At 63.8% G+C, this 56972-nt stretch carries 48 protein-coding genes (2 of these 48 running past the window's edge); 13 read left to right on the forward strand and 35 right to left on the reverse strand.

Going from position 1 to position 56972, the window contains the following annotated elements; genetic code table 11:
• The 5 genes from JNA92_RS13445 to JNA92_RS13465 all read left to right on the forward strand — a co-directional run.
• Nucleotides 1-843: the 3' portion of an SPOR domain-containing protein gene (locus JNA92_RS13445; RefSeq protein WP_241805115.1), read on the forward strand. Its footprint begins 750 nt before the window's first position; only the last 843 of its 1593 coding nucleotides appear in the window; its start codon lies off the left edge, out of view; it ends in the stop codon at nt 841-843.
• Nucleotides 844-1215: 372 nt separating this feature from the next.
• Nucleotides 1216-5661, forward strand: a complete 4446-nt coding sequence (gltB, locus tag JNA92_RS13450; protein WP_241805117.1) for a glutamate synthase large subunit — start codon at nt 1216-1218, stop codon at nt 5659-5661.
• A gap of 123 nt (nt 5662-5784) precedes the next feature.
• Nucleotides 5785-7203, forward strand: a complete 1419-nt coding sequence (locus JNA92_RS13455) for an FAD-dependent oxidoreductase (protein ID WP_241805118.1) — start codon at nt 5785-5787, stop codon at nt 7201-7203.
• Between the two features lie 151 nt (nt 7204-7354).
• The gene (gene hemE / locus JNA92_RS13460; RefSeq protein ID WP_241805119.1) at nt 7355-8419 is read left to right on the forward strand and encodes a uroporphyrinogen decarboxylase; all 1065 of its coding nucleotides are present in this window, start codon (nt 7355-7357) and stop codon (nt 8417-8419) included.
• A 254-nt stretch (nt 8420-8673) separates the two neighbouring features.
• Nucleotides 8674-9021, forward strand: coding sequence for a YgiW/YdeI family stress tolerance OB fold protein (locus JNA92_RS13465; RefSeq protein WP_241805120.1), 348 nt, complete (start codon nt 8674-8676; stop codon nt 9019-9021).
• A gap of 53 nt (nt 9022-9074) precedes the next feature.
• Here JNA92_RS13465 and JNA92_RS13470 read toward each other — a convergent pair whose 3' ends face one another.
• Nucleotides 9075-10319 (reverse strand): MFS transporter, encoded by a 1245-nt coding sequence (locus tag JNA92_RS13470; RefSeq protein WP_431312460.1) that lies wholly within the window; start codon nt 10317-10319, stop codon nt 9075-9077.
• A 108-nt stretch (nt 10320-10427) separates the two neighbouring features.
• Here JNA92_RS13470 and JNA92_RS13475 point away from each other — a divergent pair, with 108 nt between their 5' ends.
• Nucleotides 10428-11321 carry a LysR family transcriptional regulator gene (locus JNA92_RS13475; protein ID WP_241805123.1) on the forward strand — a complete coding sequence of 298 codons (894 nt, stop codon included), beginning with the start codon at nt 10428-10430 and terminating at the stop codon, nt 11319-11321.
• 234 nt (nt 11322-11555) lie between these two features.
• Here JNA92_RS13475 and JNA92_RS13480 read toward each other — a convergent pair whose 3' ends face one another.
• The 21 genes from JNA92_RS13480 to JNA92_RS13580 form a co-directional block, all read right to left on the reverse strand.
• Nucleotides 11556-12002 (reverse strand): excinuclease, encoded by a 447-nt coding sequence (locus JNA92_RS13480; RefSeq protein WP_241805125.1) that lies wholly within the window; start codon nt 12000-12002, stop codon nt 11556-11558.
• Nucleotides 12003-12037: 35 nt separating this feature from the next.
• A complete protein-coding gene (locus JNA92_RS13485) occupies nt 12038-13264 on the reverse strand; it encodes a beta-ketoacyl-ACP synthase (RefSeq protein ID WP_241805126.1) in 1227 nt (408 codons plus the stop codon).
• Complete coding sequence (gene fabG / locus JNA92_RS13490) at nt 13264-13992, reverse strand: 3-oxoacyl-ACP reductase FabG (RefSeq protein ID WP_241805127.1); 729 nt, start codon at nt 13990-13992, stop codon at nt 13264-13266. Before fabG ends, JNA92_RS13485 begins: the two co-directional genes overlap by 1 nt.
• Complete coding sequence (locus JNA92_RS13495; RefSeq protein ID WP_241805128.1) at nt 13985-14455, reverse strand: hotdog family protein; 471 nt, start codon at nt 14453-14455, stop codon at nt 13985-13987. The genes fabG and JNA92_RS13495 overlap by 8 nt, the downstream gene beginning before the upstream one ends.
• Nucleotides 14452-15645, reverse strand: a complete 1194-nt coding sequence (locus JNA92_RS13500) for a beta-ketoacyl-[acyl-carrier-protein] synthase family protein (protein ID WP_241805129.1) — start codon at nt 15643-15645, stop codon at nt 14452-14454. The genes JNA92_RS13495 and JNA92_RS13500 overlap by 4 nt, the downstream gene beginning before the upstream one ends.
• Nucleotides 15642-16127 (reverse strand): hypothetical protein, encoded by a 486-nt coding sequence (locus tag JNA92_RS13505; RefSeq protein WP_241805131.1) that lies wholly within the window; start codon nt 16125-16127, stop codon nt 15642-15644. The genes JNA92_RS13500 and JNA92_RS13505 overlap by 4 nt, the downstream gene beginning before the upstream one ends.
• Nucleotides 16124-16855, reverse strand: coding sequence for a class I SAM-dependent methyltransferase (locus JNA92_RS13510; RefSeq protein WP_241805133.1), 732 nt, complete (start codon nt 16853-16855; stop codon nt 16124-16126). The genes JNA92_RS13505 and JNA92_RS13510 overlap by 4 nt, the downstream gene beginning before the upstream one ends.
• Nucleotides 16852-18099 carry an NAD(P)/FAD-dependent oxidoreductase gene (locus tag JNA92_RS13515; RefSeq protein ID WP_241805134.1) on the reverse strand — a complete coding sequence of 416 codons (1248 nt, stop codon included), beginning with the start codon at nt 18097-18099 and terminating at the stop codon, nt 16852-16854. Before JNA92_RS13515 ends, JNA92_RS13510 begins: the two co-directional genes overlap by 4 nt.
• Nucleotides 18086-18226: a hypothetical protein gene (locus tag JNA92_RS13520; RefSeq protein ID WP_241805135.1), complete on the reverse strand. Its 141-nt coding sequence runs from the start codon at nt 18224-18226 to the stop codon at nt 18086-18088. Before JNA92_RS13520 ends, JNA92_RS13515 begins: the two co-directional genes overlap by 14 nt.
• Nucleotides 18223-20550 carry an MMPL family transporter gene (locus JNA92_RS13525; RefSeq protein WP_241805136.1) on the reverse strand — a complete coding sequence of 776 codons (2328 nt, stop codon included), beginning with the start codon at nt 20548-20550 and terminating at the stop codon, nt 18223-18225. Before JNA92_RS13525 ends, JNA92_RS13520 begins: the two co-directional genes overlap by 4 nt.
• Nucleotides 20534-21100 carry an outer membrane lipoprotein carrier protein LolA gene (locus JNA92_RS13530; protein ID WP_241805190.1) on the reverse strand — a complete coding sequence of 189 codons (567 nt, stop codon included), beginning with the start codon at nt 21098-21100 and terminating at the stop codon, nt 20534-20536. Before JNA92_RS13530 ends, JNA92_RS13525 begins: the two co-directional genes overlap by 17 nt.
• A 104-nt stretch (nt 21101-21204) precedes the next feature.
• A complete protein-coding gene (locus tag JNA92_RS13535; RefSeq protein ID WP_241805138.1) occupies nt 21205-21630 on the reverse strand; it encodes an acyl-CoA thioesterase in 426 nt (141 codons plus the stop codon).
• The gene (locus tag JNA92_RS13540) at nt 21623-23167 is read right to left on the reverse strand and encodes an HAL/PAL/TAL family ammonia-lyase (RefSeq protein ID WP_241805139.1); all 1545 of its coding nucleotides are present in this window, start codon (nt 23165-23167) and stop codon (nt 21623-21625) included. The genes JNA92_RS13535 and JNA92_RS13540 overlap by 8 nt, the downstream gene beginning before the upstream one ends.
• Nucleotides 23148-24086, reverse strand: coding sequence for a glycosyl transferase (locus JNA92_RS13545; RefSeq protein ID WP_241805141.1), 939 nt, complete (start codon nt 24084-24086; stop codon nt 23148-23150). Before JNA92_RS13545 ends, JNA92_RS13540 begins: the two co-directional genes overlap by 20 nt.
• Nucleotides 24083-24817 (reverse strand): glycosyltransferase family 2 protein, encoded by a 735-nt coding sequence (locus JNA92_RS13550; RefSeq protein ID WP_241805143.1) that lies wholly within the window; start codon nt 24815-24817, stop codon nt 24083-24085. The genes JNA92_RS13545 and JNA92_RS13550 overlap by 4 nt, the downstream gene beginning before the upstream one ends.
• On the reverse strand, nt 24810-26489 hold the full coding sequence (locus tag JNA92_RS13555) for an AMP-binding protein (RefSeq protein WP_241805144.1): 1680 nt from the start codon (nt 26487-26489) through the stop codon (nt 24810-24812). Before JNA92_RS13555 ends, JNA92_RS13550 begins: the two co-directional genes overlap by 8 nt.
• Nucleotides 26486-27031, reverse strand: coding sequence for a hypothetical protein (locus tag JNA92_RS13560; protein ID WP_241805145.1), 546 nt, complete (start codon nt 27029-27031; stop codon nt 26486-26488). Before JNA92_RS13560 ends, JNA92_RS13555 begins: the two co-directional genes overlap by 4 nt.
• Nucleotides 27028-27282 carry an acyl carrier protein gene (locus tag JNA92_RS13565; RefSeq protein WP_241805146.1) on the reverse strand — a complete coding sequence of 85 codons (255 nt, stop codon included), beginning with the start codon at nt 27280-27282 and terminating at the stop codon, nt 27028-27030. Before JNA92_RS13565 ends, JNA92_RS13560 begins: the two co-directional genes overlap by 4 nt.
• A 9-nt stretch (nt 27283-27291) precedes the next feature.
• Nucleotides 27292-27564 (reverse strand): phosphopantetheine-binding protein, encoded by a 273-nt coding sequence (locus tag JNA92_RS13570; RefSeq protein ID WP_241805147.1) that lies wholly within the window; start codon nt 27562-27564, stop codon nt 27292-27294.
• Nucleotides 27533-28351 (reverse strand): lysophospholipid acyltransferase family protein, encoded by an 819-nt coding sequence (locus JNA92_RS13575; protein ID WP_241805149.1) that lies wholly within the window; start codon nt 28349-28351, stop codon nt 27533-27535. The genes JNA92_RS13570 and JNA92_RS13575 overlap by 32 nt, the downstream gene beginning before the upstream one ends.
• Nucleotides 28327-29043 (reverse strand): beta-ketoacyl synthase chain length factor, encoded by a 717-nt coding sequence (locus JNA92_RS13580; protein WP_241805150.1) that lies wholly within the window; start codon nt 29041-29043, stop codon nt 28327-28329. The genes JNA92_RS13575 and JNA92_RS13580 overlap by 25 nt, the downstream gene beginning before the upstream one ends.
• A gap of 312 nt (nt 29044-29355) precedes the next feature.
• On the opposite strand from JNA92_RS13580, the gene JNA92_RS13585 reads away from it, so the two are divergent.
• Nucleotides 29356-30129: a ParA family protein gene (locus JNA92_RS13585; RefSeq protein ID WP_241805151.1), complete on the forward strand. Its 774-nt coding sequence runs from the start codon at nt 29356-29358 to the stop codon at nt 30127-30129.
• Here JNA92_RS13585 and trxC read toward each other — a convergent pair.
• The 7 genes from trxC to betI form a co-directional block, all read right to left on the reverse strand.
• Nucleotides 30126-30560 (reverse strand): thioredoxin TrxC, encoded by a 435-nt coding sequence (gene trxC / locus JNA92_RS13590; RefSeq protein WP_241805152.1) that lies wholly within the window; start codon nt 30558-30560, stop codon nt 30126-30128. The genes JNA92_RS13585 and trxC overlap by 4 nt on opposite strands.
• 42 nt (nt 30561-30602) lie before the next feature.
• Nucleotides 30603-32063, reverse strand: coding sequence for a protein adenylyltransferase SelO (selO, locus tag JNA92_RS13595; protein ID WP_241805153.1), 1461 nt, complete (start codon nt 32061-32063; stop codon nt 30603-30605).
• A 45-nt stretch (nt 32064-32108) separates the two neighbouring features.
• Complete coding sequence (mscK, locus tag JNA92_RS13600) at nt 32109-35417, reverse strand: mechanosensitive channel MscK (RefSeq protein ID WP_241805154.1); 3309 nt, start codon at nt 35415-35417, stop codon at nt 32109-32111.
• A 35-nt stretch (nt 35418-35452) separates the two neighbouring features.
• The gene (locus JNA92_RS13605; protein WP_241805155.1) at nt 35453-37195 is read right to left on the reverse strand and encodes a potassium/proton antiporter; all 1743 of its coding nucleotides are present in this window, start codon (nt 37193-37195) and stop codon (nt 35453-35455) included.
• A gap of 238 nt (nt 37196-37433) precedes the next feature.
• On the reverse strand, nt 37434-39125 hold the full coding sequence (gene betA, locus JNA92_RS13610; protein ID WP_241805158.1) for a choline dehydrogenase: 1692 nt from the start codon (nt 39123-39125) through the stop codon (nt 37434-37436).
• A gap of 177 nt (nt 39126-39302) precedes the next feature.
• Nucleotides 39303-40775 carry a betaine-aldehyde dehydrogenase gene (betB, locus tag JNA92_RS13615; RefSeq protein WP_241805159.1) on the reverse strand — a complete coding sequence of 491 codons (1473 nt, stop codon included), beginning with the start codon at nt 40773-40775 and terminating at the stop codon, nt 39303-39305.
• A 38-nt stretch (nt 40776-40813) separates the two neighbouring features.
• Complete coding sequence (gene betI, locus JNA92_RS13620) at nt 40814-41470, reverse strand: transcriptional regulator BetI (RefSeq protein WP_241805160.1); 657 nt, start codon at nt 41468-41470, stop codon at nt 40814-40816.
• Nucleotides 41471-41946: 476 nt separating this feature from the next.
• On the opposite strand from betI, the gene JNA92_RS13625 reads away from it, so the two are divergent.
• Nucleotides 41947-43950, forward strand: a complete 2004-nt coding sequence (locus tag JNA92_RS13625) for a BCCT family transporter (RefSeq protein WP_277818155.1) — start codon at nt 41947-41949, stop codon at nt 43948-43950.
• 119 nt (nt 43951-44069) lie between these two features.
• The gene (locus JNA92_RS13630; protein ID WP_241805161.1) at nt 44070-48737 is read left to right on the forward strand and encodes a dermonecrotic toxin domain-containing protein; all 4668 of its coding nucleotides are present in this window, start codon (nt 44070-44072) and stop codon (nt 48735-48737) included.
• Between the two features lie 5 nt (nt 48738-48742).
• Here JNA92_RS13630 and JNA92_RS13635 read toward each other — a convergent pair whose 3' ends face one another.
• From JNA92_RS13635 to gpmI, 4 genes are all read right to left on the reverse strand, one after another.
• Complete coding sequence (locus JNA92_RS13635) at nt 48743-49510, reverse strand: divergent polysaccharide deacetylase family protein (RefSeq protein WP_241805192.1); 768 nt, start codon at nt 49508-49510, stop codon at nt 48743-48745.
• An 8-nt stretch (nt 49511-49518) separates the two neighbouring features.
• Nucleotides 49519-50841 carry a S41 family peptidase gene (locus tag JNA92_RS13640; protein ID WP_241805162.1) on the reverse strand — a complete coding sequence of 441 codons (1323 nt, stop codon included), beginning with the start codon at nt 50839-50841 and terminating at the stop codon, nt 49519-49521.
• 92 nt (nt 50842-50933) lie between these two features.
• Nucleotides 50934-52220: a murein hydrolase activator EnvC family protein gene (locus tag JNA92_RS13645; protein WP_241805163.1), complete on the reverse strand. Its 1287-nt coding sequence runs from the start codon at nt 52218-52220 to the stop codon at nt 50934-50936.
• Nucleotides 52221-52485: 265 nt separating this feature from the next.
• Nucleotides 52486-54021 carry a 2,3-bisphosphoglycerate-independent phosphoglycerate mutase gene (gene gpmI / locus JNA92_RS13650; protein ID WP_241805164.1) on the reverse strand — a complete coding sequence of 512 codons (1536 nt, stop codon included), beginning with the start codon at nt 54019-54021 and terminating at the stop codon, nt 52486-52488.
• Nucleotides 54022-54227: 206 nt separating this feature from the next.
• Between gpmI and JNA92_RS13655 the strand changes: the two genes are divergently transcribed.
• The 3 genes from JNA92_RS13655 to secB are packed head-to-tail and all read left to right on the forward strand — an operon-like array spanning nt 54228 to nt 55422.
• On the forward strand, nt 54228-54641 hold the full coding sequence (locus JNA92_RS13655) for a rhodanese-like domain-containing protein (RefSeq protein WP_241805166.1): 414 nt from the start codon (nt 54228-54230) through the stop codon (nt 54639-54641).
• 1 nt (nt 54642) lies between these two features.
• Complete coding sequence (gene grxC / locus JNA92_RS13660) at nt 54643-54897, forward strand: glutaredoxin 3 (RefSeq protein WP_241805168.1); 255 nt, start codon at nt 54643-54645, stop codon at nt 54895-54897.
• A gap of 39 nt (nt 54898-54936) precedes the next feature.
• On the forward strand, nt 54937-55422 hold the full coding sequence (secB, locus tag JNA92_RS13665; RefSeq protein WP_012312355.1) for a protein-export chaperone SecB: 486 nt from the start codon (nt 54937-54939) through the stop codon (nt 55420-55422).
• Between the two features lie 134 nt (nt 55423-55556).
• Here the strand turns inward: secB and trmL are convergent, their stop codons facing one another.
• Complete coding sequence (trmL, locus tag JNA92_RS13670) at nt 55557-56018, reverse strand: tRNA (uridine(34)/cytosine(34)/5-carboxymethylaminomethyluridine(34)-2'-O)-methyltransferase TrmL (RefSeq protein ID WP_241805170.1); 462 nt, start codon at nt 56016-56018, stop codon at nt 55557-55559.
• Here trmL and JNA92_RS13675 point away from each other — a divergent pair.
• The gene (locus JNA92_RS13675) at nt 56017-56454 is read left to right on the forward strand and encodes a hypothetical protein (RefSeq protein WP_241805172.1); all 438 of its coding nucleotides are present in this window, start codon (nt 56017-56019) and stop codon (nt 56452-56454) included. The two genes, trmL and JNA92_RS13675, sit on opposite strands and share 2 nt — an antisense overlap.
• Before the next feature lie 417 nt (nt 56455-56871).
• On the opposite strand, the gene ntrC is transcribed toward JNA92_RS13675, so the two are convergent.
• Nucleotides 56872-56972, reverse strand: partial view of a nitrogen regulation protein NR(I) gene (gene ntrC, locus JNA92_RS13680; RefSeq protein WP_241805173.1) — the end only. Its footprint extends 1336 nt past the window's final position; 101 of the gene's 1437 nt are visible here — the last part of the coding sequence; its start codon lies beyond the right edge, outside the window; its stop codon occupies nt 56872-56874.

The raw sequence follows: 56972 nt of genomic DNA on the forward strand, positions 1-56972 counted from the left end.
AAGCGACCAACCATGGGGTTCAAAATGCCTAAGAAACACGTGCTCGCGCTATCCGCTGTCGTTGTGGTCGCCGTTGCTGCCGCGGTTCTCATGCCCAAGAAAAGCGACAAGGCGGCCACGGATGCGCCGACGGCCCAAGCCCAATTGCCGCTGGGGGAAGGGAAGCCTGCTGACCCGGCGATCGAGTTCTCAGGGTCGTCGCAGCCGATGCCACTGCCGCTGGTTGGCCAGTCGCAGCCGGTGATGCGCGAGCCTCTGGCGCAGGCCGCCGGCATGGGGGATGGTGAGGAAGGTGGCCCGGCGGACAGCACTGCGCTGCAGCCGGGCAATCCGCCTACGGTCACGACCATCGCACCACCGCAGGGTGAGGCTGCCGGCCCTGCACCCACCATGGCCCAGGCCACTACCAGCACGCCGCCGGCTCAGCCGGTTGCTCCTGCGCAGAAACCGGTAGCAACCCAGCCGGCCAAGCCGGTTGCACCTGCCAAGCCTGCTCCGGCACCGGCCCAGGTTGCCACCGCCAAGCCTGCTGCCAAAGCGGCTGGCGGGAGCGGTAACAGTGGCTGGTACACCGGGCAGAAGCCTGGCAACTATGTCGTGCAGATCCTCGGTACCAGCTCTGAAGCGTCGGCGCAGGCCTTCATCAAGGCGCAGGGTGGCGACTATCGCTACTTCAAGAAAACCCTGCAGGGCAAGCCGCTTTACGTGGTCACTTATGGTAGCTTCGCCAACCGCGATGCAGCGGTTGCGGCAATCAAGAACTTGCCAGCGAAGGTTCAGGCTGGTAAACCTTGGCCACGTACTGTAGCCAGCGTCCAACAAGAGCTGGCTACGGCCCGCTGATACCTTCCGGGCGGCACCACCCCGCCGCCCAGTTGCTGAGCGATAACTGACTTTCGTCTAGCCTGCTGCGCCCGAGCGCGGCAGGCTTTTCTGTCCCAGGCTGCCGGCCACAAGCCAATCTTGCAGTCATGGCTGGAACGCTTCAGGCTCGAGCCAAGCCGCTATCACGGCGCATGGCGCAAAACATTCAATATTGCGACATAAATTTTCAATGGTGAGACATGAAAATTTGTGGGTATCGCTGTCGCTGTGCAACAATGGTTTTCCATGGCCACCGCAAAAAAGCTGGCATTTGATCGGCGTGGATGGTAAGTGGTTGTTAAAAAAGAGATTTGCCTCCGGTTGAGAGGTGAACCTGGTGAGAAAGTGTCTATGAAAACAGGTCTGTACCATCCCGAAGAATTCAAGGACAACTGTGGTTTTGGCCTGATCGCCCATATGACGGGCGAACCGAGCCACCACCTTCTGCAAACTGCCATGCAGGCCCTGACTTGCATGACCCACCGTGGCGGTATCAACGCCGACGGCAAGACCGGTGACGGTTGCGGTCTGCTCATGCAGAAACCCGATCAATTCCTGCGTGCCGTAGCCCAGGAACATTTTGCCGTCGACCTGCCAAAGCAGTACGCCGTTGGCATGGTGTTCTTCAACCAGGACCCGGTAAAAGCCGAAGCTGCTCGCGCCAACATGGACCGCGAAATCATCGCTGCCGGCCTGACCCTGGTTGGCTGGCGCAAAGTCCCGATCGACACCAGCGTGCTCGGCCGCCTGGCGCTGGAGCGCCTGCCGCAGATCGAACAGGTGTTCATCGGCGGTGAAGGCCTGAGCGATCAGGAATTCGCCATCAAGCTGTTCAGTGCCCGTCGCCGTTCGTCCGTGGCCAACGCCCACGACGCCGACCACTACATCTGCAGCTTCTCGCACAAGACCATCATCTACAAAGGCCTGATGATGCCGCGCGATCTCGCGGCCTTCTATCCGGACCTGGACGACGAGCGCCTGCAAACCGCGATCTGCGTGTTCCACCAGCGCTTCTCCACCAACACCCTGCCGAAATGGCCGCTGGCGCAGCCGTTCCGCTTCCTCGCCCACAATGGCGAGATCAATACCATCACCGGTAACCGCAACTGGGCCATGGCCCGTCGCACCAAGTTCGCCAACGACCAGATCCCCGACCTCGAAGCGCTCGGCCCGCTGGTCAACCGCGTTGGTTCCGACTCCTCGAGCATGGACAACATGCTGGAGCTGATGGTCACCGGCGGCATCGACCTGTTCCGCGGCGTGCGCATGCTGGTACCGCCAGCCTGGCAGAACGTCGAGACCATGGACGCCGACCTGCGCGCGTTCTATGAATACAACTCCATGCACATGGAGCCGTGGGATGGCCCGGCCGGCATCGTCATGACCGAAGGCCGCCATGCGGTGTGCCTGCTTGACCGCAACGGCCTGCGCCCGGCGCGCTGGGTGACCACCAAGAATGGCTATATCACCCTGGCGTCGGAAATCGGCGTCTGGGACTACAAGCCTGAAGATGTCATCGCCAAGGGGCGTGTCGGCCCAGGCCAGATCTTCGCCGTGGACACCGAGACCGGTCACATCCTCGACACCGATGCCATCGACAACCGGCTGAAGTCGCGCCACCCGTACAAGCGCTGGCTGCGTCAGCACGCCTTGCGCATCCAGGCGACCCTCACCGACGACCAGGGCGCGGCCAGCTACGACGCTGACCAGCTCAAGCAGTACATGAAGATGTTCCAGGTCACGTTCGAAGAGCGTGACCAGGTACTGCGCCCACTCGGCGAGCAAGGCCAGGAAGCGGTCGGTTCGATGGGTGACGACACGCCAATGGCTGTTCTGTCGCAGCGCGTGCGTTCGCCTTACGACTTCTTCCGCCAGCAGTTCGCCCAGGTTACCAACCCGCCGATCGACCCGCTGCGCGAAGCGATCGTCATGTCGCTGGAGATCTGCCTGGGTGCCGAGCGCAACATCTTCCAGGAATCTCCCGAGCATGCCTCGCGGGTAATCCTCAGCTCCCCGGTCATCTCGCCCGCCAAATGGCGTTCATTGATGAACCTGGAGCGCGAAGGCTTCGACCGTCAGCTGATCGACCTCAACTACGAGGAAGGCATCGGCCTGGAAGCGGCCATCCGCAACATCGCCGATCAGGCAGAAGAAGCGGTTCGCGCAGGCAAGACCCAGCTGGTGCTCAGCGACCGCTATATCGCCCCGGGCAAGCTGCCGGTGCATGCTTCGTTCGCCGTTGGCGCGGTCCATCACCGCCTGACGGAAAAAGGCCTGCGTTGCGACAGCAACATCCTGGTCGAAACCGCCACTGCCCGTGATCCGCACCACTTCGCGGTACTGCTTGGCTTCGGCGCCTCTGCGGTATACCCGTACCTGGCGTATGAAGTGCTGGCCGACCTGATCCGCACCGGCGAAGTGCTGGGCGATCTGGACGAAGTGTTCAAGTACTACCGCAAAGGCATCTCCAAGGGCCTGCTGAAGATCCTGTCGAAGATGGGCATCTCCACCATCGCCTCTTACCGTGGCGCCCAGCTGTTCGAAGCGGTGGGCCTGGCCGAAGAAGTGGTCGGCTTGAGCTTCAAAGGCGTGTCCAGCCGCATCAAGGGCGCGCGTTTCGTCGACCTTGAGGGCGACCAGAAGCTGCTCGCCGCCGAGGCCTGGAGCGCGCGCAAGCCGATCCAGCAGGGCGGTCTGCTCAAGTTCGTCCACGGCGGCGAGTACCACGCCTACAACCCGGATGTGGTCAATACGCTGCAGGCTGCCGTGCAGCAGGGCGACTACGCCAAGTTCAAGGAATACACCACGCTGGTCGACCAGCGCCCGGTATCGATGATCCGCGACCTGCTGAAGGTGAAGGTGGCCGATCAGGCCCTGCCGCTGGATCAGATCGAGCCGCTGGAGGCGATCCTCAAGCGCTTCGACTCTGCTGGTATCTCGCTGGGCGCGCTGTCGCCAGAGGCTCACGAAGCGCTGGCCGAGGCGATGAACCGCCTGGGCGCGCGCTCCAACTCCGGGGAAGGCGGTGAAGACCCGTCGCGCTATGGCACCCTCCGTAGCTCCAAGATCAAGCAGGTGGCCACCGGCCGCTTCGGTGTGACTCCGGAATACCTGGTCAATGCCGAAGTGCTGCAGATCAAGGTTGCCCAAGGCGCCAAACCGGGCGAGGGTGGGCAGTTGCCAGGCGGCAAGGTCAACGGCCTGATCGCCAAGCTGCGCTATGCGGTACCGGGCGTGACCCTGATTTCGCCGCCGCCACACCACGATATCTACTCGATCGAAGACCTGGCCCAGCTGATTTATGACCTCAAGCAGGTCAACCCTCAGGCCCTGGTGTCGGTCAAGCTGGTGGCAGAAGCAGGCGTGGGTACCATCGCCGCTGGCGTGGCCAAGGCCTATGCCGACCTGATCACCATCTCCGGTTACGACGGTGGTACCGGTGCTTCGCCGCTGACCTCGATCAAGTACGCCGGCGCCCCGTGGGAACTGGGCCTGGCCGAAACCCACCAGACCCTGCGCGGCAACGACCTGCGCGGCAAGGTACGGGTACAGACCGACGGTGGCCTGAAAACCGGCCTGGACGTGATCAAGGCTGCCATCCTGGGTGCCGAGAGCTTTGGCTTCGGTACCGCACCGATGATCGCCCTGGGCTGCAAGTACCTGCGCATCTGCCACCTGAACAACTGCGCCACCGGCGTGGCCACGCAGAACGACAAGCTGCGCAAGGACCATTACATCGGCACCGTCGACATGGTGATCAACTTCTTCACCTTCGTTGCCGAAGAAACCCGCGAATGGCTGGCCAAGCTGGGTGTGCGTAGCCTGGGCGAGCTGATCGGCCGGACCGACCTGCTCGACGTGCTGCCAGGCGATACCGAGCGCCAGCACCACCTTGACCTGTCGCCGCTGCTGGGCAGCTCGCACATTCCGGCCGACAAGCCGCAGTTCTGCGAAGTCGACAAGAACCCGCCGTTCGACAAGGGCGAGCTGGCCGAGAAGATGGTCGAAATGGCCCTGCCGGCCATCCGCGATCAGGCCGGTGGCGAGTTCGCGCTCGACATCTGCAACTGTGACCGCTCCATCGGTGCGCGCATCTCCGGCGAAATCGCCAAGCTGCACGGCAACCAGGGCATGGCCGCAGCGCCGATCACCTTCCGCTTCAAGGGCACTGCAGGCCAGAGCTTCGGCGTGTGGAACGCCGGCGGCCTGAACCTGTACCTGGAAGGTGACGCCAACGACTACGTCGGCAAAGGCATGACCGGTGGCAAGGTCACCATCGTGCCGCCAGCCGGCAGCCCGTTCGAAACCCAGCACAGCGCCATTGTCGGCAACACCTGCCTCTATGGCGCCACGGGCGGCAAGCTGTTCGCCGCCGGCACCGCGGGCGAGCGCTTCGCTGTGCGTAACTCCGGCGCCCACGCTGTTGTCGAGGGTACTGGCGATCACTGCTGTGAATACATGACCGGTGGCTTTGTCTGCGTCCTGGGCAAGACCGGTTACAACTTCGGCTCTGGCATGACTGGCGGCTTCGCCTACGTGCTCGACATGGACAACAGCTTCGTCGACAAGCTCAACCACGAACTGGTGGAAATCCAGCGTATCAGTGGTGAAGCGATGGAAGCCTACCGTAGCCACCTGGCGCGGGTCCTTGGCGAATACGTGGAAGAAACCGGCAGCGAGTGGGGGCGTGAGCTCTCGGAGAACCTGGACGATTACGTGCGGCGCTTCTGGTTGGTCAAGCCGAAGGCGGCCAATCTCAAGCAACTGCTGTCCAGTACCCGTGCCAACCCGCAGTAAAAACAGCTGCAAGTGGCAAGCCTCAAGCTGCAAGTAAGAGCAGCTCGAGGTTCGCCCGGCTTAAGTGATCGTCTTGCGGCTTGCAGCTTGTAGCTTGCAGCTGCTGTTAAGAGGTTTTGAAAAATGGCTGAACGTCTGAGTAACGACTTCCAGTTCATCGAAGTGGGCCGCAAGGACCCGAAGAAAAAGCTGCTGCGCCAGCGCAAGAAGGAGTTCGTGGAAATCTACGAGCCCTTCAAGCCTCAGCAGTCCGTAGAGCAGGCGCATCGCTGCCTGGGCTGCGGTAACCCGTATTGCGAGTGGAAGTGCCCGGTGCACAACTTCATCCCGAACTGGTTGAAGCTGGTCGCCGAAGGCAACATCCTGGCCGCGGCCGAACTGTCGCATCAGACCAACACCCTGCCGGAGGTCTGTGGCCGTGTGTGCCCGCAAGACCGTTTGTGCGAGGGGGCCTGCACGTTGAACGACGGCTTCGGCGCGGTGACCATCGGTTCGGTTGAGAAGTACATCACCGACACCGCCTTCGCCATGGGTTGGCGCCCGGACATGTCCAAGGTCAAACCGACTGGCAAGCGCGTTGCCATCATCGGTGCTGGCCCGGCGGGCCTGGGCTGTGCCGACGTGCTGGTGCGTGCCGGGGTTACCCCGGTGGTGTTCGACAAGAACCCTGAAATCGGCGGCTTGCTGACCTTCGGCATCCCCGAGTTCAAGCTGGAAAAGACCGTGCTGAGCCATCGTCGCGAAGTCTTTACTGGCATGGGTATCGAGTTCCGCCTGAACACCGAGGTGGGCACCGACATCACCATGGAACAGCTGCTCGCCGAGTACGACGCCGTGTTCATGGGCATGGGTACCTATACCTACATGAAAGGCGGCTTCCCGGGCGAGGACCTGCCGGGCGTGCATGACGCGCTGGACTTCCTGATCGCCAACGTCAACCGCAACCTGGGCTTCGAGAAGTCGCCGCAAGACTTCGTCGATATGCAGGGCAAGAGGGTCGTGGTGCTGGGCGGTGGCGACACCGCGATGGACTGCAACCGCACCTCGATCCGCCAGGGAGCCAAGTCGGTGACCTGTGCCTACCGCCGTGACGAAGCCAACATGCCAGGCTCGCGCAAAGAGGTGAAGAACGCCAAGGAAGAGGGCGTGAAATTCCTCTACAACCGTCAGCCGATCGCCATTGTCGGTGAAGACAAGGTGGAAGGCGTGAAGGTGGTCGAGACCCGTCTTGGCGAGCCGGATGCCCGTGGCCGTCGCAGCCCTGAGCCAATCCCGGGTTCCGAAGAAATCCTCCCGGCGGACGCCGTGGTGATCGCATTCGGCTTCCGCCCAAGCCCGGCCCCCTGGTTCGAGCAGCATGGCATCCAGATGGACAGCCAAGGCCGCGTGGTGGCCCCGGAGAAAGGCAAGTTCAAGCACCAGACCAGCAACCCGAAAATATTTGCCGGTGGCGATATGGTGCGCGGTTCGGACCTGGTGGTGACCGCCATCTTCGAAGGCCGCAACGCTGCTGAAGGTATCCTGGATTACCTCGAAGTCTGATCGGCCCGATGGGGCCGCACAGCGGCCTCATCGGTTTTTGTATACAAAATTGTTTGATCCACGGCACCCAATAGACAAAACGCATGGTCTCAACCGTGCCTTTTGCGCTGGCGTCTGAGAAAATGCCCGCACTTTTTTGCCGGATGCCGACATGACTGCCCTGAAGAACGATCGTTTCCTGCGTGCACTGCTCAAGCAACCCGTAGACGTCACCCCTGTATGGATGATGCGCCAGGCCGGCCGTTACCTGCCGGAATACCGCGCCAGCCGCGCCAAGGCCGGTGACTTCATGAGCCTGTGCATGAACCCCCAGTTCGCCTGTGAGGTCACCCTGCAGCCGCTGGAACGCTACCCGCTCGACGCAGCGATCCTGTTCTCGGACATCCTCACCATTCCCGATGCCATGGGCCTTGGCCTTTACTTCGAGACCGGCGAAGGCCCGCGTTTCAAGAAGGTCATCAGCACCCCGGCCGACATCGAAGCGTTGGCCATCCCTGATCCGCAGAAAGACCTCGGCTACGTGATGGATGCCGTCAGCACCATTCGGCGCGAGCTCAACGGCCGTGTGCCGCTGATCGGTTTCTCCGGCAGCCCATGGACCCTGGCCACCTACATGGTCGAAGGTGGCTCGTCCAAAGACTTCCGCAAGACCAAGGCGATGGCCTACGACAACCCGCAAGCCCTGCACATGCTGCTGGACAAGCTGGCACAGTCGGTCACCAGCTACCTCAACGGGCAGATTCTGGCCGGTGCCCAGGCCGTGCAGATCTTCGACACCTGGGGCGGCAACCTGTCGGCGGCGGCGTATCAGGAGTTCTCCCTGGCCTACATGCGCAAGATCGTCAGCGGCCTGATCCGTGAGCACGATGGGCGCAAGGTGCCGGTAATCCTGTTCACCAAGAATGGCGGCCTGTGGCTGGAGAGCATCGCTGAAGCCGGCGCTGATGCACTGGGCCTGGACTGGACCTGCGAGATCGGCGACGCCCGCCGCCGCGTGGGTGACAAGGTTGCCCTGCAAGGCAACATGGACCCGACCGTGCTGTACGCCAAGCCCGAGGCCATCCGCAACGAAGTGGCACGGATCCTGGCGAGCTATGGCAAGGGTACCGGCCATGTGTTCAACCTCGGTCACGGCATTACGCCGGAGGTCGACCCGGAGCATGCGGGCGTGTTCATCAACGCCGTGCATGGACTGTCCGCGCAGTACCACCAGTGATCTGAGTGCTGGCCAGTCACGCGAATCGGGGCCGCTTTGCGGCCCATCGCCGGCAAGCCGGCTCCCACAGGGGCCGCGCCAGCTTTTAGCAGTTGCGCAAGACAGGTACTCCCACGAGGTGCGGTCAGCTGTGGCTGGCTTGTCGGCGATCACCGGCAAAGCCGGTGCCATGCCCTGGTTTTGTTGCATTAAGTTTTAATTCAGCGATCGTCGCTAATCTGGTCCCATCGAAACCGAAACAGGACCCGAACCTCATGAAAGCTCGCTACTTCGCTCTGATTCTCGCCCCCTTGTTCAGTACCGCTGCCTTGGCCGCCGGTTACACCGGCCCAGGCGCTCAGGCGGTGACTACCGTCGCCGCGGCCAATGACGCAGCCGATGACACCCCCGTAGTGCTGCAGGGGTATGTCACCAAGAAGGTCAACAATGACGACAAGTACGAATTCAAGGACAACACCGGCACTATCTCCGTCGAGATCGATGATGAAGACCTGCCGCCGACGCCGTTCAACGACAAGACCAAGGTCAAGCTGACCGGTGAGGTGGAAAAGCACCTGATGAGCCGTGAAGTGGATGTGGACATCGTCGAGATCGTTAACTGACCTGAGGGCCCAATCGTCGGCAAGCCGGCGATTGGGCTGCAGCGCAACCCTGTTCAGGCAGCCTTGGGCGCCAGCTTGCTGAGGTGCAATGCCACCAGCAACGCCACCGTCAGCAGGCTGCCGATGAACAGCCCGATACCACTCCAGCCCCACTGGTGCCAGAACACCCCACCTGCCGTGCCCGCCACACTCGACCCCGCGTAATAGCAGAACAGGTACAACGAAGAAGCCTGGCCCTTGGCCTTCAGCGCTCGCCGGCCGATCCAGCTGCTGGCTACCGAATGCGCTCCGAAAAAGCCGAAGGTAAAGATCAGCATCCCCACGATAATCATCACCAGGGGGCTGGCCAATGTCAGCAACAGCCCGCCCGCCATGACCAGAATGCTCGCCCAGAACACCCGCCGGCGTCCCAGTTTATCTGCCAGCGCCCCCACTTGTGCCGAGCTGTAGATACCCGACAGGTAAACCACCGATAGCAGGCCGACCAGCGCTTGGTTCATGTGATAGGGCTCGGCCAGCAGCCGATAGCCGATGTAGTTGAACAGGGTGACGAACGCGCCCATCAGCAGGAACGCTTCGAGGAACAACCAGGGCAGGCCCGCGTCCTTGAAGTGCATGACGAAGCCGTCCAGCAGGCTGCGCGGTTTCAGCGTCTGCGCCCTGAAATTGCGCGATTCGGGGAGCACCTTCCAGAACACCAGCGCTGCGATCAGGGCCAGGCCACCGATGGTCAGCATTGCCGTGTGCCAGCTGACGAAGTCGATCAGCACGCCGGTGATCAGGCGACCGCTCATGCCGCCGATGGCATTGCCACCGATATACAAGCCCATGGCCAGGCCGATGTGCTGGGGGTGGATTTCTTCGCTCAGGTAGGTCATCGCCACAGCTGCCAGGCCGCTCAGCGACAGGCCGACCAGCGCCCGCGTGGCGAGTACGCCTTCCCAGGTCGGCATCACCGCGCTGACGATGGTCGATAACGCGGCGCAGAGCAGGGCAAACACCATCACCGGCTTGCGCCCGATGCGGTCGGAAATCGGCCCGGTGATCAGCAGGCCGAACGCCAGCATGCCGGTCGACACCGACAGTACCAGGCTGCTCTGCGCGGCATTGATCGAAAACTCCTGCGACAGCAGCGGCATCATCGGCTGCACGCAATACAGCAGGGCGAAGGTCGCGAAGCCACCGCTGAACAGGGCCAGTACGGTCTTCATGAAGGCAGGGGTGCCTTTCTCGATCCAGATGTCGTTCAGCGGGGCAGGCTCGGGCTCAGCAGGAAGGGGGGCTACAGCAGTCTTCACGGGTGGGTACCTCAGGTGCAATGAAAAAATCATATAGCTGCCTAATGATTAGATCCAATATATTGTTCGACCTATTTAAGATGTTTGACGACTTGTTCTGGAGGGCCCATGGAACTGCGCCACCTGCGTTACTTCATTGCAGTTGCCGAAGAGCTGCACTTTGGGCGGGCGGCCCAGCAATTAGGCATTTCTCAGCCACCCCTGAGCCAACAGATCCAGGCCTTGGAACAGGAGTTGGGCGCGCGCCTGTTCGAACGTACCAATCGTCGGGTCGAGCTGAGTGAGGCCGGCCGGCTGTTCCTCGAGGAAGCGCGTCAGGTACTCGCGCAGGTTGAGAAGGCGGCTGATGTCGCGCGCCGCGCGCAGTTGGGTGAGCTGGGCGAAATGAAGATCGGCTTTACGTCGTCTGCCCCCTTCACCTCGAAAATTCCCAAGGCTATTCATGCCTTCCGCCAGCGTTTCCCGGCAGTGCACCTGAACCTCAAGGAAATGAGCAGCCGCGATGTCGCCGAGGGGGTGTTCGATGAGTCCATCGAGGTCGGGCTGATGCGGCCCATGCCCTTGCCGGAAGGGCTGGTGGCCACGGAGTTGTTTCGCGAACCATTGGTGGCGGTGATCAATGCCTCGCATGCGCTGGCCGAAGGGACCGAGCACGGTGTGCACATGGCGGCGCTGGCCCACGAACCGTTCGTGTTCTTCCCGCGCAGTTACGGCAGTGGTTTGCACGCCCAGTTGCTCAGCCTGGCGCGGCAGGCGGGGTTCAATCCGCATTTTGCTCAAGAAGCGGGGGAGGCCATGACCATCATTGGGCTGGTGTCGGCGGGTTTGGGGGTTTCGGTCCTGCCGGCTTCATTCCAACGCATGCGCATCGAGGGCGTGGTGTACCGTACCTTACTGGATGAAGAGGCGACGTCAGCGGTGTGGCTGGTGCAGCGTGAACGAGGCGGGTCGGCGATGGCGAGAGCGTTTGCCGAGTTGGTGACCGGGCAGGTATACGGCTAGGCGGGCAAAAGCGGGCACGATTGGACTGGCCTGCGCGCACCGGCGAGAGCTGGCTTGCCAGTGTTGGGCTGCATAGCAGCCCTAATGGAGCTGACTCACTGGAATTGACCTGGAGATGGCACTGCTAAAAGTGCCAAACCTGAAGGCTGATGCCAGTCTTGTAGCGATTCAGGGCCGCTTTGCGGCCCATCGCCGGCAAGCTGGCTCACACATTTTCCAGGTTTGCAGAAGCGATCAGTTCACGCGCGCCAGGTCACCCTTGAGCGCCACACCCGCGATCACCGCGCCAGCATGGCACTCGTAGGTCGCAGCATCCTTGCGTTCGTTCTTCTTGTAGTAGCTGGCGATATTGGTCACCGCGTTGGCGTTCACCTTGCGCGCGGCGTCCTGCAGGGTCAGCAGGGCCGATTGCAACGCCCATTCGCAGGCCGCTTCGTCGCTTTTGTTGAAGGCATTGGTCTTCTTGTTAGTGACCGCGTTGGCGCTGATCACATTGACCTTGCCGCGTGGCTGTACGCCAGCCAGGTAGAACTTCACCGAGCCATCGAGCTTCTTCTCGTTGAGCATCTGCTGCACAACTTTCTCGAAGGGTAGGTACAGGGCGGTGTCACGGGCCTGGCTGACGCCCGGCAGGGCGCAGAGCAGCAGGGCGGTGGCAGCGGTCCAGGTTTTCAGGCGCATCGGGTCTTCCTTGGTTTCAGTGGGGTTGGGTTGCGTCAGTGCCAGCGACGGAAGATCAACGAGGTGTTGACCCCGCCGAAGGCGAAGTTGTTGTTCATCACATATTGATGGTTCATGGCGCGGAACTCGCCGCGCAGGTAGTCCAGTTCACCGCAGCGCGGGTCGACATTATCGAGGTTGAGCGTGTGTACGTAGCGGTCGCTGTTGAGCATCTCGATGCTGAACCACGACTCCAATGCACCGCAGGCACCGAGGGTGTGGCCGAGGAAACACTTTTGCGAGCTGATCGGCATACGCGGGCCGAACAGGCTGCTGGTGGCCAGCGTCTCGGCGATATCGCCCTGCTCGGTAGCGGTGCCGTGGCCGTTGACGTAGCCGATGGCCTCGGGCGACAAGTTTGCGTCCTCCAAGGCCAACTGCATGGCGCGGCGCATGGTGAGCTGCTCAGGGCGGGTGGTGTGCTGGCCGTCGGCATTGCTGCCGAAACCGACGATTTCGGCGTGGATCTTCGCCCCACGGGCCAGGGCATGTTCCAGTTCCTCCAGCACCAGCATGCCGCCGCCCTCGCCGATCACCAGGCCGTCGCGGCCGCTGTCATAGGGGCGCGGGCTCAGGTGGGGTGTGTCGTTCTTCAGGCTGGTGGCGTACAGCGCGTCGAACACCATCGCCTCGGTCGGGCACAGCTCCTCGGCGCCACCCGCGAGCATCAGCGGCAGGCGGCCGAACTTGATCGCCTCGTAGGCGTAGCCGATGCCCTGACTGCCGCTGGTGCAGGCGCTGGAGGTGGGGATCAGGCGCCCGGTGAGGCCGAAGAAGATGCTGATGTTGGCGGCGGTGGTGTGCGGCATCATGCGCACATAGGAGTTGGCGTTCAGGCCATCAGCCACCGAGTTCAGCAGCATGTTGCCGAACGCCTTGATTTCGTCGGTGCTGCCGGTGGACGAACCGCAGGCCACGCCCATGCGCCCATCGCGGATGCTCGGGTCGCCGAACAGCCCGGCATCGTCCAGGGCACGCTCGGCGGCAGCCACTGCCAGGCGCGAAACCCGGCCCATGCTGCGCAGTTGTTTGCGGGTCCAGTGGCTTGGCACCTTGAAATCATCGATGGGGCCCGCCAGGCGTGTGTTCAACTCCTCGAAACGGTCCCATTCGTCCATGCGGCGGATGCCGCTGCGCTGGTTGGCGAAATGCCCGCTGATGCTCGCCCAGTCGCTGCCCAGGGCGGTGATCCCGGCCATGCCGGTGACGACGACGCGGCGCATCAGCATAGCCCCCCGTTCACCGCCAGGACCTGGCGGGTGATGTACGCCGCCTCGGGCGACATCAGGAAATTCACCGCGCCGGCCACTTCGTCCGGTGTGCCCATGCGCCCGGCGGGGATCATCTTCAGCAGCTCGTCCACCGGCACGTGTTCGTCGAGCATGGCCGTGTCGATCAGCCCGGGGGCCACGCAATTGACGGTGATGCGGCGCTTGCCCAGTTCTATTGCCAGGGCCTTGGCGGCGCCGATCAGGCCCGCTTTGGAGGCGCTGTAGTTGACTTGGCCTCGGTTGCCGATCAGCCCCGACACCGAGGTGATACAGACGATGCGCCCCGGCGCGCGGCGGCGGATCATCGGCATGGTCAGTGGCTGCAGGACGTTGTAGAAGCCGTCGAGGTTGGTGCGCAACACCTGGTCCCAGTCTTCGTCAGTGAGCGCCGGGAAGGCCCCGTCGCGGGTCAGGCCGGCGTTGCAGACCACGCCGTAGTAGGCACCGAAGCGTTCCACGTCGCTTTCGAGAATGGCCCGGCAGGCAGCGCGATCGCTGATGTCGAACTGCAGCACCCGTACCTGCTGGCCCAGCGCGCGGATTTCCTCGGCCACTGCATGGGCCTCGGCCAGGCCGCTGCGGCAGTGCAGCACCAGGTCGTAGCCGGCCCGGGCCAGGCGCAGGGCGATGGCGCGGCCGATGCCCCGGCTCGAGCCGGTGACCAGAATGGTATCAGTCATGGGAAGGTTCCTCTGGGCGTGCTTCGGCCAGGTAGCTGGCCGCTTGGGGCGGGCGGTAGACGTTCAGGCGGGCACTGGCATGGATACCGGGGCCGCGCAGGTGGCATTCGAACACGCCCATGCCGTTCTCGTCTTCGAGCGAACGCAGGGCGTGGATGTGCAGTTCGGCGCCGGCCGGGAAGTGCTCGACATCACATTCGAACTTGCGTGTGCCGAGCAGAAAGCCCAGTTCCACCGGCTGACCATTGCGCCGCGCCCGGCAACCGGCATAGGCCGCCACGCTCTGGGCCATCAGCTCGACGCCGAGCCAGGCCGGCAGGCTGCCATCGGCGCGGTTGAACAGGCCGCCGGGGCGCACGGTGGCGCGGGTGTGGATCTGCTCGTCGTCGCAGCTGTCGACCTGGTCGATCAGAATCATGTCGCCGGCGTGGGGCAGCAGCTCGGCCAGTGGCCAGGGGATCATGGGGTGTCTCCGAGAATCAGGCTGACGTTGTTGCCGCCGAAGGCGAACGAGTTGCTCATCAAACGGCGTGGGCGTTGCGTGCCCATGCGCTGGCTGCCGTCGACCAAGGCCAGGGCCGGCAGTGCCGGGTCCTGTTGGCGGTCCCAGACATGCGGCGGCAGCAACCCCTCGGGGTTGTGCCCGCTCAGGCTCAACCAGCAGAACGCCGCTTCCAGCGCGCCGGCGGCGCCAAGCGTGTGGCCGGTCATCGGTTTGCTCGACGAGCAGGGCAGCGTGGCGCCGAACAGCGTATGCACGGCCAGGCTTTCCATGGCGTCGTTATGCGCCGTGGCAGTGCCGTGCAAGTTCAGGTAATCGATCTGCGCTGGTGCAAGGCCGGCATTGTCCAGTGCTTTGCCCATGCACTGCAAGGCGCCAGTGCCAGTCGGGTCGGGGGCAGAGATGTGGTGGGCGTCGGAGCTGGCCCCGGCACCCAGCAATGCGATGTGACTGCCTGCGGCGTTGCCCTCGCGGGTCATCAGGAACAACGCCGCGGCCTCGCCGATGTTGATGCCGTTGCGGTTGACCGAGAATGGGTTGCAGCGCTGCTCGCTGATCGCCTCCAGGGCGCTGAAGCCATTGAGGGTCAGGCCGCACAGGCTGTCGACGCCGCCGCACAGCACCGCGTCGCACAGGCCCAGGTCGAGCAGGCGCCGGGCGCTGAGCAGGGCACGGCCACTGGAGGTGCAGGCGGTGGAAATCACGTAAGCCGGGCCGCTCAGCTGCAACCAGTCGGCGAGGAAGTTGGCCGGTGCGCTCAGCTCTTGCTCGGCGTAGCGGTAATTGGCAGGGAACTGCCCGCTTTGCAGGTACTGCGAAAAGCCTGCGCTGGCTTCGGCGATGCCAGAGGTGCTGGTGCCGAGGATCACCGCGACGCGGTGCGCGCCATACCGGCCGATGGCCTGGCGGATGGCCGGCTCGATCTGCAGGGCTGCGGTGTACAGCAACTGGTTGTTGCGGCTGTGCTGCTCGGGCAGCGGCACGGCGGGCAGGGCGCCGATGACCGCCCCGACCGGTGGCTGGCGCTCGGGGATCCAGCCCGCTGCCGGCTGCATGCCGGAGCAGTCGCCGGCGAACAGGCGCGCGGCCACTTCGGCCTGCCCTTGGCCAAGGGCGCAGACCAGGCCGAGGGCATTGAGGTAGGCGGTCATGGGGTGTCCTCGCGGGGCAGAGGGTCGACTGAATAACGCAGGCCATCACCGAGGTTCAAGTCGAAAGCGTCGGCGGCGCGATAGCGGACCTGCCAGCGATCGCCCAGCCAGCGGCGCTCATTCTGCTGGCGCGCCTGCGGATAAAGCTGCGGCAGTTGCTCGGCCGGGGTCAGGGCAAACAGCACGGCGGCGAACAGCTCGCGCGCGGCCGGGTTCGGCGGCAGCAGGCCATCGGCATGCCACTGCTGGCCATCGAGCAGCTGACGCGCCTGGGGAATGCCCAGCAGGTCGAGCAGCGACCAGCGCAGGTAGCCGTGCTCGCCCTGGATCACCAGCAGCCAGTCCTGGCGCTGGCCAGCCTGTTCACGTTCGACATGCAGCTGCTGCGGCAGTTGCAGCGCAGGCATGTGCGCCGGCAGCGGCGGGCGTGCGGCGCAGGCGCCGAGCAGCAGGCACAGGGCCAGGGCCAGCAGGTGCTTCATGGCTGCTCCAGGGGCTTGCGCGCCACCACGTTGACCAGCGTCTCTTCGCGCTGGCCGACCGCAGGTGGCGTGCGCAGGCCCAGGCGTTCGAGCAGGCCGAAGTCCGTGGCGCGACTCCACCACAGGTAGGGATACGAGACGTTGCGCGGGCCGAACTGGAAGCCTTGCTGGCGCAGCATCTGCAAGTACCCCTCGGCGCTCTTTTGCACGTGCATGGGGTGGCGGAAGAACCAGCGGATCACCCAGGTATCGATGTAGGCTTCGGTGGACTCGGCGAACAGCAGGTAGCCGCCAGGCTTGAGCACCCGGTAGAACTCGGCCAGGGCCTTTTCCTGCTCCACCAGGTGGTGGAAGGTCTGGTGGCAGAACAGGATATCGACGCTGGCGTCCGGGTACTGCAACCGGGCGCAGTCGCTGCCCCGCAGCTCCACCTCAAGGCCCAGGCGGCGGGCCTCGGCGGCGCTCAGCTCAAGGCTGTGCGGGTCGGCATCGGTGCCCATCAGCTTGGCCGGGGCGAACACCTGTTGCAGGTGCTTGAACGACTTGCCCTGGCCGCAGCCGGCGTCGAGCAGCACCGGCGCCTGCGGCGGCTCACCGTCGAACAGTTGGCGCAGGTCGTTGATCGCCACGCGCAGCACATGGTGCTGCCAGACGTGGCTGGCAAGGAAGCGGAAACCGATACGGGTTTCTTCGACGTAGGTGTCGCTGAGGAACGGGCGCTGGTTCATGCAGGGGCTCTCGCGCACAGCTCGGCCAGGGTGCGCAGGCGCCGCCTCGGCTCGGCGACGAAGGGGTTGCGGGCGTCCCAGGCGTAACCGGCGAGGATCGAGCTGATCATGGCGCGGATCTCCGGCGAGCTGCCGGAGTGGTAGATGACGTCCTGGAAGCTGCCGTCGTACCAACCTTCCACGTACACGCGGAAGGTATCGACGCCACGCTTGAGCGGTTCGGCGAACTCGCCCTGCCAGTCCACCGCCTCGCCTTGCAGTTGGCGGTGCAGCAGGCCGGCGGCCATGCTCGCCGAACGCATGGCGATGGTCACGCCCGAGGAGAACACCGGGTCGAGGAATTCGGCGGCGTTGCCGAGCAAGGCGTAGCCCTTGCCGTGCAGGCCCTTGACGTTGGCCGAGTAGCCACCGATGGTGCGTGCTGGGGTGTCCCACACCGCGTTGGCCAAGACCTTGGCCAAGCTTGGGGTCTGCGCCACGAAGTGCTTGAGGCAGGCATCCAGGTCCTTGGGCGCGGCGGCGAAGCGCTCGGCGGCGGCGACCACGCCCAGCGACGTGCGGCCATCGCTGAAGGGGATGGTCCAGAACCAGATGTCGCGGTGCTGGGGGTGAGTGGTGATGAGGATCTTGTCGCGGTCGAAGCCTGGATGGTCGATGCGGTCCTCGATGTGGGTGAACACTGCCTGGCGCACAGGGAAGTTCGACGGTGCCTCGAGGTCGAGCAGGCGCGGCAGTACGCGGCCATAGCCGCTGGCGTCGAGCACGAACTGCGCCTGCACGTTGTATTCGCTGCCATCCGGGCGACGGGCGCGCACCTGCGGCCGTTCACCGCTCATGTCGGCGCTGACGATCTCGTGCTCGTAGCGGATTTCGACGCCCTGAGCCTCGGCCTGGTCGGCCAGCAGCTTGTCGAAGCGCCCGCGCTGCACCTGAAAGGTGCTCGGCTTGCCTTGGCTGAAGGTCTGGCCGAAATCGAAGGCGGTGTATTCCTCGCCCCAGGCGAAGGCTGCGCCGTTCTTGTGCTGGAAGCCGGCTGCTTGCAGGGCATCGAGCATGCCCGCTTCCTCGACGAAGTCGAGGCAGTGGGACAGCAGGCTTTCGCCGATGGAGAAACGTGGGAAGCGCTGGCGTTCGATCACCAGCACGTCGTGGCCCTGGCGCTTGAGCAGCGCGGCGGCGATGGCGCCGGACGGGCCGGCACCGATCACCAGCACCTGGCGTTGTTGCAGTTCAATGTTCGGCATGAGGGCTCCTTGCCATGGAAACGGAATTCGAAAGGATGTGCTGGGCCAGTGCGGCGACACGGCGCAGGCCGAGCACCCACAGGGCGAACAGACACAGGGCCATGGCCCAGAGCGACAGCGGGGTCATGGGTGCGGTTGCGCTCCATCACGGGGGGCCGCCCAAGGGGCCAGGAGGAAGCTGAACGCCAGGCCCAGGCTCACGGCCAGGCCGAAACTGCTCACTGCCGGTGTGCTCGACAGCGCCAGCAGGCCGAACGACAGCCAGGTGGTCAGCGCCGCCAGCAAGGTGCCGAGCAGGCTAACCGCCGCGCCGCCGATGCGCTCGTGCATGAGGATCGCGTAGTCGACGCTGATGGCGGTCACCAGCAGCAGGCCGAACAGGCTGAACAGGGTCAGCGGTTGACCGAGCCAGCCGAGGCTGGCCAGGCTGCACAGCGCCGCCAAGAGCGGCAGGGCGACGATACGCAGTGAACCACGCAAGCCGAACGGCGGCACCAGCAGCACCAGGATCAGCGCGCAGGACAGCAACTTGAGCTCCGCCGCACTGACCTGGGTAGCGGCGAACAGCTGGTTCAGTTCACCGAGGCGGTCGATCAGTTGCACGCCATCTAGGCCATCGGTCTGTAGGTGCAGCAGCGCGGTGTCGCTCAAGCCTTGCAGGCTGACGATGGCGGCTACCCCGCTGTCTTGCTGGCCCAGCCACAACGGCCGCCAGGCTTCGCCGAGCGGGCCGGCCAGGACGTGCTCGATAACCTGGTCCGGCAGTTGGCGCAGCTGATCAGCCTGCGCGGCCAGCGCGGCCTGCGGAACGCCCAGGGCCAGCAGTGGCTGCCAGTGTTGCGGCAGTACGGCCAGTGCCTGGCGTACCTGGCCTTGAGCGGCCGGGCTGGCAACCAACTGGCTGAGGCTCATGAACCCCTTGAGCTTGCCCAGCTCGACCAGCTCTTGAAGCTCGCCGGACAGCGCCTCGAGGCGGCCCAGCAGTTGTTGTTGATCGGCCCCGCGTACCAGGTAGAACTGGCTGGTGGGCTGGTAGCCGGTGATGCGCGCCACCGCCTGGGCTTCTTCCATCAGTTGCGGCGGGGTGCCAACCCACTGGCGGATGTCGTTGTGGGTTTGCAGCTGCCACAGGCCAGCGGCGCAGAACGACAGCGCCAAAGCCAGCAAGGCGCCGCTGGGCACCTTGCGCAGCAATTGCTCGCGCCAGGTGGTGAGGGTTTCGGCGATGCGCAGCGGCCATTGCGCCGGTTGCAGTTCGACCGTGGCCAGCAGCGCCGGCAGCAGGCACACCGCGCTCAGGTAGGCGCCGACCAGGCCGGCTGCGGAAAACGCGGCGATCTGGGTCAGTGCCGGGAACGGCGTGAAGGCCAGGGCCAGGTAGCCGATGCAACTGGTGGCCAGGCTCAGGCTCATGCCCGGCAAGGTCAGGCGCATAGCTGGCCAGCTGCGCCAGGGCTTGAGGCTCCAGCCCTTGGACAGGTAGTGCAGCGGGTAGTCGACCGCCACGCCGATCAGGCTGGAACCGAGTACCAGGGTCATTACGTGCATCTGGCCGAACAGCGCTACGCACACCACCGAGCCGAACAGCATGCCCACCAGTACCGGGACGAACGCCAGCCACGCCCGCCAACGGCGAAAGGTCAGCAGCAACAGCAACAGGATGCCCAGTGTGGCGCCACCCCCGACCCAGGTGATTTCCCGGCTGGCCTGTTGCTGGCCGGCAGCGGCGTGCAGCAGGCCGCTGGCTGCCAGCAGGTGGGCACCGGCCTGGCCGGCCTGGGCGCGGCTCTGCTTGAGCAGTTCGGCTACCTGCAAGGGCAGGTGCAGGTCGAAGGCGTTGCCCACGGTGCGCGCGCGCAGCAGCACCCAGGCCTGGCCGTCGGCCTGAGCGACCAGTGCGCCGCTGGTGGTATCCAGTTCGACATTGGCCGGCTTCGGCTGGCTGTTCTGGATACGCCCGGTAAGGCCCAGCCAGTCGTCCTGGCTGGGCACCAGGCTGAAACCGGCGAAGGGGTCGAACAGGCTTTCCACGCGTTGCTCGATAAAGGCGTCCGGGTGCTCGACCAGCTGTTTCCGGTCCTCGGCCGCCAGCATCGCCAGGCGGCCTTGCAGCAGTTGTTCACGCACCGCCTGCAGGTCGGTCTGCAGGCTCCACTGGACCTTTTCGAACAGGCCGCTGGCCTGCCATTGCCCGGCCAGTTTCTGCGCCATGGCCAGCGCCTGCTGGCGGTCGGCATGGCCGACCAGCACCAGCAGCTCGCGGTTCAGCGGCTCCTGCATGCGTTGTTCGGCGCGCTTGACCAGTGGGTCCTCGGTGGCCCCGGGCACCAGGGTCATCAGGTCGGCGGACAGCGGCGCGCCGCGATGCCACTGCCAAGCGGCAATCGCCAGCATGGCCAGCAGCAGGCAGACGAACAGGCGCGGCAACAGGCGTTCAGTTGGCAAAATCACGGCGCTCCGCGTCGCTCAGGGCAGCGCTGCCACTGCTGTCGGGCATGCGCAGCACGGTGCTGTCACCCTGGGTTTCGCTCAGCACGATGCGCTCGACATAGCGCCCCCCGCTGATGTCGATGTGGGTGAAGACCTGCTTGAGCAGCAACGAACGGGGCGTCAGGCGCAATTGCCACTGCTCGGCCTCGCCGCTCAGGCTCAACTCGAAGTCCCGTTGCAGGCCGCTGCTGTCGCCTTGCAGCACAGCGAAGAACAGGCGGTTCTGCTCGGCCCCGGCGCTGCGGCTGGGCAGGGTTTGCCAGCCACTCGGGTCGCGCCGGGCAATGCCTTGGGCGTCGATGCGGTAATCCTGGCGCAGTGGCGTTTGCAGCAGCCACAGCAGGCCAAGGTCGCGGGCCAGCACGAAGCGGCCCTTGCTCAACAGGGGCTGGGGCAGGGCACGCAGATGCTTTTCCTGGATGAACGGACCCTTGATCACCGCCGGCGCGCTCAGCTGCTTTTGCAGGTCGTCGAGGCCGAAGGCGAAGGCCAAAGGGCTGATGAGCGACATCACGATTACAGCGAGGATCTTGCGGGAGCGGCCTTGTGCTCGCGCTGATCTGCCCGAGTTCGAGCCAGGGCGCAGTGCCGAGAATGACCGGTACAGGCTGTGTTTCATGCCAGCACCTGCTGCACGGCGTCGAGCATCACCTGCGGCGAGGCCAACTGCATCTCGCCGCTGTCGATATGCACCGCGACCTGCACGGTGCTGGCCCGGGTCATGCGTTCGCCGGTCATGGCGTCGCTGATCAGGTAGTGGATCTTCAGACGGTTTTCCCACTCCACCAGGCTGGCGCGCACGGTAAGGTGCTGGCCGAAGGTGGCGCCGCGGATGTAGCGCAGTTGCAGGTCGATCACCGGCCACGCGTAGCCGCTGGCCTGCATCTGCAGGTAATTGTGGGCCAGGCGGTCGAGCAGGGCGCAGCGGGCCACCTCCAGGTACTTCACGTAATGGCCGTGCCAGACGATGTGCATGCTATCGACGTCGAAGAAGGGAACGACGATCTCGCTGTCGACATGGAAGACCCCGGGGTTACGCATGCAACCTCCAGTGGCGCTGGGCGATACGCTGCAGACAGTGGCGCAGGTCGCTTTCCAGGGCGCGGTCTTCGATGACTGGAGCGAAGTCCGCCAGCAGTGCTTCGTGCATGTGCGCCAGGGCTGGCGGCAGTGGCCGTGCGTCGGCCTGGCGGCTGCGCAGCCAAACACCTTGGTTGGCGGCCAGCAGCGAGGCGGCGGCAACCTGTTCGGTCAGCTCCAGCACCCGCAGGGCATCGCGTGCGGCGATGGTGCCCATGCTCACTTTGTCCTGGTTGTGGCACTCGGTGGAGCGCGAGAACACGCTGGCCGGCATGGTCTGCTTCAGGGCCTCGGCAGTCCAGGCGCTGGCGCCGATCTGCACGGCCTTGAAACCGTGGTTGATCATCGCTCGCTCGGCGTCGGCGCCGGAAAGGTTGCTCGGCAGGCCGTGGTTGTAGCGCACGTCCACCAGCAGCGCCAGCTGGCGGTCGAGCAGGTCGGCGACGTTGGCCACCAGGGTTTTCAGGCTGTCCATGGCAAACGCGATATGCCCGCCATAGAAGTGCCCGCCGTGCAGCACACGCTCAGCGTCGCCATCGATGATCGGGTTGTCGTTGGCGCTGTTCAGTTCGGTTTCGATGAACCCGCGCAACCACCCCAGGCTGTCGGCCAGCACGCCGAGTACATGCGGGGCGCAGCGCAGCGAGTAGCGGTCCTGCAGGCGGTGCAGTGGTGGCAGTGGTGCGTCGATGGCCAGGTCCTGGCGCAGCCAGGCGGCGACCTGGGTCTGGCCGGGGTGCGGCTTGGCGGCGAACAGGCGTTCGTCGAAGTGCTCCGGGTTGCCCTGCAGGCCGATCACATTGAGCGCGGTGATGCGCGTGGCCAACTGCAGCACGTAATCGGCACGGGCATAGGCCAGGCAGGCCAGGCCGGTCATGACCGCGGTGCCGTTCATCAGCGCCAAGGCTTCCTTGGGGCGCAGTACCAGCGGTTGCCAGCCCAGCTCGCGGTGCACATCGGCACTGCTGCGGCGCTGGCCCTGGTACATCACCTCACGCTCGCCGGACAGGGTCGCTGCCACGTACGACAAGGGTGTCAGGTCCCCGCTGGCGCCCACCGAGCCTTCCTCGGGGATCAGCGGCAGGATGTCGTGGGCGAGAAAGTCGCGCAGGCGCTCGAGCAGTTCCAGGCGAACACCGGAAACGCCGTGGCTCAGCGAACGCAGGCGGGCGGCCAGCACCGCGCGGGTGGCGGGGGCGTCGAGCAGCTTGCCCAGCCCGCAGCCATGGAACGTGTACAGATGCTGTGGCAGGGCCTCCACGTGTTCCAGCGGCACGGCCACCACGCAGGAGTCGCCGTAGCCGGTGGTGACGCCGTAGATCACCCCTTCCTTGTCGAGCAGGGTGTCGAGAAAGCGCGCGCCGCGGGCGATGCGTTCACGGTAGGCGGCGTCGTTCTGCAGCGCTACCTGCGCGCGGCGCTCGGCCAGGGCCAGGACATCTTCGATTGCCAGCGGCGATTCGCCGAAGGTGACAGGCTCATGCGGATGCATCGTCATCGGTCTTCCAGAAAGGGTAGAAATTGAACCACTGCAATGGCGCCTGGACGCAGTAGTGCCCCAGGCGTGCGGCGTAGCGCGTGGCCCACTCGGCGATCACTTGGTCACGCTGGCCGCGCCGCCATTGCAGGCGTTCGGCGAAGGGTTCGAGGGTGATGTGGTAGCGGCCCTGGAGCTTGAGGCAGAACAGCAGGTTGAGCGGGCATTCGAGCATGCCGGCGAGTAGCCAGGGGCCTTGCGGGAAGGCCGCCGGGTGGCCGAGGAAATCCACCTCGACGGTACGTGCGCCGTGCAAGGGCACGCGGTCGCCGGCGATCGCCAGCCACTCGCCGCGCTCCAGTCGCTCGGACAGCTGCAGCATCACCGCTGGGTCCAGTTCGCTGACCTGAATCAGCCGCAGGTTAGTGGCACCGGCCTCACCGAGCAGGCGGTTGAAGCGCTCGGCATGGCGGGTGTGTACCAGCACGTTCATGGTTACCTGTTCGCCAATCTCGGCCAGGGCCCGGCACACTTCGAGGTTGCCCAAATGCGCACCGACCAGCATCTGCCCGCGTGCACCGCGCAGTTGCTGGCGCAGGTTGGCGGGGTCGTGGATCTCGATGTCCTCGATGCGCAGCTTGCCGTTCCACACATCGAGCTTGTCCAACAGTGCCTCGGCAAACGCCATGAACTGGCGAAACACCTGCCAATGGTTGGGCGCAGCGGTTTGCCCGGCGTTCCATTGGTGCAGCCGCTGCTGGTACTGGCGGGCGCTGCGTCGGGCGCGGCGGCCAAACAGGAAGAAGTAGGCGACGATGAGGTGGATCAGCGGGCTGAGTACACGGCGCCCGAGCAGGCGCACCAGGGTCGCGGTCAGCTTCATCAACCAGAAGCTGCCCCGTTCCTGGTGCTCGGCCCAGTGTTGTGGCTGTTCGCTCATGCGCGCCACCTGCGCCAGAGTATCAGGGGTGCGCGCAGCAACATGCCGAAGAACAGCTTGGCGTGCATCTTCGAGATCAGCGCATTGTCGTGGAACAGGCGAAAGTGCGAGAGGCCGTCCTGTGGGTAGTGCACGCGGGTCGGCAGCCACTTCATGGGCTGGTTGCGCCAGGCCAGGCGCACGAGAATCTCCGGGTCGAAATCCATGCGTTTGCCCAGCTTTACGCTGTCGATCATCGCCAGGGTCGCCGGCAGCGGGTAAACCCGAAAGCCGCACATGGAGTCAGGTATCTGCAGCGACAGGCTGTTGATCCACACCCACACGTGGGTCAGGTAGCGGGCGTACAGGCGGCCCTTGGGCACGCTGGCATCGTACTGTGGATAACCGCACACCAGCGCCTGTGGATAAGCTTGCGATTGCTCGACGAAGCGGCCGACATCGGCGAGATCGTGCTGGCCGTCGGCGTCCACTTGCAGGGCATGGCTGAAACCGAGCCGTGCGGCTTCGCGCAGGCCGGCCATGACTGCGCCGCCCTTGCCCTGGTTGACCGCCAGGGTCACCAGGTGCACGTCAGGCTGGCCGGCGAGGCGCCCCAGCACTTGGGCGCAGGGCGCGTAGCTGGCGTCATCTACCAGCACGCAGGGAAGGCCTGCGCGCAGCAGGTCGGCGACCACGGCCGGCACTGCCTGCTCGTGGTTGTACACCGGGATCACCGCACAGGGCTTATGCACAGACGGCCTCCAGCAGAATACGGCCACTGGAGCAGGGCAACCCAGCGCAGGTGAAGGTGAAGTACAGCTTGCCGCGCGCGCTGTCCCAGCGCAGGGTCAGCGCCAGTTCATCGCCTGGGCGCACCAGCTGCTGGAACTTGAGCACTTCCATGCCGCTGAAGCGCCGCTCGCAATCGAGCAGTTCGCCGCCGAGGTCGATGGCCCAGTCGATCTGGACCACGCCCGGCAGTACCGGGGTCTGCGGGAAGTGCCCGGGGAAACACGCCAGGTCCAGCGGCACGGCCAGGCGCAGGTGCAGTTCGTCGCCCTCGCGGCGCTGTTCCAGCACCTCGGGCGCCAGGCTGCGCTGGGCCAGCAGCAGGGCCTGCAAGTTGGCCTGGGGCAGCTTGCCCTGGCTGTTCAGCGGCAGGCGGCGCAGCAACCGCCAACGGCGTGGCAGGGCCAGCGCTTCGCAGTGGCTGGCCAGGTGCGTGCGCAGGCCGTCGACCAGCGCCCGACGGCCAAGGTTGCGCAATGTGTGCAGGCCTGCCGGGCTTGGCACCAGCAGCGCGCCAAGGAAGGCGCGGCCTTCCTCGATCATGCCCAGGCGCGCTTCGGCGACCCACGGGTGGCTGCACAGGGCCTGTTCGAGCATCGGCAGGGAGATACGCTTTTCTTCCAGCTTGACGATACGGTCCAGGCGCCCGAGCAGGCGGAAGCGCCCGCCTTCGACGAACTCGACGGCATCGGCGCTCTGCTCGACATGGCCGGCTGGCAGGTAGCTGGAGGCGATGCGCAAGGCACCTTGCTCATCCTGGCTCAGTTGCACATCGGCGAACGGGCTCCACAGTTCTTCGCCCTGACGCCAGGCGATGCCGCCGGTTTCCGAGCTGCCGAGGATTTCCGCCGGCCACTGGCCCAGGCGCTGGTGCAGGCGCTCGCCAGCCTCCGCCGGCAGTTCGCCGCCGGACGAGAACACTAGGCGCACCGGGCGCAGGGCCGCCCAGTCGAGGTTGTCGCCCATGCGCTTGAGGAGCGCCGGGCTGGCCACCCAGGCAAATGCCGGGTGTTCGCGGCTGGCACGTTGCAGGTCTTCGGGGAAGGGTAGCGGGCGGCGCTCGAAGCCACGCCCGGCGCACAGGGGCCAGAGCACGCGGAACAGCAGCCCATAGATGTGCTGGGTGGCGACGCTGCCGATGATCCACGCATCGCCCAAGGTGCTGCCCCATAGTCGTTCCAGGGCGGTCACTTCGTTGGCCAGCTGGCGCAGCTGCTTGTCGATGCGCTTTGGCTCGCCGCTGGAGCCGGAGGTGCAGAGGCTGATCCGGCACTGCGCCAGATCCAGGTCGGCAGGTTCCAGGGCGTTGCCCAGCAAGGCCTCCAGCGTGGCATCGCCTGGCTGATCGCTGAGCCACAGGTCGACTTGGGCATTCCAGCGCTCGCGGGTTGCCGGTTGCAGGTCGGCGGGCAGCAGCACCTCGACTCCGGCCCGCCAGGCGCCCAGCAGCGCGGCCGCCAGTTGCGCGGCGTCTTCCAGATGCACTGCCAGGCGTTTGACCCCACGCTGGCGCAGGCCACCGGCCAACTGCAGGGCCTGCCGGCACAGTGCGGCGTGGTCCAGGGCCGGCGCCTGGGTCACCTGGCGCGGCGCTTCCAGCGGGCGCAGCAGGTGTTCGAGGTTGATCCAGTTCATGAGCGTCCTCGCACACGTTGTCTTATCAGCCATTCGATGGCGAACAGCAGGCCCATCGCGGCATAGGCGATCACGCCGTTGTACAGGGTCCACCAGCGCAGTGGCGCCCACAGCGTGAGGCTGGCGGCGATCAGGCCGTTGCACAGAAAGAACAGGCTCCACGCCTCGGTCACCCGGCGCGTGTAGCGCACGGCCCGGGGTGGCAATTCAGGGTCACGCAGGCGCGCCAGGCGCTCGGCCATGGGCATGCCGTGCAGCAGGGTGCTGCCGAACAGGGCGAGCATGAAGGCGCTGATCAGCACCGGGTACCAGCGCAGCAGTTGCTGGCTGTCGGACAGCCCCAGCACGCCACAGAATGCCAGCGCCGCCAGCGCCATCCACAGGCTGCCCGGGCGGCGCGGCGCGCTCAGGGCGCGGGCCAGCCAGAGGGCGCCAAGCAGCAGGCCGAATTGCCAGGGGGCGAAATGGGCCATGCCGAAATGCACGGCAAACGGATAGAGCAGGCCGGCCAACAGCAGACCGAGGCCGATCAGGCGTTTCATGCCGTCGGGTTTACCAGGCGGAACACGGCCTCGACCACGTCATTGACGGTACGTACCGACTTGAAATCGTCAGCGGCGATCTTCTTGCCGGTCTGGCGCTTGATGTGGTCGATCAGGTCGACGGCATCGATGCTGTCGATTTCCAGGTCCTGATACAGGTTGGATTGCAGAGAGATGCTGGCCGGTTCCAGTTCGAACAGTTCGACCAGAGCGTCGCGCAGGATGTTGAAGATGTCTTCGCGGGTTTGCATGGTACGTTCTCAGGCGGCCTGACGGGCGGTGACGAATGCCGCCAGCGTGGCGACGTTGCTGAAGTGGTTGCGGGTGTCCTTGGCATCGGCGTCGATCTTGAAGCCGTAGCGCTTCTGGATCGCCAGGCCGAGTTCCAGTGCGTCTACCGAGTCCAGGCCCAGGCCTTCGCCGAACAGGGGTTGTTCATCGTCGATGTCCTGAACGCTGATGTCTTCCAGGCCCAGGGCGTCGATGATCAGCTGTTTGAGGTCACGGTTCAGGTCTTGCTGTGGCACGCTCATTGGCGGCGAGCTCCTTGATGAAGTAGTGGTGCAGATGGTCGTTGAGCAGCCGCGATGCCTTGGGGGCGGGGCCCAGGGCGGCGAAGGCCTGAGGATCGATATCGGCGCCGACCTTGAGGGTAAAGTGCACGCGGCGGCTGGGAATGCGGTACCAGGGTTCATTCTTGGTCAGCGTGGTGGGGCTGACCTGGATGGTCACCGGGGTGATGATCTTCGCACCGCGCAGGGCGATTGCGGCGGCGCCACGATGAAAGGCCGGCGCCTGGCCGGGCGAGGTGCGCGTGCCTTCGGGGAAGATCACCAGTGGCTGGCCCTGGCGCAGCGACTCCACGGCGGTGTCGAGCATGTCCAGGCTGCCGTCGTTGCCGATGTACTGGGCTTCGCTGACCGGACCGCGGGTGAATGGGTTGTCGAACAGGCTCTGCTTGACCACGCAGTTGGCCTGGCGCACCAGGCCAATGAGAAACACCACGTCGATCAGCGACGGGTGGTTGGCGATGATCATCTGCCCAGGCCGGCCGAGGCGCTCGGCGCCGTCGATCTGGTAAGTCAGCACGCCGGTGGCGTGCATGAACCGCACGAAACGCCAGAACAGCCAACTGATGGTGCGCCGCGCGCGCCGGCGATGGCGTTCGGCACCGCCTGGCAGGCAGGCCAGCAGCGGAAAGACCAGCAGGCGCAGGCACAAACCGCCCAGGCCGAACAGAAAGAAGCTCGCGGCGGTGGCCACCAGACGCCAATAGTAAGCGTCGCGTGGCCGGCTCACGGCTGTCGTTGCCAGTTCCATGTACGACGATTCCAGGTGTGGGTGAAGGAATTGCAGCCAGTCAGCATGGCTTTGAGCCAGCTGAGGCCGTGAGGCAATTCCACGGGAGGTGTTGCCAACGCCTGCCCGGGCGCGAGTTGCCATTGCTGGCCGGGGGTCAGCAGCAGGCCCAGGGCGTAGGCGAAGGGCACGTCGTCGATCCAAGGGCTGTAGGCCTCGGGGGGCAGTTCCTCGGTGACGATCAACAGCACGGCGGGTGCACCCTCGGCCAGCAGTGCCGCCGCCTCCAGCACGCCTTGCTCGAACCCGTCGCCCGCGGCCGCCAGGGCGGTCATTTCGCTGGTCGAGCCGCGCAGGATCGACCACAGGCCGATGACCGCGTTGTGCACCGACAGGCTGAACTGAGTGGGCGACAGCGGCTGGCGTGCGGCCAGCTCGCTGAGAATCGAAAAGGTGCGGGGCGTTTCACCGTGGCGCGATACGAACACCAGTGGCAACTGCTCGCGGCCCTCGGCCAATGGCCAACCCACGGCAAAGGCCATGCGCGCCAGGTGGCTGAGGCGACGGCGTTGCATGGCGGGCAGGAAGCTCACGTCAGGCGCCTGCGCATCGCTGCGTGGCGGCTGATGGCCATTTGCCCATAATTGCCAGTCGGCGTGTGTCGAGAGGCCAGGGGCCCACGCGCGCCATTGGCTGATGTCGAAGGTGATCACGGTGCTTTGTTTCCCGCCCTGAGGGACTTCCATGCCGAGGGAATGACTCGGCGTAACGACCTGCCAGGGTTGGCGCATTCATCGAGTGGCGCGCATTATCCCGGTGCCGGGGTCATGTATCAATGCATAGTGGTTCAATCAGACATTGCCTTCGTCTGGACATGACATACGCTGATCGCCGTGTACGCGGTTTCCGACAACCGGTCAGGGCAAGGTTGTCGGTCGGGAGGTGCACAACTTGAATGAAGAATGCTGGTCAACGCCGAGCGGGCGCCACATACTCGGGCATTCGTTGATACACGGAGGTCTCTCATGCGGCGCGTGGTGTTCAATCAGAAAGGTGGCGTGGGCAAGTCGAGCATCGCTTGCAACCTGGCTGCGGTCAGCGCCAGCGACGGCTATCGGACCCTGCTGATCGACCTGGATGCCCAGGCCAACTCGACTCAGTACCTGACCGGCCTCACCGGCGAAGACATCCCCATGGGTATCGCCGACTTCTTCAAGCAAAGCCTCTCCAGCGGGCCGTTCAGCAAGAAGAACAAGGTCGATATCTACGAAACCCCGTTCGATAACCTGCATGTGGTCACCGCCACCTCGGAGCTGGCCGATTTGCAGCCCAAGCTCGAGGCCAAGCACAAGATCAACAAGCTGCGTAAGTTGCTCGACGAGCTCGACGAGGATTACGAGCGGATCTACATCGATACCCCGCCTGCACTCAACTTCTATGCGGTATCTGCGCTGATTGCGGCAGATCGCGTGCTGATCCCCTTCGACTGCGACAGTTTTTCACGCCAGGCGCTGTACGGGCTGCTGGCTGAGATCGAAGAGTTGAAGGATGACCACAACGAAGAGCTGGTGGTCGAGGGCATTGTCGTCAACCAGTTCCAGTCCCGCGCCAGCCTGCCCCAGCAAATGCTCGACGAACTGCTGGCCGAAGGGCTGCCGGTATTGCCGGTCTACCTGAGCAGTTCGGTGAAGATGCGCGAGTCGCACCACGCCAGCTTACCGCTGATTCACCTGGAGCCACGGCACAAGCTGACCCAACAGTTCGTCGAGCTGCACTCGCTGCTCGAAGAAAACGCTTAAATCCCTTGGCTGCGTAGCCACTCCAGCAGCGACTGCAGTGGAAACGCGCCCGCCTGGCGGCTGACTTCGCGGCCGTTCTTGAACAGGATCAGGCTGGGAATCGAACGGATACCCAACTGGCCAGCAAGGGTGCGGTTGGCTTCGCTGTCGAGCTTGGCCAGGCGGCAGCGCCCCTCGAGTTGGCGGGCGGCCTGTTCGAAGGTGGGGGCGAAGGACTTGCAGGGGCCGCACCAGTCGGCCCAGACGTCGATCAGCAGCGGCAGGTCGCCTTTGATCTGGCTGGCGTAGTTGCGTTCGTTGAGTTCGAACGACTGGCCCAACAGCACCTGCTGTTTGCAGCGGCCGCATTTAGGCGCATCGCCCAGGCGGGTGGCAGGCAGGCGGTTGAGGCCGTCGCAGTGGGGGCAGGGGATTAGCAACGAGTCGGACATAGGGTTTCCTTGTGGTGTTTGGTCAAGCCCTGTCGCCAGCCATCAGGAGGAGCAGCTGATTTCCAGGTGTTTGCCCCACGCTGGCGGGCGTTCGGCGTAGGCCTGCATTCCGGCTTGTTCCTCGAACGGCGTGCTCAGCACCTGATGCAGCCGCCGCACTTCACTGTAGTCACCGGCCTCGGCGGCTTCGATGGCTTTTTGCGCCAGGTAGTTGCGCAGCACGTACAGCGGGTTCACCGCGTGCATGCGCTCGCGGCGCCCATCGCCATTACCGGCTTCACGCTCACAACGGGCCAGATAGGCTGCGCCCCAGGCATCGAAGCCTTCCAGGTCGATGAAGTCGTCGCGTACGTCCTTGAGTGCCTCGGCCACCGGCTGCTCGCCCAGCCTGCGGAAGAACAGGTTGTAGTCCACACCCCCGCTCTGCATGCGCTGCAGCAGGCGCTCGACCAGCGCCATGTCCTCGTCCTCAGCCGTGGTCAGGCCCAGGCGCCGGCGCATCAGGTCCAGGTAATGCGCCTGGTACAGCGGCAGGAACAACGCCAGCGCTTGCTTGAGGGGCTCGACCTCAATCACCGTGGTCAGGGCCTGGGCCAGTGCGCTGAGGTTCCAGTGGGCGATCGGCACCTGGTTGGCATAGCTGTAGCGGCCGCGGTCATCGGAATGGTTGCAGATGAAGTTGGCGTCGAAGTCGTCGAGGAAGGCGAAGGGGCCGAAATCGAAGGTGATGCCCAGGATCGACATGTTGTCGGTGTTCATCACCCCATGGCAGAAGCCATAGGCCTGCCAGCGCGCAATCAGCTCGGCGTTGCGCTCGACGATGGTGCGGAACATGGCCAGGTACGGCTGCTCGGCCTCGCGGCATTCGGGGTAATGCTGCGCCAGCACGTGGTCGATCAACACCCGCTGTTGCTCCGGCTGCTTGGTGTAGTAGAAGTACTCGAAATGGCCAAAGCGCACGTGGCTCTGTGCCAGCCGTGTGAGCATGGCGGCGCTCTCGCGGGTTTCACGCCATACCGGGGTATTGGAACCGATCACGCACAGCGCGCGGCTGCTGGGGATGCCCAGGGCGTGCAGGGCTTCGGAGGCGAGAAACTCGCGAATCGACGAACGCAGCACCGCCCGGCCATCGCCCATGCGCGAGTAAGGGGTCTGGCCGGCACCCTTGAGGTGCAGGTCCCAGTGCTCGCCCGTCTCGTTGAGCACTTCGGCCAGCAGCAGCCCACGGCCATCACCCAGGCGCGGGTTGTACGAGCCGAATTGATGGCCTGAATAGACCATCGCCCGTGGGTCGGCCTCTTCCCAGAGTTTATGGCCGCTGAACAGCTCGGCGAACACTGGCAGGTCGGCCTGGGCCGGGTCGAGGTCGAGCAAGCCCATGGCCGACTCGCTTGCCACGACCAGGCGCGGCTCTGCGATGGGCTCGGGCAGGACCTGGGTGGAAAACGCATCGCCCAGGCGGGCGAAGCGGTTGTCGAAGGTGAGTTGGTCGAGGGCTTTCACGGGCTGCTCCTAGGGTTCAGCACAGAATAAAGCATTCGAGCCGTATCAGGCCGGCGCAGTGCCATCGGGTTTTGGTTGTTCCACGGGAATCAGCTGCTGCTTGCCGCCTTTGGTGTCCATCAGGAACACCTCGACCTGGCGTACCGAGATCTTGATGTTATGCGCCTTGAACTCACGGTTGATGTAGCGGTTGATCTCGTCCAGCGTCGGGTTGCGGTCGCCCAGGTCGCGTACGTGCATGCGCAGTTCGTGGTCCAGCGAGCTCTCGCCGAAGTTGAGGAAATACACCAGCGGTTCCGGGTCTTTGAGCACCCGTGGATTTTCATGGGCGCCCTTGAGCAGCAGGTCGCGCACCAGGTCCAGGTCGGAGCCGTAGTCGATGCCCAGTTTCAGCGTGACGCGGGTGACCGTGTCGGTCAGCGACCAGTTGATCAGTTGGCCGGTGATGAAGGTCTTGTTGGGGACGATGATGTCCTTGCGGTCGAAGTCGGTAATGGTAGTGGCGCGGATGCGGATCTTGCTCACGGTGCCGGACAGGTTGCCGATGGTGATGGTGTCGCCGATGCGCACTGGGCGTTCGAACAGGATCATGATGCCGGAGATGAAGTTGGCGAAGATCTCCTGCATGCCGAAACCCAGCCCGACCGACAGCGCTGCCACCAGCCACTGCAGCTTGTCCCAGCTCACGCCGAGGGTCGACAGGGTACTGACGATGCCTATACCGACGATGGTGTACGACAGCAGCGTGGTGGTGGCGTAGGCGCTGCCTTGGGCCAGGTTCAGCCGCGACAGCACCAGCACCTCCAGCAAGCCCGGCAAGTTGCCGGCCAGGGCGAAGGTGATGCCGACGATCACCAGCGCACCGAGCAGGTCGCCGAGGCTGATCGGCACCATGCTGGCGGCCGTGCCGGTGCCGCTGGTGTATTCGTACAGGGTGAAGTTGTTGAGGTAGGCGAACACCGTGATCAAGTCCGCCCACACCCAGTACAGGCCGGCAATGAAGCCACCGAGCAAGGCCAGGCGGATCAGGCGCAACGACTGCTGGTTGACCTGCTCGATGTCCAGCGTCGGCTCTTCGGTGATGACTTCGCCGTCCAGGCCTTCCTTGGCGGCCGCGCGCTTGCTCAGCGCACGCTGGTAGGCCAGGCGCCGTGCGGCAACCGATAGGCCACGTACGAATGCTGCCTCGATCACCAACCAGAACATCAGCAGGTAAAGGGTGTAGATCAGCCGGTCGGTGAGCTTCAGTGCGGTGTAGTAATAGCCAAAGCAGACCGCAACGAACAAGGCGATTGGCAACGCCGTGAAGGCCAGCCCGACGGCCCGGCGGAACAGCGAAGCGTCGCGGTGCGCGGGGCTGCTCAGCAGCAGGCGGCTGAGCAGCCAGGCCATGAGTGCGTAACAGGTCAGCACAACGCCGATGCCCAGCACATCGTCGGCCAGTGCCGACGGCTGGTGCTCGGCCACTGCCACCACGCCGACCAGCGCCAGCACGACGGTACCCAGCCGGCGCACCCAGCCGCGCAGGAACTCGACTTGCGGTTTGTGCCAGCGGAAGTGGATTTCCGCCACCCCTCCTGGGGCGAGAATGCGGTAGGCGGTGTAGAACACGAGCCAGGCCTGGGCCAGTTGCCAGAGCGCGGAGCCAAGGTTGGCGTTTTGCCCACGGGCGTCGATCTGCAGGGCATAGCTGCACAGGGCAAGGCCCAGGCTCACTGGCATCGCCAGGAGAATGTTGATCAGGATCGCCTGGGGCGTGTGCCACTGGCTGTCACGGCGGAAATGGCCGATATCCTGGTGCACCTTGTTCAACCGTTGGTAGAGGTATTTACGGCGCCACAGCAGGGCACCGATCACCAGCAGCAATGGCAGGAAAAGCAATGGGCGCTGGCTCAGCCCGTCGCCCAGCTCCTTCAGGCCAGAGCCCCAGGGCAGGTCTGAGACCTGTTTGGCAAAGCGCTCCGGCACCGTCTTCAACCAGTCCCAATCCAGCGGCTTGTTGCTCGGGATCCAGAACATCTGCTCGTCGAGCGTGGTGCGCAGGCCTTGCGCGGTGCTGAGCAACTGCTTCTGGTTGAGCTGCAGGGTGATCGATTCGTTGAGCAGCGCCGACAGCTCGCGGTTAAGGCGTTCAAGCAGGTCGCTGCGGGTGATCGCAACCTCCAGCAGGGCCTTGCGCAAGGCTGGGGTGACGTCTTGCTGCGGCTGGTTGGCCAGCAGTTTGTCGACATAGGTCACCGGGCTGCTCATCTGCTCGCGCTGCTGGTTGATCTCGAACTGGTACAGACGGATGTCAGCGATCTGGTCCGCCAGGTCACGGTCGAGCTTCAGGTGCGGCAGGGCCTGCTTCTGCTTGTAGAGGATCTTCGACAGCAACAGGCTGCCCTTGAGCACGCTGATCTGCTCGTCCAGGGCTTGATCGGCCTGGGTCAGGCTGTCGAGCTGCTGTTTGGTGCGCAGGTTCTGCTGGGTCAATTCGTTGAGGCGGTCGGTGCTTTTGAGCAGGTAGTCGGAAAGCTTGAGGTTGGCTGCGCTTTCGCTGGCCAGCAGGCTGCTGCCGCCAGCCTTCTGCGCTTCGATCGACTGTTGGGTTACGGTTTGCTGGGACTGGGCCAGGCGCTTCTCGTTGATCAGCGTCTGCAGGTCCTGGATTTCCTGTTCCAGACGTGCGGTGCGTTCGATCAGCAGGTCGTGGCGGGCGTTGCCCAGGTCTTGCAGCAGGCCGTTGCCGGCCAGTTCCTGGCGGCGCAGCAGGGTCAGGGCATTGAGCGAGGCCAGTTCGGCACTGAGTTGGTTGCGCTGGTCGGCATTGATCGATTTGCCGCCATCCTTGCCGCTCTTGAGGATGGTGTTGATTTGCTGGCTGCGTGTCTGGTTGTTGCTGATCTCGGCCTGGGCGCGCTCGGGGCGGGTCTGGGAATTGATGATCAGGCTGTTGGCATCGGACAGCGCTTTTTGCAGCTCACCCTGCAGCGTGTTGCGTTCGCTGAGCATCTGCTCGAGCTGCGGCACGCTCAGGCTGGCGTAGCGTTGAGCCACCGGTTGTGGCTTGCTGGCTTTGAGCTTGGCCAGTTCTTTCTGGCTGTCGCTGGTCTCTTTGGGCGCGTCAGCCAGCTGTTGCTTGAGCTCGGCAAGCCTCTTCTCGCTATCTTCCTTGTTGGCAAGCAGGCTCAGGGTTTGTTCGAGCACCTGCTGCAAGGCCTTCTGATCGGCCTCCGGGAGTTTGCGTTCGGCGATCTTGTCGAGGCTGTTCTGAATGCTGGCAGCGCTCGGAGCTTCGGCCGCAGCAGCGGCGAACGGCAGGGACAGGCACAACCCGAGCAGGGCTGTGCGAAGGTACACGCGCAGGGACATAGGCAGACTACTTATGGATCATGCAGAAACGAAGTTTAGAGGAACAATCCTGGTCCGGGTCGCGTTCCTTCGGGGAATCTGACGCCCACTTTCTGGATCTTGTTCCCGTCCATGGTCGCCACGGTCCAAATCGTGCCGTGCCATTCCACCTGATCGCCCACTACTGGAGCGCCCCCGACCTTCTGTCGGATGAACTGCGCCAGTGGCATTTTCGCGTCCAGGCCGTCGAGTTTCAGGCCGTAAAGGGCTGCCACCGCGCCCAGTTCGGCATCGCCTTCGAGCACGAAATCGCCGAAAAAGCGCAGGTCCAGGCCGCGTTGCGGGGCCTGGCTGAACAGCTTGCCCAATGCGGGCAGGTTGTGTTCGTGGCCGATCACGCACAGCATGTCGCCGACTTCGAGTACGGTACTGCCGGAGGGGTGCAATAACTGTTCGCCACGGAACAGTGCGGCAATACGGGTGCCCTCGGGCATCTTCAATTCGCGCAGGGCGGCACCAATGCACCACTTTTCCGCGCCCAGGCGATAGACGAACAACTCCCACTCGCTGGTAACGTGCACTTCGAGCGCGGACCGTGAGATCGGTGCCGGGTCCGGTGGTACCGTGACTTTCAACAGCTTGGCCATCCACGGCAGGCTGGTGCCCTGCACCAGCAGCGATACCAGCACGATGAAGAATGCCAGGTTGAAGAACAGTTGCGCGTCAGGTAGCCCCGCCATCAGCGGGAACACCGCAAGGATGATGGGTACCGCGCCACGCAGGCCGACCCAGGAAATGAAGGCTTTCTCGCGGCCATGGAAGGCCTTGAACGGCAGCAGTGCGGCCACCACCGACAGCGGCCGCGCGATCAGGATCATCCACAGCGCCAGGCCCAGTGCGGGCAGGGCGATCGGCAGCAGGTCGTGCGGTGTTACCAGCAGCCCCAGCACCAGGAACATGCCGATCTGGGCGAGCCAGGCCATGCCGTCGAGCATGTGCAGGATGCCGTGGCGGCTGCGGATGGGTTTGTTGCCCAGCACCAGGCCGCACAGGTAAACGGCAAGGAAGCCGCTGCCGTGCAGGGCGTTGGTCAGCGAGAACACCGCCAAACCGCCAGCGATGACCAGAATCGGGTAGAGGCCGCCGGCCAGGTTGATCCGGTTGACCAGTTGCAGCATCAGCCAGCCACCGCCCAGCCCCAACAGCCCACCGATGCCGAATTCGCGCAGCAAGTGCCCCAGCAGGCTCCAGTGCAGGCCGGTCTGGCTGCTGGCGATCATCTCGATCAGGGTGACGGTGAGGAACACGGCCATGGGATCGTTGCTGCCCGATTCGATTTCCAGCGTCGCCGTGACCCGTTCGTTCAGGCCTTTGCCGCCAAGCAGTGAGAACACCGCCGCGGCGTCGGTGGAGCCGACGATGGCACCGATCAGCAGGCCCTGGATGAGGCTCAGGTCAAACAGCCAGGCCGCGACCAGGCCGGTGAGGGCGGTGGTGATCATCACGCCGATGGTGGCCAGCGACAATGCCGGCCACAGGGCTACGCGGAAGCTCGCTACCCGCGTGCGCAGGCCGCCGTCGAGCAGGATCACCGCCAGCGCCAGGTTGCCCACCAGGTAGGCGGTCGGGTAGTTGTTGAAGATGATGCCGCCACCGTCCACGCCGGCGAGCATGCCCACCGCGAGGATGATGACCAGGATTGGAATGCCAAGGCGCGACGACAGCGAGCTGACCAGGATGCTTGCGCCCACCAGCAATGCGCCGATCAAGAACAGGCTGTTGATGGTGCTTGCATCCAAAGGCAGGTACTCCGGGATAACGCGGGGAAGAGGACTCGATAGCTTTGAAGAACTAGCAGGTCGCGTGCCAATCGATTCTAACCTGATGAATTGGCAGCATGTAAAGCGTTTCTGCAGATGTAGAAAAGGCACCCCGAAGAGTGCCTTTTCCTGCGTTGCGCCTGCGCGCCTCAGCGCCGGCAAGCCGGCTCCCGCAGGGGGCGGCGGTATTGCCGCTGATGGCGCAAGTGGGGGCAGGTCAGGCCTGCTTCACTTCACGCATCGGCTTGCCCTTGACCGGCGCACCGTTGGCCACGTAGTACTTGGCAGTGCTGCGCGGCAGCGGCTTGCGGTTGCGGATCTTGTCCGAGATTTTCTCGGCGATCATGATGGTGGTGGCGTTGAGGTTGCCGGTGATGATGATCGGCATGATCGACGCATCCACCACACGCAGGCCCTGCATGCCGTGCACGCGGCCTTCGCCATCGACCACCGCCATCTCGTCGGTCCCCATCTTGCAGGAGCAGGACGGGTGGAAGGCGGTTTCGGCGTGCTCGCGGATGAACTTGTCCAGTTCTTCGTCCGTCTGCACGTGCGCGCCAGGGCTGATTTCACGGCCACGGTAGGGGTCCAGCGCTGGCTGGGCCATGATTTCGCGCGTCAGCCGGATACCGTCACGGAACTCCTGCCAGTCCTGCTCGGTGGCCATGTAGTTGAACAGGATGCTCGGGTGCTGGCGCGGGTCCTTGGACTTGACCTGGACGCGGCCACGGCTAGGCGAACGCATCGAGCCCATGTGCGCCTGGAAACCGTGTTCCTTCACGCCATTGGAGCCGTTGTAGTTAATCGCGACCGGCAGGAAGTGGTACTGAATGTTCGGCCATTCGAATTCAGGGCGAGTACGGATAAAGCCGCCTGCCTCGAACTGGTTGCTGGCGCCGATACCGGTGCCCTTGAACAGCCACTCGGCACCGATGGCAGGCTGGTTCCACCACAGCAACGACGGGTACAGCGACACCGGCTGGGTGCAGGCGTACTGCAGGTACAACTCAAGGTGATCCTGCAGGTTTTCGCCGACGCCCGGCAGGTCGTGCACGACCGGGATGTCGAGGCTTTCCAGCAGGGCCCGCGGGCCGACGCCGGAGCGCTGCAGCAGCTGCGGCGAGGCGATGGCGCCGGAGCTGACGATGACTTCCTTGCGGGCACGGGCCTCGACGCGCTCTTCGCTGTCGCCGACCAGGTAGGTCACGCCAACGGCGCGCTTGCCTTCGAACAGCACGCGATCGCTCAGGGCGTGGGTGACGATGGTCAGGTTCGGGCGCTTCTTGGCCTGGTCCAGGTAGCCGCGGGCGGTGCTGGAGCGGCGGCCGTTCTTGGTCACCGAGCGGTCCATCGGGCCGAAGCCTTCCTGCTGGTAGCCGTTCAGGTCTTCCGTGCGTGGGTAACCGGCCTGTACGCCGGCCTCGACCATGGCGTTGAACAGCGGGTTGTTGCCCGCTTTGGGGGTGGCAACGCTGAGCGGGCCTTCGCCGCCGTGGTAGTCGTTGGGGCCGATGTCACGGGTTTCTGCCTTGCGGAAGTACGGCAGGCAGTCCAGGTAAGCCCAGTCTTCCAGGCCTGGTAGCTTCGCCCAGCCGTCGAAGTCCAAGGCGTTACCGCGGATGTAGCACATGCCGTTGATCAGCGAGGAGCCACCCAGGCCCTTGCCGCGGCCACATTCCATGCGGCGGCCGTCCATGTGCGGCTCCGGGTCGGTCTCGTAGGCCCAGTTGTAGCGGCGGCCCTGCAGCGGGAATGCCAGGGCAGCCGGCATCTGGGTGCGGAAATCGAGGCGGTAGTCGGGGCCACCGGCTTCCAGCAGCAGGACGGTGACGCCGGCGTCTTCGGTCAGGCGAGTGGCCAGGGTGTTACCGGCCGAGCCGGCACCAACGATGATGTAATCGTATTCCATGGGGCTTCCTCCGGAAGCAGCTGCGAGCTTCAAACGGCAAACTGTAAGTAAAGGCAGCCGTGGGAAACTCGCGGATGGATGAGCCTGCAAGGGCCGGTGGCGTTACGCCGACCGGCTCTTTCTTGCAGCTTGCAGCTTGCAGCTTGCAGCTTGCAGCTTGCAGCTTGCCGCTGTTTGTCAGAAGACCGACGCGTAGCCGCCCAGTTCGACCTGAACCGACTTGATGCGCGTGTACTGAGCCAGCGAGCTGACGCCGTTTTCACGGCCGACGCCCGACTGCTTGTAGCCACCGACCGGCATTTCGGCCGGCGATTCACCCCAGGCGTTGATCCAGCAGATGCCGGCTTCGAGCTTGTGGATGATGCGGTGGGCGCGGGTGATGTCGTTGGTGCACACGCCTGCGGCCAAGCCGTATTCGGTGTCATTGGCGCGGCGGATGACTTCTTCTTCGGTTTCGTAGGTGAGGATGCTCATCACCGGGCCGAAGATTTCTTCCTTGACGATGGTCATGTCGTCGGTGCAATCGGTGAACACGGTCGGGGCCACGAAGGCGCCCTTGGCGAAATCACCTTCGGTCAGACGCTCGCCGCCACACAGCACGCGGGCACCTTCTTGCTTGCCCTTGGCGATGTAGCCCAGCACGCTTTCCATGTGCTGGAAGCTGACCAGCGGGCCGAAGTTGGTGTTTTCGTCTTCCGGGTTGCCGGCGCGAATGCGGGCAACGCGCTCGGCGATCTTGGCTTCGAAGGCCGCTTTCATCTGGGCTGGGATGAACACGCGGGTGCCGTTGGTGCAGACCTGGCCGGAGCTGTAGAAGTTGGCCATCATGGCGATGTCGGCGGCCTTGTCCAGGTCGGCATCGGCGCAGATGATCAGCGGCGACTTGCCGCCCAGCTCCATGGTGACTTCCTTGAGCGAGGAGCTCGAAGCGCTGGCCATGACCTTCTTGCCGGTGGTGGTGCCGCCGGTGAAAGAGACTTTCTCGATGCGCGGGTGTTCGGTCAGCCAGGTGCCGACTTCGCGGCCGCTGCCGGTCAGGACGTTGAACACGCCGTCCGGCAGGCCGGCTTCGGTGTAGATCTCGGCCAGCTTCAGGGTGGTCAGCGAGGTGACTTCCGAAGGCTTGAAGATCATCGCGTTGCCAGCGGCCAGGGCTGGGGCGGACTTCCACAGGGCGATCTGGATCGGGTAGTTCCAGGCGCCGATACCGACGGTCACGCCCAGCGGCTCGCGGCGGGTGTAGACGAACGAGCTTTCACGCAGCGGAATCTGCTCGCCTTCGATGGCCGGTACCAGGCCTGCGTAGTATTCCAGTACGTCGGCGCCGGTGACGATGTCGACATAGCGGGTTTCGGAGTACGACTTGCCGGTGTCCAGGGTTTCCAGCATGGCCAGCTCGTCGTTGCGCTCACGCAGGATGTCGACGGCACGGCGCAGGATACGCGAACGCTGCATGGCAGTCATTGCGGCCCAGACTTTCTGACCGCGCTCGGCGCTTTCGACGGCTTTCTCGACGTCGGCCTCAGTGGCGCGCTGAACGTGGGCCAGAACTTCGCCGGTCGCCGGGTTGATGGCTTCGAAGGTGGCATCGCTGCCAGCGTCGACATAACCGCCGTCGATGTAGAGTTTTTGCGTTCCGAAACGGGCCATAGTGTCCTCGCAAGTGCAGTGTGTGAGTGGCTTTCGCGTCACGCTCCGGCCGGCTGGGCAAGGGCTGTGCGCATTTTTTCAGAGGCCGGTGGTTGCGTGTCCGGGCGCTTCTGTTTAGCCAGTTGTAGTTCCAGGTATTCGTAAGCGATCTGTATCGCCTGGCGGGTGTCGAAGGCATCGCCCGACAGCGCTCCACGCAGCCACAGCCCGTCGATCAAGGCAGCCAGGCCGCGGGCGGCGGTGCGCGCTTCATCGAGCGGCATGGCGCGGCGGAACTGGCAGCACAGGTTGGAATACAGGCGGTGATCGTTGATCCGCTGCAACCTGTGCAAGGACGGCTGGTGCATGCTGGAGGCCCAGAAGGCCAACCAGGTTTTCATTGCCGGGCCATTCACCTGGCTGGCATCGAAGTTGCCATCGATGATCACCCTCAGGTGGGCTCGCGGGCTGTCGTCGGTCAGTGCCTGGCGACGGGCGATCACGCCCTCGTTGAGCATGTTCATGATGTGGCGCATCGTCGCCGCGATCAGGCCGTTCTTGTCCTGAAAGTAGTGACTGATGATGCCGTTCGACACACCGGCCAAACGGGCAATCAGCGCAATGCTGGCATCTCCCAGGCCGACCTGATCGACTGCTTGCAGCGTCGCTTCGATCAATTGCTGGCGGCGGATGGGTTGCATACCGACCTTGGGCATCTTGCTATCTCCTCAGGCCTGACGAGCAGACAACGTGCGGCTGACTCGGCGAGGACCAGTCTATTTTGTTTTGATTGAACGTTCAATCAATAAAGAATAAGCTCTGCGACAATTTGTGCCATTGACAGCTTCCAAGGCTGTTTCGGTGGCACGGATTGACACCCCAGGAAATCGCGTAACCCCCGTATTACAAGGTGTTGACGGGTATTAGCGATGCGAAATGCAGATTCTGCTCAACGGCCATGCGCCTGCGGCAGGCCCTTGGAGCGGGCGGGGTGCTCTGTGACGAATGCGCGCACTCAACTGATTTGGCGAGGCATTTGCGCAGACCACCTGTCTGGTTTTGCAACGTTTCTATTCGGGATCACGGTTTCCAAGTTGCTTTTATAACACCTGATGCAGTGGGGGTATTCCACCAATTGCTCGGGAAAAGACTGATTAGCCTCCACAGCCGCACTGCCCGGAGCATTCGTGCAATGAGTTCTGCCTCCCTTACCAAACCCCCCGCCGAGAGGGTACGGGTCAATCGCGTGGTGTTTTACACCTCCGCGCTGATGATCCTCGTTCTGACTGCCTTGCTTATCGCTGTTCCCGAAACCGCCGGTCAGGTACTGGGCGTGGCCCAGAAGTGGCTGACACGCACCTTCGGCTGGTACTACATGCTGGTGATCTGCGGTTACCTGCTGTTCGTCGTTTACCTGGCGTTCTCCGACTACGGCAAGCTCAAGCTTGGCGGCAAGGATGACCAGCCCGACTTCAGCTACGGGGCCTGGGCCGGCATGCTGTTCTCCTCCGGTATCGGTATCTCGCTGCTGTACTTCGGCGCCTCTGAGCCGCTGGACCACTACTTCAATCCGCCGGAAGGCACCCCTGCCAGCCTTGAGGCCGCGCGCCAGGGCCTGCAACTGACCTTCCTGCACTGGGGGCTGCATGGCTGGGCGATCTACGCCCTGGTCGGGCTGGCCGTAGGCTATTTCGCCTACCGCCACAACCAGCCGCTGGCACTGCGCTCGGCCCTGTATCCGCTGGTCGGTGAGCGTTGGGTCAGAGGGGCCGCCGGTAACGCCGTGGACATCTTCGGCATGTTCGTCACCTTGCTGGGCCTGGTGACCAACCTCGGGATCGGCGCGATGCAGGTGTCTTCGGGCCTTGAATACCTGTTCGGCATGGACCATAGCCAGACCAACCTGCTGGTGGTGATTCTGGTCATGGCCGGGGTGGCCACGGTGGCAGCGGTGTCGGGTGTGGAAAACGGCATTCGCCGCCTGTCCAACCTGAACATCATGCTGTTCAGTGGCTTGCTGATCTTCGTGCTGCTGGGCGGCGAGACCCTGCACCTGCTCAACGGCCTGGTGCAGAACGTCGGCGACTACCTCAACGGCATCGTGCTGAAGACCTTCGACCTTTATGTCTACGAAGGCGAGGCCGGCAAATCTGAGCGTTGGTTGGGCCTGTGGACCGTGTTCTACTGGGCGTGGTGGATCTCCTGGGGGCCGTTCGTGGGCATGTTCATTGCCCGGATCTCCAAGGGCCGTACCGTGCGCCAACTGGTCTGCGGCGTACTGCTGATTCCGTTGGGCTTCACCCTGGCCTGGTTGTCGATCTTCGGTAACACCGCGCTTGACCTGGTGATCAACCAGGGCGCTGTGGCGCTGGGCAAGACCGCGCTGGAGCAGCCGTCGATGTCGATCTACCAGCTGCTGGAATACTTCCCAGCCGCCAAGATCGTGATCGGTGTGGCGGTGTTCGTCGGCTTCGTGCTGTTCCTTACCCCGGCCGACTCCGGCGCGGTGATGATGGCCAACCTGTCATGCAAAGGTGGCAAGGTCGACGAAGATGCCCCGCACTGGATGGTGGTGTTCTGGTCGGTGATCATCACCCTGGTCACCATCGGCCTGCTGTTCGCCGGTAACTTCGAAGCCATGCAGACCATGGTGGTGCTGGCGGGCCTGCCGTTCTCGGTGGTGCTGGTGCTGTTCATGTTCGGCCTGTACAAGGCCATGAAGCAGGACGTTGCCGTGGAGCAGGAGCGTGCCGAGCTGGCCGCCCGTGGCCGCCGCGGTTTCAGCGAGCGCCTGAGCCAGCTTGAGCTGCAACCGACCCAGGCTGTGGTGCAGCGCTTCATGGACAGGCAAGTCAGCCCGGCCCTCAAAGAGGCTGGCGAACAGCTGCGCAGCCTGGGCTTCGATGTCGAGAGCCGTGTTGGCCAATCGCGCAACACGATGGGCCTGCGGGTAATGATGGAAGAGGGCAACCCTTTCGTTTACGAAGTGAGCCTGGACGGTTACATGGCCGCACCGAGCGAGGCGCCGGTCGAAGGCGAGCCCGAGGTGCGCCAGCGCTTCTATCGCGCCGAAGTGTACCTGCACGATGGCAGCCAGGAGTACGACCTGATGGGCTTCGCGCCCGAGCAGATCGTGCGTGATGTACTGGACCAGTTCGAGAGCCATCGCCAGTTGCTTGGCCGCGTGTACAGCTGACGCGGCTAGCCCTTGCGCGGCCGGATGCCTGGCCGCGCAAGGGCTACAGCTTTATGTAACGCAGCGTACCCAGCCCCTTGGCACATCCTTGCGCTCCATTTGCCGCGAGGAAGCCGCCCATGCCCATCCAGCCAAGTGCTGTTCCTGACTTTCGTCGGTCAGTCGCTGCCGAGTTTCTCGATCGTCCCACCTTGCGTAGCGTTCTGAGCCAGCAGGTTCTCGAGTTGCTGGTCCCCTGGCATGCCGCGCTGGCGGGTGCCGGGCTGCCCGATGCCGAAGCGCTCATACTCAACATTCCTGCCCAAATTGCGTCCGGCCCACAGACCTACGATGCCTGGACACCCCGGCCACTGTTGGAGGTCATGCTTGAAGCATTGCACGCCCGTCAGCCACTGGCGTCGTTGGGGGCTGATGGTGGGGATTTCCTGCTGGCGGTCCGGGAGCCGTGGTTCCTGCGTGACCAGGCGGGTAACCCGTTGCCGTTCGGGACGATCTCGATCGGCGCCCAAATGGCTGCGCTGGATGACCTGCTGCTCATGCTCGCGGACAGCTTCTGCCAAGCGCAGGTCGATTTCTGGAAGGCGCCAGGCAGTCAGGGCGTAAGCCGTGACCTGTGGCTGCAGCACCTGCTCAAGAGGGCGTTGTTGCACAATTTGCCACTGCAGGGGCTGGACCAACAGCAACGTCAGTGTTTGCTGAGCCTGCTGAAGAATCACGGCGCCACACCTGCGGTATTTCTGGTCCAGGTGCAACTCGATAACGATGTTCAGTGGCTGCCCCACCTGCTGGTCATTGGCGAGTGGGACGAGCGCGAAGTGTTTTTGTGGTGCGCCCCCTCCAGCGTGGTGAAGGCATTTGACTCGCTCGATCTGTTTGCTGAAGCGTTAAGGGCCGAGCTTGCCGAGCATCAGCGCTTCGAAGCCATGGTGTGGCACCGCTATGAGCTCGAAGGCGACGTTTTTGCCCAGCAAAGCAGCCTGTTGCTGGAGATCATGCTCGATGACATCGCACGTTTGCGTTATGCCGCGTTGCCAGAGGGTTCGTTGCTTGAAAGGGGCTTTGCTGCACTGAGTGACCCCGCGCGCTGGTTCATCGAAGGTTACGGCCAGGCCAGTGATGCACAGATCGCGTTGCCACCAGGCCTGCGCCATGGCAGTGCGGAGAATGGTTTTGCCTATCAGCGGGGCGTGTTCGAACTGGCGTTGGCGCAGGCTCAGTCCGAAGGCGTTGGGGCGCTTGATGATGTGCTCGATTTGCGCAGTTTCACCCGGCGGGAGCTGCGCACGCTGATGCTTGCCGATTTTCCGCTCGAAGCCAATTATTTCCCGGATGACCTGCTCCTGCACCTGCCCACCCATGTCGGCTGGCCCGGTGGTGCTGGCGTCGGGCCGGGTGGTTGGACGACTGAGCCCCACCGCATGAGCTTGACCGAGTTCGCCATCGGTAATCTCTGGTCGCTTCATAACGCGCAGCTTACCGCCATCACCCATCGTGAAAACCAGTTGATCATGGACTGGATGAACGTCGACTACGTCAAGTCGCTGGTGCAGCGGGTCGACATCGGCAAGCACTACCCCGTCTACGTCGCGCAGAAGCTGGACGACCCCGCTACACAACCCGAGCGGATCAAACGCTTTGGCCGTGAATGGCGGTGTTCACTGCTGTTCAGCGCGCTCTATGCCCGCATGCAGGGCGAGCTGAGCGACGCCGGCTTGCAGTGCGTTACAGACTTTTGCCACGGCTACCTTGACCCGCAATTGCCAGCGCTGATGTTGATGCCGCTGGCCTTCAAACGCGGGGCGGGCGAGGTCGAGCCCGATACCGTCAGTGGCATGTATGTCCTGTTCGCCACGGAGCCTGCACGGGTTTTGCTGTATCGGCCGCTGTACAGCGCAAAGCCTCTGCTGGAGTTTGCCAGCCTGGACCTGATGATGGACGCAATCCGCAGGCCCGGGCCATTGCAGGACAGCATCCTTGCGTGGATGCCGTCGGCCTCGCGTGCCGTCTACGCCTATGGCGGCTTCTACGAGCCGCATTGGTCAGGGCCTATCCTGGACAGCCAGCTACTGCCTGCGCGAGGGTATCCGCCAACATTTGCAGCGCAGTTCTGGCGTGATGAGGTCGATGCAAGACTGTACAAGGCCAATCGCGACCTGTTGGTTGAGTTGGCTGACCGCGAATCGGTTTCCAACGCCGAGAGCCGCTGGGCGATTCTCGTTCAGGGGGCCTGGCTGTTGTTCGATGTGGTGACGTTGATCTTGCGTGGGCCTGTGGCCAGCGTTGCCTGGCTGGTCCAGGCCATTGCCGGGTTGCACAACGACCTGTCGGCCTTGCGCGATGGCAGTGCGTTCGAGCGCAGTACCGCTGTGGTCGACGTGTTGCTCAACGCTTGCATGGCCTTGATGCATTTGCGTTTACCGCAGTTCCCCCTGGGCGAGCCTGTACGCAACCTTCCCCGCCGGGCCGCAATGCCCGCATTGGGTGATGCAGAAGCACTGGTGGCGCCCATACAAGGCAAGGTCGCTGCGCCGGGAGTGCTGGCGCAACATGGCTCGACCCGTCTGGATTTTTCCTGGCGCGGCACTCAGGGGTTCAATGTGCTGTCGCCGCAGCAGCGCACCGTGGTGTTCGGCCTGCGCGTCGAGCAATCGCTGGAAGGCCTGGAACCGCTTGCAGAGGGGCCTGGCCGCGGGTTGTACCGCGTGGGTGAGCACTACTACCTCACGCTGGGTGATGGGGTATACCGGGCCACCTTTGAGGAGCAAGGCCTGCGCATGGTCGGTGCCGACGGTGCCATGGGGCCCTGGTTGGCGTTCGAGCACGGCCAATGGCGTGTGGATCGTGGTTTGCGCTTGCGTGGCGGCATGCCACGCAGCCGCCTTGAAGCCTTGAAAGAGGAGAACCGCAAGAAAGCCGAACAACTCAAGAACGAAGAGGCTGAATTGGCCCGCCATCACAATGCGTTGGCCGAAACCCTGAACAGGCATCGCGACCTGCTCAATGAGAAGGACGAGCGCATCGCGGTGCTGGAAGCGGTGACTGAACCGGACGAGCTGACCCTTCGCGAGCTTGAATTGACCCGGCGTCTGCGCAAGCAGATCAATCTGAAAATCATCTACGAAGTCAAAGGCGTGGTCGAGGCTTCACTCAAGCATGAGCAAGTGGTCAACAGCCTGTACAACATGCGCCACGACGATGCAGCCTACAGCATCGCCCTCACCGCGCAGCGCAGCCTGATCCGCCAGAGCCTGATCGAGAATATGTCCATCTTCTACAACGAGACGGCCATGATCATCAATGCAGAGGACCTGGAAAACCTCGCCCAGCAGCTTGTCATCCACCCAGAGAGTGAGGCCGAGATCAGCCAGTACCTGCAATTTCGCTCTGCCTTGGAACAGGTCATCAAATGGGAGGTGGATCTGGTCGACATGTCCCGGTTGCTGGACACGCTGCTCGAAGAAACCCTCAAAGACGACACGTTCGTGTTCAGGAACGAAGACACGCAAGCGCGCATCAACAAAGGCCACGAGCTCAAGAGCACCATCGAGGCGCGGCGGTTGTCGGCCATCGACCTTGATTTCCGTCTGCTTCAAGACCTGGCCGAAGCCAGCCTGGAAAGACGGGCCGATGTTGAGGAGCGGGTGTTATCGCAATACCTCGACTACCTGGCCGGCGACAGCCTGAAGAGCGCGGGCAACGCGCATGGCGACCTGGCGGGAAGCGAGCTGTCGCTGGCCGAGCGGATCGAGGTGTTGACCGGCATCCTGGAGGGCTATGAGGAGGCTGCGGCAATGGCCGACTACCTCGGCAGTGTGGGCGGCGCGGCGATCAGGCAGGAGTCGCTGCAACTGTACAAGAAAACCTTGCACGGGTTGCAGCGCGCTGCCCAAGGCGACCTCGCCCAGGCAGTGCGCGAGCACGAACTCAGCGAGCCCGCCCCACCGCGTCCAACGGTCTATGCCCCGCGCGGTGGGCGGCGCCAGCTGGTCAGGACTCACCGCGGGCGCAAGGTACTCGCTCAGGAAGTCGAGGTGGATGGTGTCGCCCTCGTCCAGCAACGTGATGAGCGTACCCAGCATGTACTCAAAACCTTCCACCAGCGTGGTGGCGAGTGGGTCGAGGATGCGCCGCAACCTACAGAGTCAGAGCCGCCATTTTCCCCACTGGAACCTCGCCTGGCGCGCAAGCGTGCACAGGCCCTGCTTGCAGAGGTCGAACGGATCATCAAGCTGGCCAGAAGCTTCTTTCAGGCAGAGCAGCCCAACAGTCTGGCCACGGTCATCGACGGGCACCTGGACAAAATGCGCAATGCCCTGAGCACGTTGCCAAGGATGAGCCCCGAAGATGCCTTGTTCGAAAATCTGGGTGAGGGCATCGAGCGCTTGCAGGCTACCCGCCGCGACCTGTTGACCGGTATCTATCTGTCCACCGATCACCCCGACGCCCGGAGCCTGCAATTTCTGCTCGACAACCACCAGGTCACTGTCCAGCGCGCCGGGCCACGCAAGGCATTGGCAGCAGGTGACTACCTGGATGTCTACGAGGTCAGGCGCCAGCCGCGGGCCGGCCAGGTTCAGGGTGATGGGCTGTGGGAGGCGCACTTCCACTACCCGGACATCGGCACCCCGGGGCGGCAGTTCAGCAAAGGGCACCTGAAACTGTGGGCGCAGCGCAAACTGGGACGCCTGGCGCAACTGCGGGCTGCGACCAGCGGCGAAGACCTGGTCGCTATTTACCGGGGAGATTTACGCCTGACCCAGGTGGAGGGGCTGATCCCCTTCGACTGAATGGCTCAGCGATTGCTGTAGCGGCCGTGCTTGCCATGGGCAGGCATGGCCTGATTGCCGCGTTCTGCAATCATCTGTGCCAGTGTTACCAACTCGATGCCCTGGCTGCGCAGCCGGGGCATTTCCTGTTCCAGCACCTGCAGGGTTTGCGGGTAAGGGTGCCCGATCAGCACCGCCGAGCCTTGCCGACGTGCCAGTGCCACGCCTTGCTGCAACTGTGCGGTGATGGCCTCTGTGGTACGGACGTCGTCCAGAAACACGTCACGCGAGACTTGCCCAAGGGCCTGTGCCTGGGCCTCGGCGGCAGCGACGGTGGCAGCACTGGTGCGGCTGTCCACGAAAAACAGATGCCGCCGCTGAAGTTCACCCATCAGCCAGGTCATGGCGCTACGCTGGGCGGTCATGCGGCTGCCCATGTGGTTGTTGATGCCGGCGGCGTAGGGCACCTTGGCCAAGGCCGCGTCCAATCGCCTGGCGAGCTCTGGTAGGGCGATCTCCGGGTGCCAGGCATAGGGCCCGGTGGCGGGGTCCATGGGCATGTGCAGGATTACCGTCTTGCCTGCCTGGTGCGCCTGGCGGGCGAACTCGGTGGCGTGTGGGGTATCCGGCATGATCGCCATCGTCACAGGGCCAGGCAGCGCGAGCGTCCTGCTGTCGCGCTCGGTGCTCTGGCCCAGGTCGTCGATGATGATGCTCATGTAGGCCTTGCTGGCCGGGGCCGCGTGGGCACATGCGGCTGCCAGGCACAACAGCACGGGCAGCAGATACCGCAGCGGATGAATCATTTGCCGGAGGTGATGTTCAGCCCCTTGAGCAGGCTGAGCGCCTGGCTCAGCTGGAAGTCATCGTCCTGCGGGCGCTCCTTGCGCTTGCTGCTGCCGGTCGGGCGGTCAGCACCACCGTTGCCGTTGCCCAGGTGGCCCTGCAGGTCGGCTTCCTTGAAGTTCTCGGTATCCGCCTCTGCGGTGAGCTTGGCCGGGCGCACTTCGATGTCCGGGACGATGCCCTGTGCCTGGATCGAACGGCCATTGGGGGTGAAGTACAGCGCGGTGGTGAGCTTCAGGGCTCGGTCGTTGGCCAGCGGCAGCACGGTCTGGACCGAGCCTTTTCCGAAGCTGTCGGTGCCCATCAGCACGGCGCGTTTCTGGTCTTGCAGGGCGCCGGCGACGATTTCCGAGGCCGAGGCGCTGCCGCCGTTGATCAGCACTACCAATGGCACGGCCTCACTGGCATCGGCCGGGTCAGCGGAGAAGCGCAGTTCGGAGTTGGCGATACGGCCTTTGGTGTACACGATCAGGCCCTTGGTCAGGAAGTGGTCGGCCACTTCCACCGCCGACTGGAGCACGCCACCGGGGTTGTTGCGCAGGTCCAGCACGATGCCGCGCAGTTTCTTGCCATTGTCCTTGCGCAACTTGGCCAATGCTTTGCCCACTTCGTCCCCGGTCTTGACCTGGAACTGGGTGATGCGGATGTAGCCGTAGTCGTTTTCCAGCAACTGGCTTTTCACGCTCTTGACCTGGATCACGGCACGGACCAGGTTCACATCGAACGGGGTGCCGCCGTCACGTACCAGGGTCAGGGTGATCTTCTCGCCGACTTTGCCGCGCATCTTGTCGACCGCTTCGGTCATGCTCTGGCCACGGGTCGGCGCACCGTTGATCTTGACGATCAGGTCGCCAGCCTGCACGCCAGCGCGCGAGGCGGGGGTGTCATCGATGGGCGAGACCACCTTGACGAAGCCGTCTTCCTGGCCGACTTCGATGCCCAGGCCACCGAACTCGCCACTGGTGCTTTCCTGCAGCTCCTGGAAGTCCTCGGGGCCAAGGTAGGCCGAATGTGGATCGAGGTTGCTGAGCATGCCTTTGATGGCGTTCTCCAGCAGCGTCTTGTCGTCTACCGGCTCGACATAGGCCGCTTTGATGCGGTCCATGACCTCGGCGAAGGTGCGCAGCTCTTCCAGTGGCAGCGGCGCCCTGGCGGTCACCTCGGTGGCTGGCACCGCGGCAGGCTTGGCCGGCGCCGGCTCGGCAGCGATGGCCAAAGGCATACCAGTCGCCAGGGCGATGGTCAGGGCCAGCTGGGTGAGACGAGGCGAGTGCAGCATGTCGAACGAACTCCTGATCCTGTAGGCGCTCCTTGGGGAGCATCGGCCCAGCGTGGGACGCCAGGCCGTAAAAAAGTGACTAGGGTTGAAGCTTAACCTCTGCACCACTGGGAAGGGTCGGTGGGCCGGCCCTGCTGGCGGATGGCGAAGTACAAGCCGGCGGCATCCTGGCCGCCGCTGTCGCCAACGGTGGAAATGGCCTCGCCGGCCTTGACGATGTCTCCGGCGCTCTTGAGCAGGCTCTGGTTGTGGCCGTACAGGCTCAGGTAACCATTACCATGGTCGAGAATGACCAGAAGTCCAGCGCCGCGCAACCAGTCGGCGAATACCACGCGCCCGCCGTGCACGGCGCGTACCTGGGTGCCGGGGTTGGCGCTGATCATCACACCGTCCCACTTGGCTCGGGCATCGCTGCCACGGGCTTCACCGAAACGTGCCAGCAATCGACCATTGACCGGCCACGGAAGTTTGCCCCGTGCGGCAGAAAAAGCACCGCCGTAGGTTGTGCTGTCGCTGGACACCAAGGGGCCGAGGGTAGTGCGCGCCTTTTTTGGTGGTTCGCTGTCCTGCTGTGCGGTCAACGCTTGCTGCTGTCGGCGCTTCTGGGCCTCCTGCTCGGCCAGCAGGGCCTTCTTGCGCGCCTCCTCGGCCTCCCGGGCCTGGCGGGCCAAGGTTTCCTCGATGGTCTTGAGCACCTTGGCAAGGTCCGCCTGGTCCTGTTCACGGGCCTGCAGCTTCTTGTCGCGGTCTTTCATGTCACTGTTGAGCTTGGCCAGTACCTGCTGACGTTTGCCACGCTCGGCTTCCAGGGCCTGGCGGCGGCTGTCGAGGTCGGCGCGCTGGGCCAGCAACTGTTCTTGCTGGCGGGAAATGTCCTGTTCGACATTGGCCAGCTGGCGCAGGGTTTCGTTGAAGGCACGCAGTTGCTCCGTGCGCGCCTTGCTCAGGTAGTCGTAGTAGCTGAGGGTGCGGGCGAACTTCTCTGGGTTCTGCTGGTTGAGCAGCAGCTTGAGGTATTCCTCGCGGCCATTGTTCTGGTAGGCGGAGCGCGCCTGAATGGCGATCAGTCGTTGTTGTTCAATGCGCGAGCTCTGGAGTTTTTTTTTCTCGGTATCAAGGCGCTCCAGCTCGCCCTCGGTCTTTTTTAGTTGTTGCTGCAGAGCCTCCACCTGCTTTTCGAGGTTGCCGATGTCGGTCTCGGTGGCTTTGAGGTCTTTCTGCACGCCGGATTTTTCTTCCTGGAGCTTGCCCAGCGTCTTCTTGAGCTCGGCGATGTCCTGGCGGGTGGCGTCCAGTTGTTGCTGGGTCTGAGCGCGCTCGTCGGCGAAGGCCGGGCTGAGCAGGCAAGACAGGGCTAGGAAGATCAGGGCGCGAAGCATGAGGTTGGGCGTACCAAGGATGGAGACTGGCCTAGTATGCCCGCCCGGGCCTGCAAAAAAAACGCCTCACGGCGTCAGCGGTAAGTTTCAAGCTACAAGCCGCAAGAAAAGCGGGTGTTGGGTCAATACCGGTAGTCAAGCGCTTTGGGGCCGCTTTGCATCGCCGGGCTTGCCGGCGATGGGCTGCGTAGCAGCCCCAAATAGCGAACTGCCTGGCACAAGACTCCAGGCTTTCTCTTGCAGCTTGCAGCTTGCAGCTTGCAGCTTACCCGTCGACCAAAATCGAGCTACCCGTCATCTCCGCAGGCTTTTCCAGCCCCAGCAGCTTGAGCATGGTCGGCGCCACGTCGGCCAGCACGCCGCCCTCGCGAACCTTGACCTGGCGTTTGCCGACATAGATGAAAGGCACCGGCTCGGTGGTGTGGGCCGTGTGCGCCTGGCCGGTGCACTCGTCTTCCATCTGCTCGACATTGCCGTGGTCTGCGGTGATCAGCGCTTCGCCGCCCACCTTGTCCAAGGCCTCGACGATGCGACCGACACAGCCATCCAGGGCTTCGACGGCCTTGACCGCGGCTTCGAACACGCCGGTATGGCCGACCATGTCACCGTTGGCGTAATTGACCACGATCACGTCATAGCGCTGCTGCTCGATGGCCTCGACGATGCGGTCGGTGACCTCTGGGGCGCTCATCTCCGGCTGCAGGTCGTAAGTGGCGACTTTCGGCGATGGGATCAGAATGCGCTCTTCGCCTTCGAACGGCTCTTCGCGCCCCCCGGAGAAGAAGAACGTGACGTGTGCATACTTCTCGGTCTCGGCGATGCGCAGTTGGGTCTTGCCGTTCTTGGCCAGGTACTCACCCAGCACGTTGTTCAGGCTGGCCGGGGCAAACGCCGCAGGGGCGGGGATTTTCGCCGAGTACTGGGTCAGGCCGATGTAGGCAGCCAGTTTGGGCAGGCGGGCCCGTGGGAACTCGTTGAAATCGGCTTCGACGAACACGCGCGACAGCTCGCGTGCGCGGTCGGCGCGGAAGTTCATGAAAATCACGGCATCGCCATCTTCGACCTTTACCGCTTCGCCGATACGTGTGGCCTTGACGAACTCGTCGCTCTCGCCACGCGCATAGGCCGCTTCGAGCCCGGCAGTGGCGCTGTCTGCGGTGTGTTCGGCAACGCTGTCGACGATCAGGTTGTAGGCAGCACTGACGCGGTCCCAGCGGTTGTCGCGGTCCATCGCGTAGTAACGGCCGATGAGGCTGGCGATACGGCCTTTGCCGAGCTTGGCAAAGGTCGAATCGAGCAGCTCGATGGACGACTGCGCACTGCGTGGCGGGGTGTCACGACCGTCGAGGAATGCGTGCAGGTAGATCTTTTCGGCACCACGCTGCGCGGCCAGTTCGGCCATGGCAATCAGGTGGTCCTGGTGGCTGTGGACGCCGCCGTCGGAGAGCAGGCCGAGAATGTGCACGGCCTTGCCGGCACCTGCAGCCTGGTCCACCGCGCCTGTCAGCACCGGGTTTTCGAAGAACTCGCCGTCGCGGATGGCCTTGGTCACGCGGGTGAAGTCCTGGTAGACGACACGGCCGGCGCCCAGGTTCATGTGACCGACTTCGGAGTTGCCCATCTGCCCGTCCGGCAGGCCGACATCCATCCCCGAACCGGAAATCAGGCCATGCGGCGCTGTGGCGCGCAGGCGATCATAGACCGGCGTGTTGGCGGCGTAGATGGCGTTGTATTCGGGGCTTTCGCTGTGGCCGAAGCCATCCAGGATGATCAGGACCAGGGGTTTGGGCGTACTCGTCATCAATCAAACTCACGGTTGTTCAAAGATGATAAAGACACGCATTTTAGGGCAAATGCGCCACCTGCGGCGAATATTCGTCCTGTTCCCTGACCAGCGTGGCGCCCGCAGCAACATGAAGGTAGCTTCCCCGCCGGCCTGTCGGGCTTTGGCGGTGTTAGGGGGCTGTGTATACTGGCCGGCATTTTCAATCGCCTGGAACACCGCTGATGGTTGCTCACCTGATTCAATTCGCGACAGATCACTACATCCTGGTTGCGATCTTCGTTGTTCTGCTGGTCCTGCTGCTGCTCAATGAAATCCGCCGCGGCGGCCAGAGCCTGAGCAATGGCCAACTGACCGCCCTGGTCAACGCCGAGAAAGGCCTTGTCATCGATATCCGCCCTGCCAAGGAATACTCCGCCGGCCACATCGTCGGTGCTGTGAACATCCCGCAGGACAAGGTCGCCACTCGCATGAGCGAACTGGACAAGCACAAAGAGAAGACCCTGATCGTCGTCGACGCGATGGGCCAGCAGTCCGGCACCATCTGCCGCGAACTGCTCAAGGCTGGTTACAACGCCGCCAAGCTGAGCGGTGGCGTTTCCAGCTGGAAAGCCGATAACCTGCCCCTGGTGAAGTGATATGAACGACGTCATCGTCTACTCCAGCGACTACTGCCCCTACTGCATGCGCGCCAAGTACCTGCTCCAGAGCAAGGGCGTGGCCTTCGAGGAAATCAAGGTCGACGGCCAGCCGCAGGTGCGCGCCGCGATGAGCCAGAAGGCCGGCCGGACTTCGGTGCCGCAGATCTGGATCGGCAGTACCCATGTCGGTGGCTGCGATGACCTCTACGCCCTGGAGCGCGCCGGCAAGCTCGACGCGCTGCTCAAGGCCTGATTTGCACTGCATTCAAAAACATTAGGATAAGGATCTGCCATGACTGACCAACAGACCAACGGCGCAGCAGCCGAAGACAACAGCCCTCAGTTCTCCATGCAGCGTATCTACGTGCGCGACCTGTCGTTCGAGGCCCCGAAAAGCCCGCAGATCTTCCGTCAGACCTGGGAGCCGAGCGTTGCCCTGGACCTGAACACCAAGCAGAAAGCCCTGGAAGGCGACTTCCACGAGGTGGTGCTGACCCTGTCGGTAACCGTCAAGAATGGTGACGAAGTGGCGTTCATCGCCGAAGTTCAGCAGGCCGGTATCTTCCTGATCAAGAACCTCGACGCCTCTTCCATGAGCCACACCCTGGGTGCGTTCTGCCCGAACATCCTGTTCCCGTACGCCCGCGAGACCCTGGATAGCCTGGTGACCCGTGGTTCGTTCCCGGCCCTGATGCTGTCGCCGGTCAACTTCGACGCCCTGTACGCGCAAGAGATGCAGCGCATGCAGGAAGCCGGCGAAGCGCCGACCGTGCAGTAAGCGCGGCCGGTATCGAAAAGCGCCTCTCGGGGCGCTTTTTTGTTGCCTGTTCGGGCCTCATCGCGGGCACGCCCGCTCAGGTGTGGCGTCAGGTGTTGAACAAGGCCGGCGCCAGCACCAGTACAGGCACTGCATCAGCTCCCGGCAAACCCTTGCTGGCGCCACGCCTCATACACCGTCACCGCGACAGTGTTGGACAGGTTCAGGCTGCGGCATCCAGGCCTCATCGGCAGGCGCAGGCGCTGTTCGGCCGGCAGGCTGTCCAGCACCTCGGTGGGCAGGCCGCGGCTCTCGGGCCCGAACAGGAAGGCATCGCCGGGCTGGTAGGCGACTTCATGAAAGGGGTGCGAGCCCTTGGTGGTGAAGGCGAACAGGCGAGGGTTGCCAAGGCTTTCCAGGCATCCGGCCAGGCTTTCGTGGCGCTTGAGCGTGGCATACTCGTGGTAGTCCAGCCCCGCACGGCGCAGCCGTTTGTCGTCCAGCTCGAAGCTGATCGGTTCGATCAGGTGCAGGTCGCAACCGCTGTTGGCGCAGAGGCGAATGATGTTGCCGGTATTCGGCGGAATTTCAGGTTGAAAAAGGATGACGTGAAACATGCACGGCTCCAAGCATGAAGATGGTGCACATTCTACCCCCGAACCCGAGTCGCGTTCGAAGGCCTTGCCGCGTGTGATGCTTTCGCTGGCGATCGTCGGCGTGATGGTCGGCCTGATGATCGGCCGCCTCACCACCCCAGAAGAGCGTGTGCTCGAGCAGGTGGAGGTGGTGCAGGATGGGTTGGACCTGTGGTTCAGCGACGAGCCGAAGCTGCATGGCGAGAATGTCGAGGGGACTGTCGCCGTACTGTTCCAGGCTCAGGGCAAGGCCCAGCGCGGGCAACTGATCCTGCAGGGCAAGCCGGTGAGCTGGCGTTTGCAGAAAACGGACGAAGGGTTGCTGCTGAGCGTGATTGCCGCGCGCCCTCTGCGGGGCGAATGGGCCGGTGCAGAGGACGCGGGGCGCTGGCGGGTGCGGGTGCGGCTGCACGAATAAAAGAGGGGATGTCCCGGCCTGCCTGTACCAGGGTCCCCAAAGCTTGCGTTACTGCGTGTAAAAGAGGGGATTCCCGGCCTGCCTGTACCGAGGTCCCCAAAGCTTGCGTCACTGCGTATAAAAGAGGGGATTCCCGGCCTGCCTGTACCGAGGTCCCCAAAGCTTGCGTTACTGCGTATAAAAGAGGGGTTCACCCGGCCTGCCTGTACCGAGGCCCCCGAAACTGGAGATGTAGTAGCTATTGCAGGTGGCGTGCCAGTTTTGAAAGTCCGGAAACATTGGGTTTCAGGGCGATCTGGCCGGGTTTTGAGGGGATTTGTGCCTTGGCGCGGTGCAGTTGGCACAGCTTCGGTGCATGGGCCATAAATGGCTGGGGCCGCAAAGCGGCCCCAACGGTGTCACTGATTCAGCGGGAAGTCAGTGCTCATCGCCCTCATCGTCATCCCCGCCATCGACGTTCATCCCCAGTTCCTTGATCTTGCGGGTCAGGGTATTGCGCCCCCACCCCAGCAGCACCG

Origin of the sequence: Pseudomonas putida (assembly GCF_022627325.1) — a bacterium.
GTDB classification, from domain to species: Bacteria; Pseudomonadota; Gammaproteobacteria; order Pseudomonadales; family Pseudomonadaceae; genus Aquipseudomonas; species Aquipseudomonas putida_X.

What these genes read in the sequence shown, in the direction of transcription:
- gltB (WP_241805117.1), top strand. Translation starts at nt 1,216, where the DNA reads ATGAAAACAGGTCTGTACCATCCCGAAGAATTCAAGGACAACTGTGGT.
- JNA92_RS13455 (WP_241805118.1), top strand. Translation starts at nt 5,785, where the DNA reads ATGGCTGAACGTCTGAGTAACGACTTCCAGTTCATCGAAGTGGGCCGC.
- hemE (WP_241805119.1), top strand. Translation starts at nt 7,355, where the DNA reads ATGACTGCCCTGAAGAACGATCGTTTCCTGCGTGCACTGCTCAAGCAA.
- JNA92_RS13465 (WP_241805120.1), top strand. Translation starts at nt 8,674, where the DNA reads ATGAAAGCTCGCTACTTCGCTCTGATTCTCGCCCCCTTGTTCAGTACC.
- JNA92_RS13475 (WP_241805123.1), top strand. Translation starts at nt 10,428, where the DNA reads ATGGAACTGCGCCACCTGCGTTACTTCATTGCAGTTGCCGAAGAGCTG.
- JNA92_RS13480 (WP_241805125.1), bottom strand. Translation starts at nt 12,002, where the DNA reads ATGCGCCTGAAAACCTGGACCGCTGCCACCGCCCTGCTGCTCTGCGCC.
- JNA92_RS13485 (WP_241805126.1), bottom strand. Translation starts at nt 13,264, where the DNA reads ATGCGCCGCGTCGTCGTCACCGGCATGGCCGGGATCACCGCCCTGGGC.
- fabG (WP_241805127.1), bottom strand. Translation starts at nt 13,992, where the DNA reads ATGACTGATACCATTCTGGTCACCGGCTCGAGCCGGGGCATCGGCCGC.
- JNA92_RS13495 (WP_241805128.1), bottom strand. Translation starts at nt 14,455, where the DNA reads ATGATCCCCTGGCCACTGGCCGAGCTGCTGCCCCACGCCGGCGACATG.
- JNA92_RS13500 (WP_241805129.1), bottom strand. Translation starts at nt 15,645, where the DNA reads ATGACCGCCTACCTCAATGCCCTCGGCCTGGTCTGCGCCCTTGGCCAA.
- JNA92_RS13505 (WP_241805131.1), bottom strand. Translation starts at nt 16,127, where the DNA reads ATGAAGCACCTGCTGGCCCTGGCCCTGTGCCTGCTGCTCGGCGCCTGC.
- JNA92_RS13510 (WP_241805133.1), bottom strand. Translation starts at nt 16,855, where the DNA reads ATGAACCAGCGCCCGTTCCTCAGCGACACCTACGTCGAAGAAACCCGT.
- JNA92_RS13515 (WP_241805134.1), bottom strand. Translation starts at nt 18,099, where the DNA reads ATGCCGAACATTGAACTGCAACAACGCCAGGTGCTGGTGATCGGTGCC.
- JNA92_RS13520 (WP_241805135.1), bottom strand. Translation starts at nt 18,226, where the DNA reads ATGACCCCGCTGTCGCTCTGGGCCATGGCCCTGTGTCTGTTCGCCCTG.
- JNA92_RS13530 (WP_241805190.1), bottom strand. Translation starts at nt 21,100, where the DNA reads ATGTCGCTCATCAGCCCTTTGGCCTTCGCCTTCGGCCTCGACGACCTG.
- JNA92_RS13535 (WP_241805138.1), bottom strand. Translation starts at nt 21,630, where the DNA reads ATGCGTAACCCCGGGGTCTTCCATGTCGACAGCGAGATCGTCGTTCCC.
- JNA92_RS13540 (WP_241805139.1), bottom strand. Translation starts at nt 23,167, where the DNA reads ATGACGATGCATCCGCATGAGCCTGTCACCTTCGGCGAATCGCCGCTG.
- JNA92_RS13545 (WP_241805141.1), bottom strand. Translation starts at nt 24,086, where the DNA reads ATGAGCGAACAGCCACAACACTGGGCCGAGCACCAGGAACGGGGCAGC.
- JNA92_RS13555 (WP_241805144.1), bottom strand. Translation starts at nt 26,489, where the DNA reads ATGAACTGGATCAACCTCGAACACCTGCTGCGCCCGCTGGAAGCGCCG.
- JNA92_RS13560 (WP_241805145.1), bottom strand. Translation starts at nt 27,031, where the DNA reads ATGAAACGCCTGATCGGCCTCGGTCTGCTGTTGGCCGGCCTGCTCTAT.
- JNA92_RS13565 (WP_241805146.1), bottom strand. Translation starts at nt 27,282, where the DNA reads ATGCAAACCCGCGAAGACATCTTCAACATCCTGCGCGACGCTCTGGTC.
- JNA92_RS13570 (WP_241805147.1), bottom strand. Translation starts at nt 27,564, where the DNA reads ATGAGCGTGCCACAGCAAGACCTGAACCGTGACCTCAAACAGCTGATC.
- JNA92_RS13575 (WP_241805149.1), bottom strand. Translation starts at nt 28,351, where the DNA reads ATGGAACTGGCAACGACAGCCGTGAGCCGGCCACGCGACGCTTACTAT.
- JNA92_RS13585 (WP_241805151.1), top strand. Translation starts at nt 29,356, where the DNA reads ATGCGGCGCGTGGTGTTCAATCAGAAAGGTGGCGTGGGCAAGTCGAGC.
- trxC (WP_241805152.1), bottom strand. Translation starts at nt 30,560, where the DNA reads ATGTCCGACTCGTTGCTAATCCCCTGCCCCCACTGCGACGGCCTCAAC.
- mscK (WP_241805154.1), bottom strand. Translation starts at nt 35,417, where the DNA reads ATGTCCCTGCGCGTGTACCTTCGCACAGCCCTGCTCGGGTTGTGCCTG.
- betA (WP_241805158.1), bottom strand. Translation starts at nt 39,125, where the DNA reads ATGGAATACGATTACATCATCGTTGGTGCCGGCTCGGCCGGTAACACC.
- betB (WP_241805159.1), bottom strand. Translation starts at nt 40,775, where the DNA reads ATGGCCCGTTTCGGAACGCAAAAACTCTACATCGACGGCGGTTATGTC.
- betI (WP_241805160.1), bottom strand. Translation starts at nt 41,470, where the DNA reads ATGCCCAAGGTCGGTATGCAACCCATCCGCCGCCAGCAATTGATCGAA.
- JNA92_RS13625 (WP_277818155.1), top strand. Translation starts at nt 41,947, where the DNA reads ATGAGTTCTGCCTCCCTTACCAAACCCCCCGCCGAGAGGGTACGGGTC.
- JNA92_RS13630 (WP_241805161.1), top strand. Translation starts at nt 44,070, where the DNA reads ATGCCCATCCAGCCAAGTGCTGTTCCTGACTTTCGTCGGTCAGTCGCT.
- JNA92_RS13640 (WP_241805162.1), bottom strand. Translation starts at nt 50,841, where the DNA reads ATGCTGCACTCGCCTCGTCTCACCCAGCTGGCCCTGACCATCGCCCTG.
- JNA92_RS13645 (WP_241805163.1), bottom strand. Translation starts at nt 52,220, where the DNA reads ATGCTTCGCGCCCTGATCTTCCTAGCCCTGTCTTGCCTGCTCAGCCCG.
- gpmI (WP_241805164.1), bottom strand. Translation starts at nt 54,021, where the DNA reads ATGACGAGTACGCCCAAACCCCTGGTCCTGATCATCCTGGATGGCTTC.
- JNA92_RS13655 (WP_241805166.1), top strand. Translation starts at nt 54,228, where the DNA reads ATGGTTGCTCACCTGATTCAATTCGCGACAGATCACTACATCCTGGTT.
- grxC (WP_241805168.1), top strand. Translation starts at nt 54,643, where the DNA reads ATGAACGACGTCATCGTCTACTCCAGCGACTACTGCCCCTACTGCATG.
- secB (WP_012312355.1), top strand. Translation starts at nt 54,937, where the DNA reads ATGACTGACCAACAGACCAACGGCGCAGCAGCCGAAGACAACAGCCCT.
- JNA92_RS13675 (WP_241805172.1), top strand. Translation starts at nt 56,017, where the DNA reads ATGCACGGCTCCAAGCATGAAGATGGTGCACATTCTACCCCCGAACCC.
- trmL (WP_241805170.1), bottom strand. Translation starts at nt 56,018, where the DNA reads ATGTTTCACGTCATCCTTTTTCAACCTGAAATTCCGCCGAATACCGGC.